Raw genomic sequence first — 57671 nt, 5'->3', positions numbered from 1 at the left:
AAACATCCGCATGTCCTCGTCCATCGTCGCTTTATCCCATTGCTCGGGATTGTAATCCCCGCCGTACCAGATTTTCGGAATTTTCGGATTGATCATAATCAGTGCCTCCATATGCAATCTGCTCCGCAATTCGCATTGTCGGAGCAGTTTCATTTTCTGACGTTTGGAATTATCGTTCGAACCAGTTTCTAGAGATAACGCCTTTATACCAGTAATAGCTGTCTTTTTTCGTGCGGACCAGCGTATCATAGTCCACGTGCACCAGACCGAAGCGCATGCCGTAGCCTTCCGCCCATTCGAAGTTGTCCATCAGCGACCATTCCATGTAGCCCTTCAGATTAATACCGTCTTCGATCGCGCGGCTGGCTTGAATCAGATGCATCGCGAGATAATCGATCCGCCGCTGGTCGTGAATGCGTCCGTCTTGCTCGAGGCCGTCGTTGTAACAGGCGCCATTCTCCGTAATATAGAGATTCGGGTTGCCGTACTTGTCGGCCGTGTAACGAAGCAGCTGATACAGCCCTTCCGCGTAAATCTCCCAGCCGATATCCGTCTTGGCCACGCCGAGCGACACCGCTTCGCTGGACAGCATTCCGCCTGCTTCGCCCGGATTATAGCGATTCATCGAGGACGTGTAATAATTAATGCCGATAAAATCGATCGGCTGACGGATAATGTCCATGTCTCCCGCCACGACCGGAGGTTGATATCCGAGCTTCTCATACCATTCCAGCATAAACTTCGGATACTCTCCGAAGTAGATCGGGTCGAGATACCAATCGCCGGACCAGCCGTTGATCCGGAGGCAGGCCTCGATATCCTTCTCCGTATTGCGGTATGGCACCGCCCAAGCCGTATTCGGCGCAATGCCGATCTCCCCCGGAATGCCAAGCTCCCTGAAGCGTTTAACCGCCTTGCCGTGAGCGACGAGGAGATGATGGCTGACGTCGATGGCCAGCTGCAAATCCTTGTTCCCCGGGGCGTGAACGCCAAGGTAGTTCGAGAGGAACGCCATGCACCACGGCTCATTAAACGTGATCCAGTGCTTGATTTTACCCTTGAACTCGTTAAACATCAGCTCCGCGTACTGGGCAAATGCGTCGATCGACCCGCGGCTTCCCCAGCCGCCCTCATCCTGCAGCGCCTGCGGCAAGTCCCAATGGTACAGCGTGCAGAACGGTTCGATGCCGTTCGCAAGAAGCGCGTCCACCAATCGGTGATAGTAATCGAGCCCGGCCCGGTTCACTTCGCCTCTTCCGCTTGGAAGCACGCGCGGCCAGGATACCGAGAAGCGGTACACCTTGACGCCGAGTTCCTTCAGCAGCTGCACATCCTCCTCCACCCGATGATAGCTGTCGCAGGCAACGTTGCCGTTGTCTCCGTTCTTGACCTTGCCCGGCGTATGGGCGAAGGTGTCCCAGATCGACATGCCCCGACCGTCTTCGTTATAAGCTCCTTCGATCTGATAAGAGGCCGTTGCTACGCCCCATTTGAAATCCTGGGGAAACTTGTGAATGCTCATCCTCCATCTCTCCCTCTTGCGCTTGGTTTTAATAAAAATGCACCGCTCCTGTGTCCCGCAAAGCCGGTCAGGAGAGCGGTGCATCTTGTTCATGCTTCAGACATTCAAACTCCTGATTGGGTTTACTGACTCAAACTATCCCATGAAGCCTGCATATCCTCAAGCATTTTTGTCACATCGGATTTGCCTGCAAAGTAGGCCTGCATCGAGTTCGCAAACTCTTGCGTTACGCCGTCAGGGAATTTCGGAGCCTGCTGCGGCAGCACTTTTCCGGCCTGCACATATTCCCATACCGACGCACCCAGGTCGCCCATATCCTCAGGGGTTGCTTCGATTGTGGACAAAGCCGGGATGAATTTGAACTTCTTCACGATGTACTCTTTCCCGATATCGGAAGTGACGAGCCAGTTCAGGAATACTTTCGCTTCTTCCTTTACCGGTGAGTTTTTGTTAATGACGAGGTTGGCCGGTACGCCGACGTTCAGCTTGTCGTTCTGTTCGGCATCCTCACCCATCGGCATCGGCAGGAAGCCCAGGTTCAGCTCCGGATTGATGGCGTCGATTTCCGTTTGGGACCAGTTGCCGTTTTGCATCATGGCCGCTTTTTCAGTTGCCAGCAAGGATACGGCGGTGTTGTAATCGGTCGTCAGCGGGTTTTTGTTGCCGTGATCCAGCGTCAGCTGCATCAGCTTAGCCCATGCTTCGAACTGCGGGTTGCCCGCGAATTTCTCCGTGCCGTCGCTCAAGCCTTTAATAAACGCGTCCGGATCGTTCTGCAGCGCGAATGCAGGGTTAATGCCCTGGTTGCCCAGCAGCCACCATTCCTGATAAGCGTTCGCGAACGGCGTTACGCCGATTGCTTCCAGCTTCTTCGCGGCATCCTCCAGCTGGGAGTAGGTTTTCGGAAGCTCGGTAATGCCTGCTTGCTCGAACAGATCTTTATTGTAGATATAGCCCCAGCCTTCAAGGTTCATCGGCATGCCATATACTTTGCCGTCTTTAGTCATCGGCTTCTTCGCCATATCGACCAGATCGGCTACCCATGGCTGATCGGACAAATCTTCGAGGTTGTCAAACCACATCTCCATCTCGGCATAACCGCCGTTGGAGAAAATGTCCGGTGCGTCGCCCGAAGCGAATTTTGTCTTCAGAGAAGCGCCATAGTCTGCACCGCCGCCGACCGTCTGAATGTCCAGCTTGATGTTCGGATGCTCTTTTTCGAATTCAACCTTCAGCTCATTCAGACCATCTACGATCTCGGTTTTGAATTGGAAGATCTTAACCGTTTTTACATCACCGGAAGCTGCATCGCTGTTGCCGCTTCCCTCTTCCGACGATTTGCCGCCGCAGGCCGCAAGGACCATCGAGAATGCCAGCAGCATGACCAGGGTCAATTTCATTTTTTTCATTGCGTGTTACCCCCTTGAGAAAATGTATATATAAAAGTTTGAGAAACCTAAATCACGGTGACTATCGTGCGGTGATGGCCATTCGCAAGCGGATCAGCCTTTGACGGAGCCGGCCGCGACGCCTTCGACAATATACTTCTGCAACGATAAGAAAAATATGATAATCGGCGTAATCCCGAGCACCAGTGCCGGCAGCGCCATATCCCACTGCTTGGAATACTGTCCGAAGAAGGCGAAGGTCGCCAGCGGAATGGTCCGCAGCTCCGGACTTTGCAGAATCAGGGACGGCAGCAGATAGTCGTTCCAGATCCACAAGCTGTTCAGGATGATGACCGTTACGAGCATCGGCTTCAGCATCGGGAGAATGATCCGGCCGAACACGCCGTAGGACGATGCCCCGTCTACCGTAGCCGCCTCTTCGATCTCCAGCGGAATCGATTTTACAAATCCGTGGAACAAGAAGATGGAGAGCGGAATGCCAAGCCCCAGGTAGGATAGAATCAGGCCGACCATGCTGTTATTGACGTTCAGCCATCCGACCACCTGCAGCAGCGGGATCATAATGGACTGGAACGGGATGACCATCGCGGATACGAAGATCATAAACACGATGCGGTTAAAGACCGTGTTCGCGCGGACCATCCGGTAGGCCGCCATCGCGCTGAGCAGCGCGATAATCAGATTGCTGATCACGGTAATGATCAGGGAATTCGTGAAGGCTTCCGGGAATCTCGTAAGCTCCCATGCCTTCGAATAGTTATCCCAGTGGAACATGCTCGGCCAATTGGCCGCGTTGACCATGATGTCGCCCAGCGACTTCACCGAGTTGACGAGCAGGAAGTAAAAGGGCGCTAAAAATAGGATGGCGATGATAAACATCACGACTTGCAGGATCAGGGCCGATGCCGATTGTGAGGATTTGGTCTTCATCAAGCTTCAACCTCCTTATTCTTCGTCAGGCGGACCTGAATGAGGGTGATGACGGCCACCACGATGAAGAAGATCAAGGATTTTGCCGTACCCAATCCATAACGGTTATTCAGGAAAGCTTCATTATACACGTTCATCGCAAGCGACTCGGTCGAGCCGTAAGGTCCGCCCTTGGTCAGCGACAGGTTCAGGTCGAACATTTTGAAGGACCAGGATATCGCAAGGAACAGACAGACGGTCACTGCCGGCATAATCAGCGGCACCATAATATTTTTCAGCACCTGGAAGCGGTTCGCCCCGTCAATCTCGGCGGCTTCTAGCACTTCCTTCGACACGTTGGTGATGGAGGCAATGTAGATGATCATCAGATAGCCGGAAGACTGCCATACGAATACCAGAATGATTCCCCAGAATCCGGTAACCTCATCCCCCAGCCAAGGCAGCTGGAAAAACGCGAGACCGGTTACATCTCCAAGCGTCGCAAATCCTTTGATAAAAATGAACTGCCAAATGAAACCAAGCAGCAGACCGCCGATCACGTTCGGCATAAAGAAGATCGTCCGCAGGAAGTTCCGCCCTCTGATCTTCTTGGTCAGGAAGTAGGCCAGGAAAAATCCCACCAGATTGGTTAAAATGACGCCGACAATCGTAAACTTGGTTGTAAACCAAAAGGAGTCGGCAAACGCGCGGTCGCTCGTGAATATTTTGACGAAATTATCGAGTCCCACCCATTCGACATTGCCCGATACGCCGTTCCAATTCGTAAAGGAATAATACATTCCCATGACAAACGGGATTATGATCGTAATGCCGAAAAACAGCAGCGCGGGTCCAATATACACCAGCTGCTGCATCAGCGCAGCCGTTCTTTTGCTATACATGTAAATCCCCCTCCGCTTGTCCTATCGTTTCGTTTCTCTCTGATTCAATTATGCTAAGATTAGTAACATAGCACTACCCTAGGATGTGAACGAATAGGTATAGAAAATTGATCGGCGGGTGAAAGATTTGAACTGGAACAGCATACGCACAAAATTGATCGCCTTTATGATCCTGGCCACGATCATCCCGACGACAGCCGCCTTGATCATCAGTTATGTCACGACGACCAATGCGTTAAAGGAGCGGGCGGTGGTTGAGAACCAAAATCTTCTTTACCAGGGGCGGATGAATCTGGAGAGTGATTTGGAAGAATTGAACCGGAGCTCCTTGACGGTCTATTCCGATCCTGAGTTTTTCCGCAGCCTGTATTACAGCCACGGCAACATCAGCACTGGCGGCAGGCAGTCTGCAACGATGCAGTCGATGTATCATGCCATTACCGGAACGCGGCAGGTCTATCTGTACGTAGACGGTCAGCGGGAGTCCACCTTGTACGCACAAGATATAGCGAGAAAAGCCAGCGACATCAGTCTGTATCGGGAAATTCCGGATCTGCAGGGCCGAAAGCTGTTTATCCAGCCGCCTCATGCCCTGCATACCTACGGCTTTCAACTGGCCTATCCCTATGAAGAGAATACCAAGGTGCTGACGCTGTATCGGGTCATCGAGCGCGTGCCATCCTCGGACCGGCTTGGGCTGCTCGCGATTGATCTGGACATGACGTTCCTCAGCCGGATCAGCAGTCAATTATTCCAGCCTGGGAACGAGCAGCTATACATTACAAGCGAAGACGGGATTGTCATGTATTCCGGAGACGAAAAGCGAATTGGGCAGCCCCTTGGCGAGGATTGGTATAAGACCATTATGGAATCGGGACAACAGCAGGGCTATTTCGAACATAACGACAACATTTATGTGTATAACCGCGTCCAGACCTCTGTCAGCAATTGGACGATGATTAAGGAAATTCCGTCCTCCTATATTTTGAGCAGCGCGGACAAGGCGGCTTTCATCAATATTTTATTGCTTGCGGTATCGTTCATCCTGATCATCGCCGCCATGATCTGGATCTCGGTGCGAATTACCGCTCCGATCCGGGAGCTTGTCGGATTTATGAGCCAGGTAAAGAGCGGGCGCATGACGGTTGATATCGAATCGGACCGCAAGGACGAGATCGGCATTCTGTACCGCAGATTCAGCAGCATGATGGATACGATCAACAACCTGATTTTGCAGGAATACAAGCTGAAGCTGGCCAATCGGACGAACCAGCTCCGGGCGCTCCAGGCCCAGGTGAACCCGCATTTCATGAACAATGCCCTGCAGACCATCGGCACGCTTGCGCTTGAGCATGATATGAAGAGAATTTACTCTCTTATCTCGGCCCTTGCCCGGATGATGCGTTACAGCATGTACAATACCGATAAACCGGTAACGCTTCGCACGGAGCTGAATCACATCAAGGATTACATCGAGCTGCAGAAGGAGAATGTGGAAGAGTCCACCTTGGAAATGACTATACCGAAGATGCTGATCCAGCCGCTGGTTGAAAACTTTTTCAAGCACGGCATGAATCCGGTCGCCCAAGACAACTATATCCTCGTTCAAAGCCGGCGTCTCTCCCCTTCGCTCGTGCAGATTACCGTCGAGGATAACGGCAACGGCATGCCTGAGGAGAAGTTCGAAGCGCTGCAAGCGCAGCTGCGTCAATTGGAGGAGCTGGACCTGGAGCAGCTGCAGGTTAGCTCTGAGGACAAGGAGGACCAAAGCGGCATCGGCCTCATCAACATTATGACAAGGCTCAAGCTGTATTCCCGGGGAAAATCCGGGTTCAATCTGGAGAACAACCAGCCGCGTGGCTTCCGTGTTGTTCTGACTATACATGTGGAAGGTGAAACGGATGAAGGCATTGATCGTCGATGACGAGAGCCGCGTGCGCAAAGCGATTCAGCTGCTTGTCCGGTGGGAGGAGCATGGCATTACCGAAATTCAGGAGGCCGCCAACGGGCAGGAAGCAATGGAGATGATCCCCTCTTATCGCCCGAGCCTCGTCCTGATGGACATGCTGATGCCGCTGAAGAACGGTGTCGATCTCATGAAATGGATTCACGAGCATTACCCGGATACGAAATTCATCGTCATCAGCGGGCATGATGATTTCGAATTTGTCCGCAATACGATCCGCTATAGCGGTACGGATTATATCTTGAAGCCGATCGAAGAGGCTGCCATCAATGAAGCCGTCGACAAGGCGGCATCGGCCTGGCGGGCGGAGGAAGCGGAGCGCCGGGCTGCGCAGCAGCAGCACGTGCAGGTCAACGAATACCGGCCGGTGTACTCCGAGAAGCTGCTGACAAGCTTGCTCGAGGATCCGAGCGCCCATGCCCAGGTTGCACGGCGGCTGAAGACCGAAGGCATCGTTCCGGAGTCAGCGGAGCGCGTACGGCTGGCCGTGCTGCAGATCGATCCATCGGACAGTACGTTATTCGAGCGTTTCGGCCATCATCTCGATCTTCTTATGTTTGCCCTGCTGAATATTTGCAATGAATTTCTGCAAAAGGACGGCGTCGGGATCGCATTCCGCCATTTCGGCTCCCATCATCGAATCGTGATCCTCGTCTGGGAGCAGATCGGCGCGCTGACCGCCCGCCTTCATGATATAAACGACGGGATCCACCGGACGCTGTCGCGGCATATGCATTTTGGCACCAGCCCGGCGGGGAGCTACCCCGGGGACATGCCCAAGCTGTATGCCAAATGCCTGTCCTCTCTCGCTTCGCGCGACTTGACGGTGCTCAGCCATTTCATCCATGACGGAGACGAGGTCCGAAGCCTTGCCAGGGATCTGCCCAAGGCCCTCCAGTTCGGAAGCTATGAGGATTCTTGGAAGCTTGCCGTTCTCAGCGGACAGCCTAACCTGATTGCGGATGCAGTCGAAGCGTGGACGCACGAAATCCGCAAAACCGGAGTGATTACACCTGAACTTCTAGCACAGTGGGACCGGGACATCGAGCGGTTTGCCAACCAGGTCATTTATGAAACGGCTGGTGCCGGATCCGAACCGGTGCACAAGCTCTACCGGGAGGCGTGTTCCGAATTGGAGTCCCCGAATCCCAATAAATACGTATTCTCGCTTGCCGAATGGCAGCACTATTGGACGGGTTTGATGAACCGCCTTTCCTCCGTCCTGCTGTCCAGAACGCAGTCCGGCGGGGAGCTGATCCGCGACATTACGGACTACATCGAGCAGCACTACCAGAACGAGGTGTCGCTGTACGAGATCGCAAGCCGGTTCCATGTGAGCCGGGAATACATCTCCCGTAAATTCAAGCAGCAGCATCAGGTTAACATACCGGAGTATATCAACCGTCTCCGGATCTCCAAGGCGAAAATCCTGCTGCAGAACCCTGCGCTGAAAATGGCGGCGATCGCCGAGATGGTCGGGTTCAAGAACGAGAAGTACTTCAGCCTCGTGTTCAAGAAGCAGGAAGGCATATCGCCGAAGGAATTTCGCAAGCGTTTGACCGATTTCATGTAACGCGGTCTCGCGGGCGGTCTCGCGGGCGGTCTCGCGGGCGGTCTCGCGGGCGGTCTCGCGGGCGGTCTCGCGGGCGGTCTCGCGGGCGGTCTCGCGGGCGGTCTCGCGGGCAAAAAAAAGCAGAGCTAGCAGGGAATGCTCCCTGCTGCTCTGCTTTTTCAGTATGGCTCAGCTCCTTATCCTTAACGGCGATCCGCCGCTACATGCTGCTGCTCAATTTGCCCGATCTACAGCTTCTCCAAAATCATGACGCCCCGCGCAGGGACTTCACACTGCTTCTGCTGTTCCTTGCCCGTCAGTAAATCCTTGTAAACCACATCCCCTAATGGCACGGTCTTAGCTTCCGCCGTATGGTTAAGCACGAAAGTAAATGCCTTATCATCCTTGACCCTGCGGGCAGCCTCCACGCCGGCCGGCGCATCCAGCACCGACTGAATACCGTGCTCTGCGCAGATCGTTTTCATCAAATCCTGCAGGAACTTCGCGTCCGGACTGGATGCAACATACCAGGCTTTGCCTTGGCCGAAACGGTTGACCGTAAGCGACGGCATGCCTTTATAATAGTCCGAGCCATACTCAGCAACGACCTCTGCCCCTTCCGCATGAATCACATCGCACAAAATGCCGCAGTCATAGGAGCCTTTCAGCTCCCCATGCTTGCCCCGGATGATCATCTGATTTTGCTGTCCCGGCAGCAGGGCATCGATCTCCTCGGCCCAAATTCCCATCAGACTGCGCAGCTCGCCTGGATAACCGCCCAGCGTTACGATATCGTTTTCGTTGACAATGCCGCTGAAGAAGGTGGTCAAGAAAGTGCCTCCCCGAGACACAAATTCCTCGACGCGCTTGGCGAATCCCGGCTTCACCATATACATGACCGGAGCAATGACAACGTCATATTGGGACAGATCCTCTTCCACGCTGATCATATCCGTCTGAATATGCAGCTGGTGCAGCGCATCATAATACTTATGCACTTCGCTAACATAATTCAGCGCGACCGTCGGACCGCTGGACAGCTCAATCCCCCAACGGTTCTCCCAGTCGTACATGATCGCTACTTTCGCGTCGGAGCGTGCGTCCAAAAGCCGTTCCCCGAGCTGCTTCAGCTCCTTGCCCAGCTCCGCACATTCGCGGAACACGCGGGTATGCTCATGGCCGACATGCTCGATCACCGCGCCGTGATATTTCTCGCAGGCACCGATCGAACGGCGCAGCTGGAAGAACATAACCGTATCCGCCCCATGGGCAACCGCTTGGTAGCTCCATAGCCGCATGACGCCGGGGCGCTTCGCCGAGTTGTACGGCTGCCAGTTCTGAACGCTCGGCGTTTGCTCCATCAGCATGAACGGCTGCCCGCTCTTAAGCCCGCGCATAAGCGCATGCGTCATCGCCGTAAAGCTGAACGGAGTATCAAGCGATGGATAATTGTCCCATGAGACAACGTCCATCTCCTTGGCCCATTTGAAATAGTCGAGCTCCGGATAAAAGCCCATCAGATTGGTGGTTACCGGGATATCCGGTGTGATGCGTTTCAGCTCATCCCGTTCGAGTTTATAGCAGTCTAACAGGCTGTCAGACTGGAAGCGGCGGTAATCAAGGGAAATTCCTTGGAAATTCGTCCGGTTGCCGCCCCATTCCTCACTCAGTGCATTCGGGACGACGATATCCTCCCAGTCGTAGAACGTATGCCCCCAGAAGCGGGTATTCCATGCTTTATTGAGCGCATCCAGCGTCCCGTAACGCTGCTTGAGCCACACACGGAATGCCTCCGCGCAATTGTCGCAATAACAGTAGCCGCCGTACTCGTTCGATACATGCCAGATCAGAACAGCCGGGTGATCCTTATACCGCTCCGCTAACTTGCTTGCCATGAGCTTCGCATATTTCCGGTACGTAGGGCTGTTCGGGCAGGAGTTATGCCGTCCGCCGAACCTCCGCTTGCGGCCCTCGTAATCGACGCGCAGAATATCCGGATATTTCCGCGCCATCCAAGCCGGATGAGCGGCCGTGCTTGTTGCGAGGCAGACATAAACGCCATTCCGGTAAAGCCTGTCAATGGTCTCGTCCAACCAGGCGAAATCGTAAGTATCCTCCTCCGGTTGATTCAGCGCCCACGAGAACACGTTGATTGTGGCGACATCGATGCCAGCCAGCTTAAACATGCGGTCGTCCTCTTTCCAGATCTCCTCGTCCCACTGCTCCGGATTATAGTCGCCGCCGTACCACATTTTCGGTAATTTCTCATTAATCATAGCCGTTCTCCATCCTCTCATAACCGTTATCTGTCGTTAAAAAAGGTATTTTCGCTCGTTCCATCCTCCAAAAGTAGCAACCCTTACCTCAATTCCTCGAACATATCCCTTTAGGGGACTTGTTGCTCGAGTTTTCGCCTCGGTTCCCTGAGCAAGTCCCTTTTAAGGACTTGTTGCTCCAATTTCCGCCTCAGATCCCTGAGCAAGTCCCTTTTAAGGACTTGCTACTCGAAATTCCGCCCCAGGTCCCCGAGCAAGTCCCTTTTAAGGACTTGTTGCTCCAATTTCCGCCTCAGATCCCTGAGCAAGTCCCTTTTAGGGACTTGTTACTCGAAATATTACCCCAGTTAGCCAAACAAGTCCCTTTTGAGGACTTGTTGTACGTTCCCACACCTACATATCAGTCCTAACCACACTGCCTGGCACCCTCCACAGCCACACTGCCTAGATGCCCTCCCTAACAGGCTCAGGCACGCTCTAACGGGAGCACGCGATACGTCTCTCCCTTGACCGTGTCGAAGGAGCAGCGCTCGCCCGAAGCTGCAGCTGATCCGTCCTCACGCTGCACCCGCACCGGGATCCCGCAGCTGACGCTGCAAGGCTGCCCATGGGTTGACGTGATCGACGCCGATGCCAATGCGCCGTCCTTCCACTCCATGTCAATCAGGAAGCCGCCCCGCGCCTTCAAGCCGCGGACGGCACCCGAGGACCATGCAGCCGGCAGCGCGGGCAGCAGCACAATCTCGCCCAGATGGCTCTGCAGCAGCATTTCGGCGAGGCCGGCAGCTCCGCCGAAATTGGCGTCGATCTGGAACGGCGGATGATCGCCGAACAGGTTCGGGTGAACCGAACGGGTTAGTAAAGTCCGCACGTATTGATAAGCCAGCTCCGGCTGCTGCAGCCTTGCGAACAGATTGATGAGCCACACGCAGCTCCAGCCCGTATGTCCGCCGCCGCTCCGGATACGGGACATGAGCGACTGCAGGGCGGCTTCCGCCAACTCGGGCGTATCCCGCAGAGTGATATCGGTGCCGGGATACAGGCCGTACAGATGCGATACGTGCCGATGGCCCGGTTCCGCCTCCGCAAAAGGCTTGCTCCACTCCATCAGCCGCCCGTCATCATCGATTTGATATGGAAGGAGCCGCTCCAGCGCGCTCCGCAGCTCTTCCTGCAGCTCCCGGTCGATCTCCAGTTGCTCGGAGGCTTCAAGGCAATGGCGGAACAGTTCGCGAATCAGCGCCATATCCATCGTGGACCCTGCCGATACGCTGCACGGCACGCCTTCCTTCGTCAAGAACTGATTCTCCGGCGATGTCGACGGGCTGGTAACCAGATGCCTCTCGCCGTCTTCGATCAGCCAATCCAGGCAAAATAGCGCCGCCTCCCGCATGAGAGGATAAGCCGTGTTCCTTAAGTACTCCGGATCCGGGTTGAATACATAGTGCTCCCATAGATGGCGGCACAACCAAGGGCCGGCCATCGGCCAAAACGCCCACATGGCCCTTCCATTGCTTGGATTAGCCATTCGCCATAGGTCAACATTATGATGTGCGGCCCATCCCCGGGCATTGTAATGAATTTTGGCCGTCCGTGCTCCGCTGACGGCTAGCTCCCGGACCATTTGGATCAGCGGTTCATGACATTCGCTCAGATTGCCCGTCTCCGCTGCCCAGTAGTTCATCTCCGTATTGATATTGGTCGTATAATTGCTGTTCCAAGGCGGCTGAACATGAGGGTTCCACAGCCCTTGGAGATGCGCCGGCTGGGTTCCGGGGCGGGAGCTTGCCATCAGCAAATATCGCCCGTATTGGAACATCAGCGCCTCCAGCGATGGATCCTCCTGACCTCCGGCGTAAGCCGCCAGGCGCTGATCCGTCGGGATCGCCTCCATCCGGGCACGATGCTCGGCATCGCCCAGTTCCACCGCCACCCGTCCGAAGAGCGCCCGATGCTCCTCCGTATGCCGCAAACGCAAGGCTTCGTCATCGTACCCTGCAGCGGCTTCAAGACGGGCGCTGCACAGCCTTGCCGGATCGCTCCCCTTAGCCCCCGGCATGACGTCAAAGCCTTCGAAGTCCGTGGCTGCCGCAACATGCAGCGTCACGGCACTGGCACCGGTAACCGTCAAGACATCGCCGTTTATGCCGATGCGGCCCCCATCCGCCCGGACCGCGACCTGCATTTCATATCGGAGCCCACTTCCTTCCTCGTATAATACCGATTGGGGGTGGTCACCTCGGTAGTTATCCGCGATGTGCGTCGGCGCATGTCCGAACAGCCGCATAACGCCGCCGGGCGTAATATCAGTCTCATAGCTCAGAGGCGACTGCAGCTTCAGCTTCAGATGAACGCTCCCTTCGGCACTGCCCGTATACCGGATCACTGCGATCTGGTCCGCCGCGCTGATAAACATCTCCCTCTGAAAGCTTTCGCCTCGGGCAGTCCGGAATACCACTGAAGCAACGCCCTTGCCCAGATCCAGCTCGCGCCGGTAATCCGACTGCCCATCATCGATCCCCGTTTGTTCAATCAGCAGGTCCCCGAGCGGTAAAAAGGCCTCCGTATTCCGGCCAACCATCCGTTCCTCAATCAGCTTCTCGGCCTCCGCATATTTCTCGGAAGCGATCAATTCCCTGGCCGCTTGCAAATAACGAAGCGCCTCGTAATTGTTCGTATCCCTAGGGAATCCGGACCAGAGTGTATCCTCATTCCATTGAATACGCTCCTCCTGAATGCCCCCGAACACCATTGCGCCAAGGCGTCCATTCCCTAAAGGAAGCGCCTCTTCCCATACGGAAGCCGGCTTGTCGTACCACAGCTTATAGGCGCTGCGCGGATTCGTTTCCAGCTTGATCTCCTCCTTTTCGCGTAACGTGCATCCTCTCGTAGTCGTCGATTTGCCATTGTGCGCCAAGCGAGTTCTTGTTCCTAATGATTTCTTCTTGATTGTATTTCTCCATATCGACGGCAGACCCTCCAATCTGCGAGCCTGTAACTGAAAAATATTAAATGTCCTGTGCCGAGGTTGGTCTCCGAAATAAGAAGGGGCCTGCACGAGGCCGGCCCCTTCTTGAATGTTAGCTGTTCCACAGCTCGACGCGCTGACGCACGAGCTCGGTATATTCTTTCTCCATTTTTTCCGCTCCGGCATCGTTCAGCTCTTTGATGAACTGATCATACAGCTGATCGAATTTCGCCGGATCGGCCAGAATGATTTCCGGAATGCGCTTGCGTGTAATCTCTTCCACTTTTTTGTAGGTAATATTAATGTTGGAGTCGCTTGGCACCGGAATGTTGTAAGCTACGCCCCACGGCTTCACAGGGAATTCTTCCTTCTTCGGCCACAGGTCCTTCCACATTTCAACGCCGTAAGCTTTCAGCGTTTCCTTCGCGGATGGCGTGTAGTTCTCCTTGATCGTTTCCGGGAAGTTCGTTGTAAAGTAGTTGCCCGTCGAATCTTTCACGCCGTCGCCATAGCGCGGGAAGATGGCGTTATACAAACCGATGCCCGTTTCTTTAGTGAAGTTGGCGTTGTCGTAAGTTTTGCGCTCCTGGATCTCTTCCGGAATGACGCGCTTGCCGTCCACGACGTTATAATGCTCGCCCTCAATACCCCAATTCATCAAAATTTGCCCTTCCTCGGAAGCCAGGTAATCCAGGAACTTGATAATCCGAACCGGATCCTTCGCGGAAGACGTGATGCCTACACCCCATCCGGCGACATAACCGGTATCCTGGAACGTTGCATCCTTCGTCGTTTCATCCAGCTGGATCGGGAATCTCGCATAGGTGCGGTTCTCCTTACCGGCAGATCTCAACGCGTTCGTTGCATTGCCGAAGCCCCACTCCTGGTCAATCACGCCGAGCACGCGGCCGGAGGAAATCTTCGCTTCATATTGGTCCGTCTTCTGAACGAACGTTTCTTTATCCAAAAGGCCCGAAGCATTCATATGGTTCAGCCAGCGGAAGTACTCTTTCTCTTCCGGACGCTTGTAGTGCAATTTAGCTTCCGTCGTTTCCGGATCGATGTAGTATTCACCGTCATCGGATACGCCGGTTGCGATAAACGCCGGGTTCGTCACGGAGATCATGATTCTCCATCCGTCCGCATTCAGCGTCAGCGGAATCGTTGGCTGGCCGTCAATGGTCGGATGCTTCTCATAGTACTCTTTCAGTGCATTCTCGTAGTCCTTCACCGTCTTGAGCTCAGGATATCCAAGCTCCTTCAGCACTTCATGCTGAATCTGGAACGTGCCTCCGGCATCAAGCGCTTCATGATCCACCGCTGCAAGCGTCGGCAGAACATAGATGGCTTCGTCCTCGTTGCTCCACTTCAGACGGCTCATGTAATCGCCGTACACCTTCTTGATATTCGGCGCATGCTCTTCGATCAGATCCGTCAGATCAATAAAAGCGCCAGCATCCACGAACAGGTTAGCGTCACCCTTAGCAAACACCAGGTCCGGATACTCACCGCTCGCGACCATCAGCGGCAGCTTCTGGTTGGAGCCGTCAACTGCATATTCGGCTTGAATCGTAACACCGGTTTTCTCGGTCAACTTCTTGCCGACGGCATCCTGCATGTTCACCCAGTTTGCATTGGAGTCCGCGCTGTAATAGGTCATCGTCATCGGCTCCAGCTTCTCTTCCTGCTGGGCATCCGTTCCGCCGTTTTCTTTTTGTCCGCCGTTTGCGCTATTGCCGCTGTCACCGCCGCATGCTGCAAGAACGAACGTTGCCATCATCATGACCGCTAACAGCAACGATAATCTCTTCTTCTGTTTCATTGCTTTACCCCCTAATCTAAAGTGTAAATAATCTATCGTTTAACAGGCATAAGGGCCTGCTTGATAGCTGTAAGCCATCAGCTTTTTACTGCGCCGAGCGTCATGCCCTTCACGAAGTAACGCTGCAGGAACGGGTAGACGATCAGGATCGGAACCGTGACCACAATCGTAATGGCCATCTTAATCGATTCCGGAGATACCTGTTTCACGATCTCGGCCATGTTCTGGCCGGTCATCATGCCGCTTTGCTGACCCTGCGTGCTCTGCAGCACCTTCATCAGCTCGAATTGAAGCGTTGTCAGATGAGGCGCGGAGCCGTTGTACAGATACGTATCGAACCAGGAGTTCCACTGCCCGACGGCCAGAAACAGCGCAATCGTTGCGAGCACGGGCTTGCACAGCGGAAGGATAATCCGGTAATAAATCGTAAAATCATTGGCGCCGTCCAGCTTGGCCGATTCCTGCAAGGAATACGGCAGGCCGTCGATGAATGACCGGATGACGAACACGTTGAACGCGCTTACCATTCCCGGAATGATGTAGACCAGGAACGTATTCATCATGTTCAGATCCCGGATCAGGATAAATACCGGTATCATGCCGCCCGAGAAATACATCGTCAGCGCAAGAAAAGTCGACATGAACTTTCTGCCCTGAAAATCGACCCGGCTCAGCACATAACCGAGCATCGTGCCGCTAAGCAGGCCGAGCAGCGTTCCCGCCAGCGTCCGAAGGACCGTAATTTTCGCTCCGGTGAGCAGTCCTTCGTATTGAAAAATCTGTACGTAATTTTCGAAAGTGAATTGACGGGGCCATATCGTAATTCCTCCGCGAACCGTATCGACGGAGTCGTTCAAGGAAATGGCCAGTACGTTTAAAAAAGGATATAAGGTCACGATCATGACAAGCGTCATAAACGTGTAGTTCACAATATCAAACACCCGGTCGGAGAGCGAGGGCTTGAATGCTGCTTTGGTACGTGCCATGCGGGTCCCTCCTCCTTACATAATCGATTGCTTGGTAAATTTTTTGAAAACGCCGTTCGCGATGAGCAGCAGGATGATGCTGACGATCGAGTTGAACATCCCGATGGCCGTACCGAAGGAAAAGCGTCCCATGCCAAGCCCGTAATTCAATGCATAGAGATCCAGGACCTGGGAGTAATCCACCACCAGCGGGTTGCCGAGCAGGAACTGCTTCTCGAAGCCGATGCTGATCAGATGTCCGATCGACATGATCAGCAGGATCGCAATCGTCGGCGCAATGCTTGGAATCGTAATATGCCAAATCTGACGGATGCGGCTTGCGCCGTCGACCTTGGCGGCCTCAAACTGCTCTTGGTCGATGCCTGAAATCGCTGCCAAATAGATGATCGCGTTCCAGCCCATTTCCTTCCACAGATCCGAGCCGGTTACGATATACCAGAACCAGCTTCCCTGCGCCATGAACTGAATCGGCTGGTCGATGATGCCGAGCCACATCAGCAGCTGATTGACAGCGCCTCCATCAACGGACAGCATTTTGGTCACGATCCCGGCCACAACGACCCAGGATACGAAATGGGGAAGATACGAAATCGTCTGAACCGTCCGTTTAAAAACGCTTCCACGAAGCTCATTGAGAAGCACAGCGAACAGGATCGGAATCGTGAAGCCGACGATCAGCCCCATAAAGCTCATAGCCAGCGTATTTCGCAAAACCAGATAAAACTTTTCATCCGTAAACAGGGCCACAAAGTGATCGAACCCGACCCATTTTTGCTCAAATACGCTTCTGCCCGGCTTGTAACTTTGGAACGCCATGAGCCAGCCCCATATCGGCAAATAACTGAAGATGAACACGACAATGATGAAGGGCAGCGACATGCCGTACAGTATTTTCTGCTCCTTGAAAGTGGCCCAAAAGCCTTTCTTTTTCTTCTTTCTGGTGGCAGGTTGGACGCTGCCTTCTCTCTCTGTTACCGCTTTCAAGCCAACCCCTCCTCTCTTGTATAAACTGATGATAAACGAAGCCGCAGGAAGGGGGTACCCAAAGGATTCGTGCAAAAATCATATAAAAATTAGACATTGTTCCGCCCGATCCCGGCCATATCCTATGGGGAGGGACAAACAAAAATAGACGCGCACCATAGACGCGTCTTCGGGCAGAATCAAGGCAGCCCTTACCTGCGGAAGCGAAAAGCACCGGAACAAGCCTTGGCATCAAGCTGCAGCCGGCTATCCCGTCCAAGGCATCCGCCGTGACGTGAGATAACACACTGCTCCCTTAAAGCTCCAGCTCTTTGCGATAATTCGACGGCGAGGTTCCAACATATTTTTTAAACTTGCTGTGGAAGTAATCCACGTTGGTATACCCTACCTTCTCCGCAACCTGGTACACCTTCATCCCCTGTTTCAGAAAATCCTTGGCCTTGTCGATTCGGACCTTATCCAGATACGTGTTAAAGTATTCACCTGTTGTATTTTTGAACATTTTGCCCAAGTAAGCGCTGTTGTAATTGAATACCGAGGCCAAGGTTTCCAGCTTAATATTGTCGCTGTAATTTCGTTGGATCAGGTCCAGTATGCGCTTCATCTCCTGATCCCGCCCCCCTCTGCCCGCCTGCCACACCAGCTCCTCCAGGAATTGGGCGGAGTGCCGGCACAGATCAAATACGGTCCGTTGGCGGAAGATTGCAGCTATCCGGTCCGAGTATTCCTTCGTTCGCGATTGCAGCTCGGTATGATGCAGCGTCAGCTTGTTATGCACGCTGGTCAGCAGCTCGACGAAAGCGCTCTTCATGTCCCCTTCGGTGTATTGATCCCGGATCATGCCCAAGGCGGCGGAGCGGAGCAGCTTCTGCTGAATGTCCGCGTTGCCGACGTCCACTGCGTAATACAGCTGCTCCATGAACGGACCGGGCTCATACCCTTCCGATGGCTCAGCCCCGTTCTCGCCGCCGAACGGCACCGACTCCGGGTACAGCAGCTCGCCAGGGGCATAGAAGAATCGCCGCCGCAGCAGCTTCTTGGCCGCATGGTAGGACTTGACGGTATCGGCGGCCTCCCGCACAGGCTGCCCCATGGCGGCCGTAATAGCGGCTCCGGCCGCGCTTGCTGCCGTCTCAAGCCGGTCCTGCAGCTCTTTCCTTCCGGAGGCGGACAGCACCGGTACCGGCATAAGCAGACCGAGAAAGCCATGCAACGAAAATACGATGCCGCTGCCCTCCCTCTCGAAGGCTTCCACCAGCTTTTCCTTCAGGAGGCGATCCGGTTCATCGCTCGTTTCATCGGAGCCGTGAACATAAACAAGTGCAACCTGATAATGGTCCCAAGCAAGTCCCAGCTGCTCGGCCAGCTGGCGGGATGCCGCATCCACTCCCGCCTCCTGTTCCTGCCGGAGCCAGGATTGAATGAGCTGCTCGCGGCTGATTTCCGAGGCGGCCTGATTCAGCGCCATCCACTGACGCTCCTGCTCGATCGTTTCCTTCATCTGCATCAGGTAAGCGGACAGCTCATCCTCATCTACCGGCTTGAGCAAATATCCGTCAACCCGATGGGAGATAGCCCGCTTGGCATAATCGAAATCGGCGTAACCGCTGAGGATCAGAAGATGAATCGCCGGATCGGCGGAGCGGACCGCCTCGATCAGCTGCAGACCGTCCATGCCCGGCATGCGAATGTCCACCAGCATGACGTCCGGCGCATAACGCTTGTGCTTCTCAAGCGCTTCGTTTCCGTTGGCAGCTGTGTCCACGACCTCGTACCCCAGCTCGCTCCAAGGCACGATACTCTTCAAACCTTCACGCAGTTTAGGCTCATCATCCACGATCAGCACTTTAATCATCGATTTCTCCTCCTGTCGGAATACTGAATTCTATACGGGTGCCCTCTCCCGGCTCGCTATAAATGGCCAAGCCGGATTCGGGGCCATAAGTCAGCTGGAGTCTGACATGCACGTTGCGCAAGCCGATTCGGCCGCCCTCATGCTCGTCGGATTCATTCAGGAAGCTGTGTATCATCTCGAGCCGTTCCGGAGTAATGCCTGCCCCGTTATCCTCGGTTACGACGAGAATCATGCCACGCTGGGCTGTAACCCTAACCCGGATAAACGTGCCGTCTTCCTTGTGGTCCATGCCGTGAATGACGGCATTTTCAACGAGAGGCTGGATAATCAGCGGAGGGATCCTGACCGGCTCGGCATCCGGATCCACCTCCAGCTCATATTTCAACCGGTCTTCATACCGAAATTTCTGAACGTCCAGATAGCATCGCACCATCTCGATTTCGTCCTTGATCGTCGTCTTTCCGCTTCCGACCTCAAGATTGCTGCGCATCATCTTTCCGAGCAGCCGGACGATTCGGGCGATCTCGCGCTCGCCCTTCAAATGGGCCTCCATCCGGATCGCTTCCAAGGCATTGAACAGGAAATGGGGATTGATCTGACTGGCCATCATTTTAAACTTGATTTCACTTTGCTTCTGCTCCAAGCGCCGCTTCTGCAAATTGGATTCCTGCACTTCGTTCATCAGCTCATTAATGCTTCCGACCATGGAGTTGAACTGGCGGGATAATTGCCCGATCTCGTCTTTGCCGTCAATCTCCATCGCCACGGCAAGGTTCCCGGTCCCTACCTTTGTAATATGCTTGCTAAGCCTTAGCAGGCGGTTTGAAATGAGCGAGGAGAAGCTGTAGATCAGCAGGACGGCCAGCACCAGGCTAATGATGATGACCGTCATCACCAGCCGGTTAATCCGGTTCGCTTCGGCTACGATGCTGTCGATGGAGAAGATCGATATAATTCTTAGGCTGTTCTGCCCCATCTCCGGATTCAGCGGTTCAATGAGCACCTTGGATGCTTCACGATCAATGACCGCCTCGTAGGACCCGCTCGGTTGATAAACCGCGCCGGAATCATCATGGATTTCGGACAGCGTCCTGCCGTAGAGATCCGGGCGGTTGGCAGCAACGATATTGTTCTTGCTGTCCGCTATGATCGTGTAGAACGATTCCTGATTCAGAATCGTATTCAGCATGCCCGTGTTGACGTTGATAACCAGCACGCCGCGGTTGTCTTTGCTCCCCAGGTCCACTCCCTTGATCAGGCTGAGGTAGTGCTTCCCGTCACGCTCATCAACAATATAATCCCAGTGAATGACGCCGATATTTTCCTGGGCCCGGACGTACCATTCCGCCTGCCGGATCTCTTGTTCCGGATAGATGAATTCCCAGTTGTTCAGCATGGTCTGGTTCTCGCTGTAAAAGCGAATGTTGGAGATCTCTTTATACATCTGCTTCGCCTGCTGAAGATCCGGATAAGCACGATAGGCGACAAACACATCGTATACGCTTTCATATTGGCGGTTGGCCAGGTTTTTGAGCCGCTCATCATATGAAAGCCGGTAGGATAGATCATCCGACACGTTAAGCACCTCTGTCGACCGCTTCTTCACCCGGTCCACGTTCTGGTACGCTTGCTCCAAGGCATTGTTAAATGCAAACTTACGGAGCTCTCCCGTCAGGAAAATACTGACGATTGAAACCGGAACAAATACGACCACGACAAAGGATAAAATCAATTTCGTTCGGATTTTCATATCATTCATCAGTTGAATGAAATACGATAACATCGAATGGTTTTCGCTCCTGTCTTACATAGACGTCGGCAGATCCGAGGAAACGGTTACAAATAATTGCCGATGGTGGCCCAAACTCCCTGCCGCTCCCCAATTATATCAGGATAAACACCCCTTCTTGATCAACCAAAAGATGGAAGAAGCCCGACTCCAGCACAGGGCTGGTCCGGGCTCACCTTCCTTATTAACAAGCAGCCAATCTTGCGCTTCCGAAAACTATCCTTTCAACTGAACGGCGAATTCCGCTTTCCGGCCCCCGGCCACGTCAATCCGGCCTTCCGCCAGAGTCGCCCCTTCTCCGTCTACGGAGACAGCTTCGCCCGTGCCGTACAGCTTCACGGAGAACGGCTTGCCGCTGCCTTCGGATGTCAGGCTAATCCGGTTTCCAACACGGACAGCGCGTACGGACAGTTCAATCTGACCTTCCATGTTGCGCACCGTTACCGATGCCTCTTGGCCATCTTCCAAGGCATACAGCCCCAGCTCCACTCCGTCTGCATAGTCATAATCCGGCCGGTTGTCGTTAGCGCCCAGCGCCAGGAAAGAGTTGCCCCGTACGAAGAGCGGCAGACTGAGGAAATCATAGGTCTCCTTGCGCCATGAACCGCCTTCCACCGTTTCGCCGGTCAGCAGATGCGTCCAGGGCCCGTGCGGAAGATAATACGATACTTCTCCCTTCTCGCTGAAGACCGGAGCAACCAGCAGCGAGTCGCCAAGCATATATTGACGGTCCAGCATTTCGACGGCCGGGTCTTCAGGGAATTCCAGGAACATGGCCCGCATGCTCGGAATCCCGTGCTCCGAGGCTTGAACCGCTGTATTGAACAGATACGGCATTAGACGGCTCTTCAGCTTCGTGAAGAAGCGCGTAACATCGACGGCCTCTTCGTCGTATGCCCAAGGCACCCGGTAGGACGTGCTGCCGTGCAGGCGGCTGTGGCTCGACAGGAGACCGAACGCCAACCAGCGCTTGAACACATGGGCCGGCGCCGTATTCTCGAAGCCGCCGATATCATGGCTCCAGAAGCCGAAGCCGCCTAGGCCGAGCGACAAGCCGCCGCGAAGGCTCTCCGCCATGGATTCGTAATCGGCGTAGCAATCGCCGCCCCAGTGAACCGGGAACTGCTGTCCGCCAACCGTAGCGGAACGCGCGAATACGGCCGCTTGATTTTTCCCGAATTTCTCCACAAGCACTTCGAATACCACTTTGTTGTAGAGCTGGGTGTAATAATTGTGCATTTTATGCGGATCGGATCCGTCGAAATATACGACATCGGTTGGAATCCGCTCGCCGAAATCCGTTTTGAAGCTGTCCACGCCCATGTCCGCCAGCTCGCGGAGATATCCTGCATACCATTCGCATGCATCCGGATTCGTGAAATCCACAAGCGCCATCCCCGGCTGCCACAGATTCCACTGCCACACGTCGCCGTTAGGCTTCTTCACGAGATATCCCTTCTCCCGTCCTTCCTCAAAAAGGCGCGAGCGCTGGGCGATATACGGGTTGATCCATACGCAAATTTTCAGGCCCTTCTCTTTCAGGCGCTTCAGCATGCCTTCCGGATCCGGGAATACTTCCTCATCCCATTGGAAATCGGTCCAATTCAGCCCCTTCATCCAGAAGCAGTCGAAATGGAAGACGTGCAAAGGAATGTCGCGCTCCAGCATCCCGTCCACGAATGAATTGACCGTAGCTTCGTCATATTGTGTCGTGAACGAGGTTGAGAGCCACAAGCCGAAGGTCCAGGCCGGAGGCAGCGCCGGCTTGCCTGTCAGATTCGTATATTTATCGAGCACGCCTTTCGGATCGGGACCATCGATGATGAAGTACTCCAGCGACTCGCCTTGAACGCTGAACTGCACCTTCTTCACCTTCTCGGAGGCCACCTCGAAGGAGACGAGATCCGGCTGATTCACGAATACGCCGTAGCCTTTGTTCGTGATGTAGAACGGGATGTTTTTATAAGCCTGCTCGGAGCTTGTGCCCCCGTCCTGATTCCAGATGTCGACGGTTTGGCCGTTCTTCACGAAGGACGTGAAGCGCTCGCCAAGCCCATATACCCATTCGCCTACGCCAAGATCCAGCTCCTCGCGCATGTAGGTCTGTCCGCCGTCCTCAACAATGTGGGCGATCGATTTGAAGCCGCTGCCCGTGATACGCTCGTCTCCACGATAGAAATGAACCGACCACTGCGGGCCTTTCTTGATGACGACACTCAAATTTCCGCTGCGAAGCACAGCCTCCTCGTCATTCTCCTCAATAAATGCATGGCTGCCTTCTTCCTTATACAGCTCGAATGCCGGTCCAAGGTCGCGTACGCCTGCATAATGAACAAGCTTGACGCCGATCACGCCCGGAGCCGGAGAATGGAACTGCACGGTAATGAGCTGCGCGTTGATAGTTGCTCCTCTGCCTGGAATCGGGGCTGTCGAGGCGTACGCTGTGAGCGTGTTGCCTTTCACTGCAAAATCATAGGCCTGTACCGCTCCTGCAATCGAGAAGCCTTCACGTACCAGCCAGTTGCCGTCCGTAAATTTCATGATAGGAACCGCCTTTCTATATTCTGAAAATTGATTATTGGGTTGAAAGCGTTATAATATCATTATACTGATATATTTTTAATGGAACTATCAATATTCGGCCATTTTATAGCACAATCTTGACGTTTAGATGCAACCCATTCATTTCCTGAAAAGCCCGAAGGAGGATTCAAGCATGGATCAAACGCTGCACCGGTCCCTCAAAGAAAGCAAGGCTCATGGCAGCGAACGCTTTCCGTTCGGGATTTACTGGTACCAATTTGCCCCGGGGGCTCATGTTGTAGACTCCCACTGGCATACGGAATCCGAAATCTTCTATTGCATCGAAGGCGAGGTGTTGTTCCAAATCAACGATACCGAATATGTTCCGGTTCGCGCTGGCGAAGCCCTGTTTATCGACGGCTCCGATATCCATACCGGCCACGCCCGAGGGGATCAAGGCTGCAGCTTCTGTGCCATGGTATTCGATTTCGGCATGCTCGCAAGCGCCCAGTACGATGCGCTCCAGGAAGGCATGATCGTTCCCTTTCAGGAACGGAAGGCCACCTTTCCTAGGCTGATTACCTCCGAGACGGATGGTGCGCTGCTCCAGCATATCAAGGACATGATCGCCTTATCCAAACAGCCGCCGCCGCCCGGTTATGAAGCTGCAATCAAAGGCCATCTGTACCTTATGCTCCATCACGCCGCCGCATCCGGCAGGCTGGTGAACCGCAGCCGTTCCGATGCGGCCGATACATCAAGAACCGAGCGGCTGAAGAAGGTGATCGTCTATATTCAAAACAACTACCATCGCCCGATTCGAATCAGCGAGCTGGCCGACCTGATCCCGATGAGCGAGGGTCAATTCTGCCGCTTCTTCAAATCGATGACCGGTCAGACGCCGGTAGATTATATGAACTCCTATCGGGTGCGGCAGGCAGCGGAGCTGCTGCGTCAGCCGGAACATAAAATATCCGACATCGCACTCGATGTCGGATTCGGGCATATCAGCTATTTTGTTCGGGTATTCCGCAAAATCATGAACTGCACGCCTTCAGAATATCGCAAAAACTTATAATTTCGGGGGTACTGGCTCTGCCCTCGTTCTTAATATATTTCACCAGTGTCTCTACATTATAATAAGCAGTGACGATATTGTTCTGGCTGTTCATCTGCTCGCGGTCTTATTTATATCGTGCTTGTCGCCGGCTTCGGCTTCAGGGCCGCCTGTTCGGAGCCCTAGGGATCTGCATTCCCATATTGATCAGAACCGTTATACATAGTCTCCCGTAAGATTCGTATCCTTTGCGGGGATCGCAGCAGATAACGCCAGCGAAGGACAACAAAATGGTCAACAACCAGCGAACAAGCAAAACACGCCGTTTAAAGCGAGAGTTTCGCCCTAGAACAGCGTTCCTAATATATTGGTGACCGATTATTGCCGGACCTCCCTATGGATCCGGACAAACGGACAGCGAATCGGAGACTCGGCGCTGTCGTCAAGGAAATATTGCTTCCATTCGTAATTGTCTTCTTGTCCGTACAAATTCAAATCCGGGTGCGGCGGCACGGCATCATACGCCTCTAGGCGTTCCCTGATCAGCTTCTTGGTCCGCTGAGCCTGCCGGGCTTTGGCGTTGAATTGCCGCAAAACCCAGCGCGGCGTGAACGCAAGCATCATGCAAGGAAAATGCCTGCTCCTGCGCTTCTCATGCGCCGGCGTCCCGCAGTAAACGAAATACGGCTCGCCGCCATAACAAAATTCCCATAAGTGATGTGACGGCTCATCCGGTATGGACTCGGGCCATGGCTGCGGGTCATACGCTGTTGCCCGGCTCAGCAGAGCCCAGAACAGCCTCTCGTAATATTCGACGCCATTGCGGCCGTCCCCATCCTTTCCGGTATGGATCATAACCACCAGCGATGTATAGTTTCCGTATTCTCTTGAATGGAGCCCATACTCATGAAGCAGTGAAGCTAATTCACCGGATGCTTCCTCTATTGAATACCTGCTAAGGTTGAGAAAGCCGTATCGGAAATGCTTCAAAGCATGGCCCTGAACGGCAGGAATACAAGGGAATTTGGCGGTCTTATCCGTCATTTTCGCCATCAGGCTGTCAGCGGCTTCAAGCTGCCAGGCCTCCGGCAGATGAAACAAGGCATCCGTATCCAGCAGTGTTGTCCGTGAGCTCATTACCAGTCCCTCCCCTTTCTTCAGCATATAGGGGGGAACAAAAATAGGTGACTGTACCAGCCAAAATTAACATGATTTTAGAAAACCGTTTCACGAAGCTTGAACTTTCTGATATCTTAAGTAGAGAAGAAAATTACCATTCCAGGCTTACGCCTTAATTACCATAGAGAGGATTCTTTCACATTATGTCTAAACCCCTGCTAAACGATCAGATTCAAAATGCCAAGCCGGCCAAGAAGCCGAGGCCTACCGCACCGCCCGTTCGACTGTTCGCGCTGGGAGGGCTTGGGGAAATCGGCAAAAATATGTATGGCGTCGAGTTCAAAAACGAAATCATCCTCATTGATGCCGGCCTGAAATTTCCCGATGCTGAAATGAGCGGTGTCGACTACATTATTCCGGATATCCGGTATTTGATTGAAAACAAGCATAAAATTAAGGGTCTGTTCCTGACGCATGGCCATGAGGACCATATCGGGGCTATTCCTTATGTGCTTCGTCAAATTCAGATGCCGATATTCGGAGGCCCTTTGACCATCGGATTGGTCCGTGCCAAGCTTGAAGAGCATCGATTGCTGGATCAAAGTGATCTGCGGCTCTTCCATGAGGACGAGACCATCTCTTTCAAGCATCTGTCCGTTCATTTCTTCCGGACAACCCACAGCATTCCGGACGCCTTTGGCATCGTTGTCGAAACTCCATACGGTCCTGTTGTACATACCGGGGATTTCAAATTCGATTTCACGCCGGAGGATAAGCCCGCCGATCTTCATAAAATATTAAAGCTTGGCGCACGCGGCGTACTCGCGCTGATGGCGGACAGCACCAACAGCGAACGCGACGGCTTTACGCCTTCGGAGCGTACGGTAGGCGACTCCATTCTCCGCCTGTTCCATGAGTGCCCCGGACGGATCCTGTTTGCCACATTTGCCTCCAACGTCCACCGGCTGCAGCAGGTTGTGGAGGCTGCCATCCGAACCAAACGGAAAATTGCCATCGTCGGACGCAGCATGGAGAAGGTATTCGTCATCGGGCAGGAGCTCGGTTATATTCGCATGCCTGAAGGCATGCTGATTGACGTCAAGGCAGTCAACCGTTACCGTGACGACCAGGTGCTGATTATCTGCACCGGAAGCCAAGGCGAACCCAATGCGGCTCTTACGCGCATCGCTTCCGGGGCGCACCGGTCCATTCAAATTCATCCGAACGATACGGTCATCTTCTCGTCCTCGCCGATTCCGGGGAATACCCAGAACGTGAACCGCAGCATCGATCTGTTGATGCGTGCCGGCGCGGAGGTTAAATACGGCTCGATTCTTGACATTCACACATCCGGGCACGGCTGCCGGGAGGATCTGAAGCTGATGATCAGCAGCCTGCGCCCTAAATATTTCGTGCCGATCCATGGAGAGTACCGGATGCTGCTGAATCACCGGCATCTGGCCACTCAGGTTGGGGTTCCGGACAGCAGCGTCTACTTGCTGAATATCGGCAATACGCTGTCGATCTACCGCAATTATGCAAAGAAAGGGCGCAACATTCCTTCGGGGGATATCTACATTAATAACGGCGAACTGCGCAAGCATGAGAAGGAGCTGCTTGAGGAACGGGTGCAGCTGGCCCATGACGGGGTTGTGATCGTTGCGATCACCATTAATCCGGAAACACGGAAGCTCCTGTCCGGCCCGGAGCTGATTACCCGCGGCTTTGTGTATATGCAGGACTCCAAGCCGCTGCTGCGTCGAGCCGAAGCGATGCTCCGCAAGCAGCTGAACAAAGCCGGAGAGCAGCGTGAATATAACCGCGCGGTCTGGGAGCAGATGACGAACACGGCCCTTAACCGTTATTTCAAACGGGAGCTGGGACGAAGCCCATATATTATGCCGTCAATAATGGAAGTATAATTGTAGAATATAGACCCAGAGTACAATTCCATCCATCCGGCTCAAACGAACCAAGGGGCATTCCGAAGGTCTTCAGACCTGATCGGAATGCCCCTTGTGCTCGTTTAATGGCCAACTGCCGATTTTATCGCATACCAGCTGGAGAAGGTTTCAGAGTCCCTGCACTTACTCATCCGCCAGCTCCAGCCCCTTGGTCTCTTTCCCCAGCAGGAGCACTCCCAGCGCCCCAATCAAAATCGTCACAAAGAACATGACAAAAATCAATTCGATACGGGTTCCCTGCTGCTTCAAAACGCCAACAAGCAGCGGTGCAATAACGCCGCCAATCCGGCCGAAGGAGGTCGCAAGCCCTACGCCTGTCGAACGAACCTTCGTCGGGTAAAGCTCCGGACTGTATGCGTACAATCCGCCCCATGCTCCGAGATTAAAGAAGGACAGGCAGATGCCCGCAGCCAGAAGCGAAGCCTCGGTATTCGCGTAACCGAACCAGATCGCGCTGATGGCCGTAAAGACCAAATACGTGACCAGCACGAATTTCCGCCCGAACCTTTCGATAAAGTAAGCGGCCGTAAAATAGCCCGGCAATTGAGCCAGCGTCATAATCAGCACGTACTGGAAGCTTTTGACCAGACTGAAGCCCTTGTCTACCATGACCGTCGGGAGCCACAGGAACATGCCGTAATAGGAGAAGACCACCGTAAACCAGAGCACCCACAGCATGATGCTCGTGCGCCGATGCTCGGTCGACCAAACCGAGGCTACGCGCTCTCCAAACGATAGCCTCCGGGCGCTCTTCTGCCGCATATACCGCGGCGAATCCTCGATTGCGCGGCGAAGGTACAGCGCGTAAATGGCCGGCAGCGCCCCAATGACAAAGGCCGTTCGCCATCCATAGTCCGGAATGACGAAATACGCAATCAATGCGGATAAGATCCACCCCGCAGCCCAGAAGCTCTCAAGCAGGACAACTGCTCTTCCCCGTTCCCGGACCGGCATGCTTTCCGAAACGAGGGTGGAGGCCACCGGAAGCTCTCCCCCAAGACCGAACCCTGCGATAAAGCGCAGCAAGCACAGCATGATAAAGCCGGTGGCCAGTGCCGAAAGAGCGCTCGCGATCGAGAAAATAAGCAGCGTCCAGAGTAAAATATTTTTGCGTCCGTATTTATCCGCTAGAAAACCGGCCATCGCCGCACCGAATACCATCCCGATCGACGTCGTGCTTGTCAATATCCCGACCTGCTGCGAGCTCAGCGACCATTCTGCGGCGAGGGCGGCGACAACAAACGAGATCATCCCCACGTCCATGGCGTCAAACATCCAGCTGATGCCGGCGCTGAACAGGAGCTTACGCTGCTTCGGCTCCTTTAACAGCCCCATCCTTCCGTTACGCATGCTAAAACGCTCCTTTCTTAAGATATCAGACAGTATAAACTTCGCGGCGCCAGCTTTCTGATATCGCAAGAGAAACTACCGCTAAACGCGGTCTGTCTTCTTTGAATGTACGTCGATAGACGTTTTTCTTACCTTTTTATAATGTAGTGGATTGCTAGAACGGTAGCAAGACTTAATCGTTGTACCGATGCCAATTGCTGCAATGACACCCTTAAACAATTTTATATTGCCCCAAGAAAAGGATAATTTGGACATGGAGCGAATATATTGTTATCAGGCTTCCTATAAATGGTGACAATTCCAAAGCTAATCTAGTGAAATTGAGAGAAATTGGTTATTTTTGACTTGAACAGCTTTGCCTTTTCGTTTATTGTGAAAGAAAGCAAGTCACTTCATTTGGTGTGATTCGTTAGGAACGTTAACAAAGGAGTTATTTAAGTATGTACACGGAACAAGATATTTGGATTGTGCTTACAGGCACGGGCACCTGGTTTAGCAGAATGATCCAATATTTCACGAAAGCCCCGCTAAATCATGCATCCATCGCGTTTGACTCCGAATTACGCGAAGTGTACAGCTTCGGGCGGAAGAAAGCGAACAACCCCTTCAATGGCGGCCTCGTTCGTGAAAATCTCCGCGACCCCTTCTTCTATTCCTCTGCGTGTGCCGTCTACCGCTGTCGTGTCAGTCATGAGGATTACCAGAGGATGTACAATCTTGTTAAAGAAATGATGCGAAACCAGGATCGGTATAAATATAATCTGCTTGGACTGCTAGGCATTTTATTTCGGCTTCATATCGACCGCGACGATGCGTATTTCTGCTCCCATTTTGTCGCGAAGGTCTTCGAACAGGCCGGTCTTCGGCCGGTGAACAAGCCATGTCATTTGGTGACGCCTGAGGATTTCTCCAACTCTCCGCAGCTGACGGAAGTCTACCGGGGGCCGCTGCACGGGTATCTTACGATGGACACGGTTTCCCCTCTGTCCTCACCGCCGACCTACACGCCGGTTACCACCAAAGGCATCAGCAAAATTTTCCGTATCGGTTAAACCGTGGGCTTCGCCCGCTGTCATCAGCCATTGGCTTAAAGCTTCATGATCTCTGCAACGGACACAAAGAGCAGCCGGGCTTCTACCCCGGCTGCTCTTTGTATATCTGCAAGATCAAGCATTACGCAGACGGCGATTGATCCGTTACTTGCTCCAGAACCGGCTTTTCCACCGGATCGGCACTAGGTACAGCTTCCGCCTGCTGCTGCATTTTTCTACGCTTACGTCTTCGTTTGAAATAAATGCCAATCAATATTAAAGGAACCGCGATCAGGGCGATGTACAGGGATACATCCTTCACCATTCCTTCGGCTGCATTGCCATACAGGTAGAACAAAGTCCCCACGACATAAAATTTGGTCGCTCTACCCAAGGCCGCATAGGCCATCAGTCTCCAGAGCGGGAAGTTCAGACATCCGGACAAAATGGTAAATACCTTAAACGGGATCGGCGTAAACGAACCGATTAATATCGCAGCCTCGCCGTTTTTCTGAAACAGATTGGTTGCCGCGTCGATCCATTGCTTTTTCAAAATTTTATATAATACCGACTTCCCAAGCAGCTTTCCAATCGCGTACCCCAGCGGCGTTCCCAGCAAACATCCGATAAAGCCGTAAGTCGCTAGCCACAGCGCATCTTTCGGGTGAACAATACTCAAGGAAACCTGTAGAAAAAAGGCGGGAATCGGAAAAATCACGGCATCCGCAAATGAATGAATAAACAACCCTAAAGGACCAAAACTCCTTAAAAATTCCAAAATGTCCTGAAACATGTCTCAACCCCTATACATTTTTTCCTGCTTCTCTTTAGATCTGAATAAATTATAGCACATAATGATATGGGAAAGGACCCAGGCTGCTGTATACTTTTGCACGGCGCGAGTGAAAATGGTGCAAGCCTTTGCTCCTATCCAGTATATGCATCGAAGTCATATAACAACAAAAAAACCTTTCTTCCGGGGAAGAAAGGTTTAAGAAAATGCTCTTGCAGCCTGCGGCCGCTGGCCGAATCCAAAATGCATAAGCTTGCAGAAATTTGTGTTTTCTTTAATTCGCTGCTGTGCTGCGATGCGCGGAATGCCGGGTCGGTCCGACAAATTGATTAAGCGGGAAGCCGTTGCTTATCGCTTGGGTAATGAACGCTTTGGCCTGCTGCACAGCTTCACGGACCGTGAGGCCTTTAGCGAGCCCTGCCGTGATGGAGGCCGATGAGGTGCAGCCGGCACCGTGCGTATACTGGGTCAGAATCGCATCGGCTTCAAACCATTCGAAGGTCTTTCCGTCATAGAGCAGGTCCATGGCTTTGCCTTCGCGGATTTTGCCGCGGTCCTTAATCAGGACATGCTTCGCGCCGCGGCCATGAATGATCGCCGCCGCTTCCTGCATTTGCTCCAAGGTCGTAATCGGTCCGGATTTGGCAAGCTGGGAAGCCTCGAACAAATTCGGGGTTACGACATCCGCACGCGGCAGCAGGAACTCCAGCATGGCCTCCGTATTCTCCGGCTGCAGCACTTCATCCGTGCCCTTGCACACCATTACCGGATCGATCACGATGCGCTTCAGATCATGCTTGTCAATATACTTGGCGACCAGCTCGATAATATCAACCGAACCGAGCATGCCCGTCTTCATCGCGTCGATGCCGATGCCCTCGAGCACGGTCTTCAACTGGGTCTCCACGATGCCAAGCTCAACCGGAAAGACCTGGTGATCCCAGGTTGCCGGCTCCATGCAGACGATCGTCGTCAGCGCCGTCATGCCGTACACGTCAAATTCCTGAAACGTCTTGAGGTCCGCTTGGATACCCGCTCCGCCGCTTGTATCCGAGCCAGCTACCGTTAATGCTTTACGTATCGTCATGGTTCATGTTCCCTTCGCTAGTGAAATGGTTACTCTATTATAAAAAAAACTGCGATTTCCGTCTATCCTTGGCGAACGCGCTGATGCAGCGGCCTATGCTCGTGGATAACCCTGCAAGCACTCCGCATGCGGATCCCTCCTACGATCCCTCTTATTCCCGGATTTCCTTGAACTGACTAACCGAGGTCGAAATCCGGGAATAAAGGGGCACGCTTCGCTTCTTCTGAGGGATTCCGCCTGCTCCGTTGATGCCCTTTGGGGGTGGCGCTTGGTTGCAGGTATCCGGGGCTGAGCATAGCCCCTGCTATCCGTCAGCTGTTCGTTGAAGCAAGTTCCGTGGCTGATCGTCAACAGATCTACTAACAAGCTTACCTTGACTGTACAGCACTTCGCGTGCGGATCCTCCTTTGGCGTGCTGTTTTCAGTTAATGCAGCACTCCGCATGCGGATCCCCGTACGATCCCTCTTATTCCCGGATTTCCTGAAACTGACTTCCCAATGTCGAAATCCGGGAATAAAGGGGCACGCTTCGCTTCTTCTGAGGGATTCCGCCTGCTCCGTTGATGTCCTTTGGGGGTGGCGCTTGGTTGCAGGTATCCGGGGCTGAGCATAGCCCCTGCTGTTAGGCAGCTGTTCGTTGGAGCAAGTTCCGTGCTTCGAGTTGGCGCTTTACGCTCCCAGGTGCCTCCGCTTATTGCTCCGTAAGAATAACAGGGCCGTCCTTGGTAATCGCCAGCGTATGCTCATATTGCGCAGACCACTTGCCGTCCATCGTTCTGGCGGTCCAGCCGTCGGCGTCGATCTTGCACTTGTATGTCCCGATGTTCAGCATCGGCTCGATGGTGATGACCATGCCTTCCTTCAATCGCGTTCCGCGATGCGGAGGTCCGTAATGCGGCACCTGCGGCTCCTCATGCATGTTCTCGCCGATAGCATGCCCTACGAAATGCCGTACCACCGACAGGTTCTCGGATTCGGCATAGGACTGGATGGCATGCGAGATATCGCCGATCCGATTGCCCACGACCGCCTGCTCGATTCCGAGATACAGCGATTTTTTGGTCACATCCAGCAGATGCTGCGCCTCCTCCGAAATATTCCCGACCGGATAGGACCAGGCGGAATCCGCCAGCCATCCGTCGAGCTTCACCACCATGTCAATGGTGACGATATCCCCGTCTTTAAGAGGCTCGTTGCTCGGGAACCCATGACAGATAACGTCATTGACGGAGGCGCAGGTGGCAAACGGATACCCGTGATATCCCTTCTGCTCCGGATGCGCGCCGCGCTCGGCAAGGAACCCCTCCACGAATTGATCAATCTCCAGCGTTGTCACGCCGGGCTTGATCATGGTTGCGATATGCCGGTGGCAATCGGCCAGAATCTCTCCCGCTTTTTTCATCTTCTCAATCTGTTCCGGTGTCTTCAGAATAATCAATCGATCCACTCCTTATGCTGTGTGTGTATGGCTTCAGCCGTTACATAGTAAAAAGCCTTAACTGGCCGGGGTCAGAAAATCCATGCTCCCCCCAACCAATAAGGCTGATTCTCGTAAAGTATATCCGTCTTTCCTTCGGATCATGATTCGCTGATGCATGATTCTACAAATGCGATCATCCCTTACCTATCTTTATTCTACTCCTTGCGGAGCAGAAACCTCAATCCTTTTGTATAACCGGTATCTTCCAGGCATGATTTGATCATTCTCTGCTTGGATCGTCACTTAGTGACCTGCAATCATGGAGAATAGCTTTCCCCAAAAGGCAGGGTTTGGAACGGCCGGATGATGGCGTGGGAGAGCGGATCTTGGATGCGGTTGAAGTTCGGGCACCTTTTCGTACGACAAAAAAAAGAAAAAACCTTTACGCCCAAAAAACAGCGATAAAGGTATTATGCCCAAAAGCAAGCCACCGGCTCAGGTTACAGAAATCGAAGCCCTTGCGGATGCTGGGAAGTGCATTATGTATCTTCGAATTTTCGAGTGAACTTAACCGAAAGCAATGCTGGTCGGTTGATCGCCCCGATGTGATGCCAAGCACCCTCATAGCCTTCTACAACCCAATTGTCTCAATTTAGATGTCGCTTCCTCTTCTTTTGGTAAAAATAAATGCCCAGAACCAGGATCAGCACCAATACGGCTATACTTCCCTGAACGAGCGTGCTCCTGTGTGAGGAGGCGGAATCACCGGGGACTGGCCGTCTACGGGCGGGTAGCCGCTGCCAAGCTCTTTTAGTTCATTGGCAGCCGAGGATAGGAGCTTGGTCCCTTCACATATTCCGGTTTCCAATTTCCCGGACTCCCTATACGCAAATATCAGATATTCATCGCCGACCGAAAATCGGTCATAGCCGCAGCTCTCAGTAGACATTGCGGTGGAAATCGTCGTTTTCTTGCCCAGCTCTCCCTTCCATACCTTCGAAACCTCGAGCGTTACCGTAACCGGATCCGCGCCGGATGAAAAAAGCCGAAAAGGCGGCGGTCGATATGCTCGTCACTGCCTGCAAAAATCGCCGTCTTAAGCTCCAGGCTTTCTGCAATCGTAGGCGGCTCGGCACAGGAGCAGGCGGAAGCCTTAGGAAGGTTCACGGCATAGATACTTATCAGCAGCAGCAAAATGCTTAACAAGACCACGGGCTTGGATTTTGCCATCAAACCAGATCACCTCGATCATATAGACGGCTTAAACATCCAGTATGTTCCAGGCTCTCCCTGCAATTTCACGAATTCGTGGCAGACGATGTTATTTCCTCGCCAAAATCAGATAGTGGCGCTCTGTCGGATACTCGAGTCCTTCCACCCGCAACCCCGCCTGCTCAAGCAGGTTCTGCATCACTTGGGGATCGACACGGTTCGGACGGGGAACTCGCTGCTCCATCGGATCCTCCTGCCATTCCAGGCATAAGCAGCGCCCACCCGGCCTGAGAACCCTTGCGATTTCGCGAACGGAAGCCTCCAGCTCGTCCGTAATGTGCAGGATCAGGGACGCGATGATCCGGTCGACCGCCTCATCCTCGAAAGGCAGCTGCTCCACCTGTCCCTTCACTACTCGCACATTGGTCAATCCCTCTTCTGCTGCCCGCTTCTCCATGAATTCCAGCATCGCCGGCTCCAAGTCTACGGCAAATACGGTTCCAGCAGTCATGCTTGCAGCCGGTATGGAAAAATAGCCGGTTCCCGCCCCAATATCAAGCAAATCAACCTCACCGTTCACCTGGAGCTTCTCCAGCAGCACGGCTGCCGGAAGCTCCCACTTACGTTCCGGACTTTCCAACCGATCAATAAGGGTTGGATCAAAGCTCTCCTTCATCATCGTTTCTCCTTTCGTTTCCATCATCGATCTGTATTTTGTCTCTTCCTAACCCATCATACCGCATTGAGAAGTTGAAGGATAACCTCTATTGGGTCAACCGGATGCACATCTCCTTAGGATGCAAGGTGTACGGGTATGGTGTATGGTGTATGGTGTGTGGTGTGTGGTGTATGGTGTGTGGTGTATGGTGTGTGGTGCGCGGTAGGCGATGCATGGTGCGCGGAGAGCGGTACACGGTGCGCTTCGGTGAGCCGAGGTCAGGACATGCCCTAGATGACTGATGAACCCGATAGACGAGCAATTTATTGACAGGAAACACCCCGTTTCCCCAAAAAAAAGCATCCCTCGCAGGATGCTAAAACAAAACGCTGCGGCTATTAACCCAGCCTTCCTTCTACGGCAGCGCAAGCTTCCCCATCACGGTCGGGCGAAGCGCTCCCGTCGCTGCCGGCAGGTTGTTCGGCACGCCGTGCACGAAATCATTGCCTAACAGGGCAAAAATGACCGCTTCCTTCGCATCGTCATTCCACCCGAGCTCGGCGGAGGTCATTACCTTTTGTCCTGGCAGCCGTTCTTTCAGCATATGAAGCAGCGTCCGGTTATGCGCTCCCCCGCCCGTGACAATCACCTCTGCGATGGGAACTCGCGGAAATACATACCGTTCATAACTGTCCGCAATGGAAGCCGCCGTGAAGGCCGTGGCCGTCGCCACGATATCTTCATCCGAAAGACCGCGCGCGCTCGCCGCCTTAAGAAAAGAAGCCGCATACGGCTGGCCGAAAAGCTCCCTGCCCGTTGATTTGGGCGGCGGCGTCCGGAAATAGGCATGGGACATCATCTCATCCAAAAGCGCTTGATCCGGCTTCCCCTGAGCAGCCCACTTTCCGCCCTCGTCATAGGAGAGACGGCCCTCCGAAAGCGCGTGGACAACCGCGTCGATCACCATATTCCCCGGCCCAGTATCAAACGCCAGAACTTCGGACGGGCCCGCTCCCGCAGGAAGCGCCGTACAGTTGCCGATGCCGCCGACGTTCTGAAGCAGCCTGCCCCGTTCGTGATGCCGGAACAGGATCAAATCGCCGTAAGGAGCGAAAGGCGCGCCCTGGCCCCCCACCGCCATGTCCGCCGGGCGGAAATCGCCGACAACCGGTAGGCCCGTAAGCTTCGCGATGACCGAAATGTCGCCGATCTGCAGCGTGGACGGCGTTGAATACGGATCATCCGGCTCCGCTACGGGAAGATGCCAGATCGTCTGCCCGTGCGAGCTGACGAGGTCGACATCCTCGATCCGCATCCCGGCATCCGCTATCGCCTCCAGCACGGCTTCTCCGAACCGATATCCGAGGTAGGCGTTCATACTGCATACCGCAGCGCTGCTGGAGTGCTCCGTGCCGCACAGCTCCTGCAGCCGCCGGCGAAACTCCGGCTCATAAGAGCGGCTATAATAATGAAGCAGCTCGGCGGAAGCCGTAAGGCCGCTGCCGTGAATCCGGACGATGGCCGCATCGATCCCGTCAAGGGATGTGCCGGACATCAGGCCGACGACCACAGTCGGCTCCCCCTGCTTCCTAGGTGCGAGTATCATGGATTATGCCTCCCCGTACAGAAGATAAGGGGCTCTCATCGTTCTCCACCGATCCGTATCGTTCTCCCACTGCTCCGTGATGCGCCGAAGCCCTTCTTCTTCATGAATATGCTTCCGCACGTCATCGCTGCCCGTAAGCAGATCAATGAAATAACGGTTTCGCCCCTCGGGCGGCGTCAGCCATTGGAACGAATCCGGATACATCCGGCTGACCAGGTGCAGCAGCACAAGGCCTGCACGGACCGCCTCCAGCTTCGCGCTGTCCGTCACGAACAGCATGACGCCCCCGCAGCTCACGCCTTGATGCTTCGAGAACGTCGGTGTCATGTAGACGGAATGGGCATGAATACCGGGCAATCGGTAGGCATTAAACGCCTTGGCCAGCGCCTCGCCGTCGATCCATGGCGCGCCAATCCATTCAAACGGCCGCGTCGTGCCTCTGCCCTCCGACAGATTCGTTCCTTCGAAGAAGCAGGTTCCACTGTACAAACGGACGGTATCTAAAGTCGGAATGTTCGGGGACGGGAGCATCCACGGAAGACCTGTATCCGCATAGTCCATCGCCCGGCTCCAGCCTTCCAGCCCGATGACGTCCAGGTCGCAGCACGTGCCCCTCAGATCATTCGCCATCCGGGCATATTCACCGATCGTCATCCCGGTGCTGATCGGGATCTGCCACCCGCCCACCATCGATTCATACCCCGGCTCAAGAAGGCCGCCTTCCACACGATTGCCGCCGAGCGGATTCGGACGGTCCAGAACGATCAGGCTCTTCCCGTGCTCCGCGCACGCCTCCATAGCGTACAACAAGGTCGTCATGTACGTGTAGAACCGCACGCCAAGATCCTGAATATCGAAGATGAGGGTATCGATCTTCTCCAGCATCGCCGCATCGGGCTTGCGCGTTGCGCCATACAAGCTGTATACCGGTACGCCGAAGATGGGATCGACTTCATCGTCAACATGCTTGCCGGCCTGCAGCTCTCCGCGGAACCCATGCTCGCAGGCGAATAAAGCAGTCAATTCAGATTCCGGCAAACCGGCAATGATTTCAATCGAAGAACGAAAATCCGACGTGAGCCCCGTCGGATTCGTAATCACGCCAAGCCGGCGGCCGATGATGCTGTTATGCTTCAACCCCGCCGCCAGCCTGTCGATTCCGGTTAAACATCTCATATGCTGACACCTCCTGGCTCCGAGGACAGGGCGCCGTCAGCCGCAGGCTTCGCCTCCTCGGGATTCAAGACATTATAAGCTGCCTTATGCTGAAATATCGCCCACATGCCGTTGAACAGAAAGCCGAAGCCAACCACGGTGAGAAGAAGCGGAACGGCCACGCATAAAGCCTGAAAGCAAGCCCCAAGCGTATAAGCCGGATAACGCAGAAACAGCTTCACGCTGTGCGCCATCGCTTTGAAGATCCCCATGTTTTCCTGAATGACAAGCTGAAGCGTGTAGAATTGGGAGACCACGGCCATAATGACGAAGTATGTCTGAAAAACCCCGATCGCTAAGTAACCGATACCGTCTTTGCCTCCGTAATACCACCAGGTGGACCATAGGATAAGGATCATCACCACGAAGAAGAAGCCCATGACAACGGCAGGCAGAAACCCCTTGACGGCCCCCTCGAACACATCCTTCAGCACCGGCTTGCCTCTTTCCGTCTTCCGGTGGTAGGCATAGCAGACTCCGAAAAACAGCGGCATATACAGCACCGGAAGCAGCAGCAGCGCCGCAAGCACCGGAGCGAATATGACGACCGCCGCAAGCACCAGCGAGGTGATCATGCTGTACAGTGCCACGCTCGTAATCTCGCGGTATACCTCAACTCCCGTCTTCTTTAACACATCATTCAGCTTGCGCATAAGCTTCCCTCTCCTCCTCCAGATTGTTTACCAATCGATACGCTGTTCCGTCTCCGGATCGAAGAAATGCACCTTGTCGAAATTAAAAATAAACGTTTTGTCCATGCCCGGGTAACCCGTCGTCTCCGGATGCACCTTCGCCGTTACGGTCCGGTTGCCGATACGGAAGTATACCAGATTCTCCGAGCCGAGATGCTCGACGACCTGTATCTTTCCGGCATACGTGTACTCGTGATTCGGCGTTCCCGGCAAATCCTCGCCGGATATATGCTCCGGCCGAACGCCGAGAATCAGAGGCTTGTTCTCATACTTGCTTAAGCCGCGCGCCATCGCGTCAGGAATGGTAAACGAGCCGCCCTCCATCCGGAGCACATTCCCTTCCTTCGTCACATCGATGAAGTTCATCGGCGGGGAGCCGATAAAGCCCGCAACGAACATGTTCTGCGGATTCGCGTACAGCTCCGTCGGCGAGGCAATCTGCTGGATGATCCCGTTGTTCATGACGACGATGCGCTCCCCGAGCGTCATCGCCTCTACCTGATCGTGCGTGACGTAAACGATCGTCGCTTCAAGCCGCTTGTGCAGCTCTGACAGCTCGACCCGCATCTGCACGCGAAGCTTAGCGTCGAGGTTCGACAACGGCTCATCGAACAGGAACACCTGCGGATCGCGGACGATCGCCCGGCCCACGGCCACGCGCTGCCGCTGTCCGCCGGACAGCTCGCGCGGCTTGCGATCGATCATGGATTCGAGTCCGAGAATCGAAGCGGCCTGGGCAACCTTTTGCTCGATATAGGCTTTAGGCTTCTTCAAATTTCTCAAGCCGAACGACAGATTCTCGCGGATGGTCATATGCGGATACAGCGCATAATCCTGGAATACCATCGCAATGTCGCGATCCTTCGGATGCAAATTGTTCACGACCCGATCACCGATGATGATATCGCCGGACGTTTGCCGCTCCAAGCCCGCGATCATGCGCAGCGAGGTCGTTTTCCCGCAGCCGGAAGGGCCGACGAATACAACGAATTCTTTATCTTCAATGACAAAGTTCGATCCCGCAACCGCGGTGAAGGTTCCTTTGTTATCGTCTACAAATTCTTTTCGGATGTTCCGAAATTCTACGCGTGCCATAACGTTGCCTCCTTCTAGCCTTTAACGGCTCCAATGGTGATGCCTTGCAGGAAATAGCGCTGAAGCGAGAAGAACAGTATCATCATCGGCAAGGCCGCGACGGTTGCTCCAGCCATGAGTGCGCCGAAATCCGTGGTGTCCGCGTAAACGAAGGAAGCCAGACCTACCTGAATGGTTCTCATTTCCGTCGTGTTGGTCACGAGGAAAGGCCAGAAGAAATCGTTCCAGGATGCCACGAATGTGAAGATCGCCAGAACGGCGAGACCGGGCTTTGCCATCGGCAGAATGACCTTCCAGAAGATCCCGAACTCTCCGCAGGCGTCGATGCGCGCGGCGTGAATAAGCGAGGTCGGCAGCGATGACATGTACTGCTTCATCAAGAAGATGTTTCCTACGCTCACGATACTCGGCAGAAGAATCGCCGTATATGTATTCCCGAGATCAAATACGTCAATCATCAAAATATAGAGCGGAATGAGTGTAACCTGAGCCGGAATCATCATGGTGCTGAGCAAAATCCAGAAGACCGCCTTATTCCCCGGAAACTTCAGCTTCGCGAACGCATAACCTGCGAGCGATGCAAGGAACACGTTCGTCACCGTCAGGATGGAGGAGATGAGCAGCGAGTTGAACAGCCATCTCATGACGTTTGTTTTGCTGAAGAAACGTTCATACGGGGCCACGGACAGCACGTCTGGAATCATTTGCGGAATAAACGAAGCAGCCGACTTGGTGTCCTGGACCGATCCGATGAGCATCCAGTACAGCGGAATGATGGTCAGAATGCTCCATACGACCAGGATGACCGAGGCTGAGACGAGCAAAATCACTCTCGATCTTGATTTCATGGGTGCACCCCCTCTTTAGCATAAGCGAAGTCGTTAGTATTCGACGTCGGATGAGAAATACTTGAACTGGATAACCGAAATGACGATGATGAGCGCCGCCAGAACGAAGGATTGCGCGGATGCCAGCCCGAATTCGTAGAAGTTGAATGCCGTGTTGTAGATCAAGTAGGCAATCGTCGTCGTTGCAAAGTTCGGTCCGCCCTGAGTCATGAGATATACCGAGATAAATACCTGGAAGGACGTAATCACGCCCGTCACGAGCAGATATAATGTCGTCGGCTTCATGAGCGGCCAGGTGATGCGCCAGAATTTGGACCAGCCGCTGGCATGGTCGATATCCGCCGCTTCATACAGCGATTTCGGAATGCCGCCCATGGCGGCAAGGTACAGGATAATGCCTGCGCCATGAGAGCCGAGCCAGTTCATCAGGATGAGCGAGAACAGCGCCGTATCCGATTTTCCCAGCCAGATCACAGGATCGAATCCGAACAAGCCGATGAAGCGGTTCAGCAGGCCGGCATGGGTCGGATCGAAAATCGCCAGCCACACGACGGAGATCGTCACGCCGGAAGCGACGGCAGGAAGATACATGGTCGCTTTAAAGAACGTCTGCCACTTATCCTTCATTTGGAAAATAAAAAAGGATAAGGCATACGTGATGATAATGTTAACCGGTACCGTACCAACGGTGAACAGCACCGTATTCCACATCGATTTCCAGAACACCTCGTCCTTTACCATTCGGGTGTAGTTATCGGTTCCGATCCATTCGGAGCCCATGACGCTGTACTGCTGGAAGCTCATCAAAAACGCGGAAGCGACCGGATACAGCGTGAATATTAAAAACAGTAAAACCGGGGCCAGGATGAATAAGTACGCCCAACCGTATTCGCGCATATACCCCTTCATCGGGGTCCGCGGCGGCCGAGACTGAGCCGGGGCCGTCTGCATGGTAATTTCCTCCTTCCGCACAGGTGAACATTTTTGACTTGGCAATACTTGGGGTACCGCTTGTATCATCCGGTTACCGGAAAGCGCCGGATATGAACCTAAGGTTACAATCGCGGTTAAAAAGGGAGTGGCCGCGCTCCTGATAAGGACAACGGGACACCCCCTGGTTACTTGAAATTACTGTCCTAAAATTTGTTTGCCTTTGTCAATGAAGTCTTGTGCGATTTGCTCCGGCGTCTTCTCGCCAGAGAACAGCGCTTGAATGTTCGGCTTAACGACCTGCTCCTTGAATTTCTTCTGGTTCGCGGAATCTTCCGCATTCAGGCTCAAGGTTACCGGATTGTCTCTAAAGTTCGCAAAGATTTCAGCAGCTTTGATCGTCGACTCGGAGCCCAGCCCTTTACCCTCGAAATACTCAGCCTGGGATTTACGAACGAACGGCAGCACCAGCTCGTTGGCAGAATTACCGGCCTTAGCGCCGCTGAGTCCTTCCATGATCAGGAACGTATTCTTCGCGTGCTCTTCGCCTTTATCCTTCTTCTGTCTGAAAGCTACATAGCCTTCGCCAAACATGGACGTCTTGCGCTCTGCACCGTCATTGTGAGGCACCGGCAGCAGAACGAATTCGATCTTCTCGCCTTGAACCGTGCCGCTGTCGATATCCTTCGCGCGGTTTTGCAGCATAACGTCATAGTAAGGAATCGCCTTGGATACGATCGCCGCTTCTTCGGCATAGAACAGGTCCATCCGCTTAGCAGGCGTAATTGCCGCGGTTTCCGCAGGCATATGGCCGGCTTTCAGCAGGTCGGAAACGAAGGTCATCGTATCCAGAATGCGCTCGTCATTCCATTGGAACTCGCCCTTATCGTTCAGAACGTCAGGCATGCCGTTGCTGCGGGTCAGCATTTCGATGAAGTCCAGGGATGTTCCATCCGTAACCAATGCATAGCGTGTATTCCCGTTCGGCAGCTTGGTTGTCAGCTTGCCGGCAGCTTCCTTGAATTCGCTCCAGGTCCAGCCGTTTTCCTGAATGGACTGCCAGTCGATCCCGGCCTCCTCAAGGATCTTCTTGTTGCCGCCCCATGCCCAGAGGGACTGGTAAAGCGGAAGGCCGTACTGCTTGCCTTGGATCTGTCCGAGCTCCAATGTACCCGGCAGGTAGTCGTTCTTAATCTCGTCGGTCATGTAAGGGGTAAGCTCCAGCGCGAGCCCGGTGTCCACGTAGGCTCCGTCAACCGCATGGAAGTACAAATCAGGCGGATTTCCGGCGTTCAAGGCAACGTCGAATTTCTTTGGACCCTCCGCCCAGGACAGCACTTCGGTCTGTACCGTAATGTGAGGGTACTTCTCCTTCAGGTCCGCCACATGCTGTTTCAATTCTTCTTCATATTTGCCGTGAACGGGATAAGTCCAGACGACGACCGTATCAGGCTTCGGCGCGGCCTCTCCGTTACCTTCCGGCGTGGTGGAGGTTCCGCCGTCCGACGTCTTGGTCCCTCCTCCCCCTCCTCCGCATGCTGCCGTGAAGACCAGCATTAATGAAGCCAACAATGTGAGCCAACGTTTCTTCTTCATGTACTACTCCCCTTATCATAAAATATATTTGTGGTTAAGCCGGAAAAACTACAACCGCTTGATGGCCTGCCGGCTCTGGTCCAGATACTTCACCGAACTCTCGTAGTTCCGGCTGGCGACACCAAGATATAAAATATCGATAAGATTAAGCTGTGTAATACGAGAGGACATTGCGCCGCTGCGAATTTCGTTCTCCGTTGAAGAGGTATATAGCGGAATATCCACCGATCGGCTTAACGTCGAATCCCCGTACTTGGTAATGCCGATCGTTCTGCATCCGTTCTCCTTAGCGATGCTCGCTGCCCGGATCACTTCTTTCGTTTCACCGGAGTAAGATATGCATACCGCTGCATCCTCGGGCGTAAGCATTACGGCCGATGTCAGCTGAACGTGGGGGTCCGGGAACGAAATGCATACCTTGTTGATTCGCAAAAATTTCTGCTGGGCATCCATCCCGATCAGATTGGAAGCACCTACGCCAAACATAAATATGCGCTTCGCCTGATCAAGGGCCGATACGGCCTCTTCCACCTTCCCTTCCTCCATAATCTTCATCGTATCCCGAATCGATTGAATGTTATTGTTCGAGACGTTCTGTATGATTGCAGAAATGCTGTCATTGGGCCGAATATCCTGATACCCGGTGGCTAATGGCTCCTGCAAATCGCCAGCTACCTTCAGCTTCAGATCCTGATAGCCTTTGAAGCCCATCGTTTTGCACAGCCTTACAATCGCGGCTTGGCTTGAACCGCTTCGAACCGCCAGATCCGCGACCGACATCTGTATCATCTCTGCCGGCTCCTGCAAAATGAAGGCTGCAACTTTGCGCTCGGACGGATTTAATGTTTCAAAGACCTCACGCAATCGAACCAATCCGCCGTTCATCCTTTGCCCCCCTTTTACGATTCATCCTCTGATCTACAAGATATGTAACATTTAATGACATGATTTGATCGAAAGCATGACTGGTATCGCTTTCAATATCAGCGGATTGAGTTCATTATAAATTGTGTGAAATAATATTTCAATACTTAATTCATAATTTAAAATTTTGTTTTACAACCTCTCTTTTTTCTCCTATACTGAATATAGAAAGCGAAGTGGTTCAAAATGGAAATTTTTATCGGAGTCGACGGCGGTGGCACAAAGACTGATGCAACAGCCATCAACGCCAGCGGCCAAGTCCTTTCCCGTTTCACTGGAGGTTCCACTAATCCTTATATCGTTACCTTTGACGGGGCGATGAAAGAGCTTCAAACGGTGATCGATGGCCTCATGAAGCCGCTCAATCTTTCGTCAGCTTCATGTTCGGCAATATGCCTTGGTATGTCAGGTATAAGCTCGGACGAGGAACGGCAGCGGGTTCACCAGTTTCTAGAATCGCATTTCCTGGAACGGCAGCTCTCTCCGCGTATTTACATGCGCTCCGAAGCCGAGATTTCGTTAATGGCTGTACTGGAGCGCCAATACGGAATCCTGATCATTTCAGGAACCGGCTCCAATACTTACGGGATTACGAAATCCGGGAGCATCCACCGTGTCGGCGGCTGGGGGCATATTCTCGGCGATGAGGGCAGCGGGTATCAGATCGGGCTTCAGACTTTGAAGTCGGTCATTAAAAGCCATGAGCGGATTCTGCCGCCAACTCGGATGAGCAGCTTGATTCTGAAGGCTTATCCGCTGGGCCATATCGCCGATCTTAAATCATATATATACCAGCCTGCCATAACGAAGCAGAGCATCGCTTCCTTCGCCCGCTGCTGTATTGAAGCTGCGGAAGCCGGGGACCACGCCGCTCTTGGCATTCTCCGCTCGCAGGCCGCCGAGCTCGCGGATACGACTTCCGCGCTCATCATGCAGCACCATGAATTCGTGGCAAGTGATGTGGTGTGCATCGGTTCGATCTTCAAGCATTCACGCGTATTCCGGGAAGCTTATCGAACGGCGATACGGGAACGCTACCCGCGGCTGCAATTCCCGGAAGCAACGCACGACCGAGCACCGGCGCACGGTGCCGCCATGCTGGCATACCGGCTATTCCAGGACGGAGCCTAATGATCCAGGCGAATTGTTGTAACCGTTATCAGGCCCCGTCCATATTTCTAGACTTAAGAAAGTACCTGGCACAGGAAGTGGCGGCGCAGCTCCGCTGCCCTTGCCACTCCGCTGATCAGCTGTACCACCTACATAAGGTTCTGCCCGACGTTTATTCGTTCGGCCAACGGTAAATGCCCGGATACAGCAGCCGCACACGGCACGCTTTCTTAATTCTTCAAAAAGGAGACCTCTCATGACGAACATTCTCAGTCAATTGACAACCGAACAGCCTCATGAACATACGCAGAACATTGATCAGTTGAGCTCAGAGGAAATTATGACCCTGATTAATAATGAGGACAGCCTGATCACCGACACGATTCGGGAGCTGATCCCTACCATCGCCAAGGCGGCTGATCTTATCGTAGAAGCCTTTCAGAACGGCGGCCGTTTATTCTACGTCGGTGCAGGAACGAGCGGACGGATCGGTATTCTTGACGCATCCGAGTGCCCGCCAACCTATGGGACGGATCCGTCGATGGTGCAAGGTCTTATCGCCGGAGGTTTCCGAGCGGTGAAGGAAGCGATCGAAGGAGCGGAGGACAGCGAAGAGCTCGGCGAGCAGGACATGAATGAGCACGGCATCAATGAAAAAGACGTCGTGATCGGCATCGCTGCCAGCGGCCGCACTCCCTATGTGCTCGGGGCTATGCGGCGTGCCAAGAAGCTCGGGGCGGTCGTGATCGGCCTGTGCAACAACTATAACTCGCCGATGCATCAGGATGCCGATTTCGTGATTGAAGCCGTCGTCGGGCCGGAAGTGATTATGGGCTCTACTCGAATGAAAGCCGGCACTTCGCAAAAGCTGATACTCAACATGCTGACAACAACAGCCATGATCCGGATCGGCAAAGTGTACAAAAACCTGATGGTCGATCTCAATCCATCCAACAACAAGCTTGTACACCGCGCCAAGCGCATAATCACGCTAGCTACCGGCGCATCCGACGAGGACGTAGAGAAGGCTTACTTCGAGGCTGGAGCGCATGTCAAAACCGCCATCGTCATGCTGCTGGCCAACGTGAATGCCGAAGAGGCAGCAAGGCTGCTCGAGGGCACGAACGGTTTTGTGCGCAGCGCCATCAATCTGAAAGCCCACAAGGGCTCTTGACAACCGGTCAGGGCATCGCCCTAAGCCGTCAGCTATTCCACTATAAAGATAAACGGGGATCCTACAGATCAATGATGATCTGAGGATCCCCGTTTATTCGTCTTAGATTGAATCCCGTCCCTTCAATCCTGTCTGACGCTCACTCCATTCCCACAGCCTAGCCGCAAGCTGCGGATCGCCGGCCTTCTCCGTCGTTCGAACCGGCTTGCACTTGACGAAATAATCGCCCGTCACCTGCTCCACCTCCGGAGCCGAAGCCAAATATACTGCGGTTTTGGCGCCTTCATCCGGCGTAAGGAAGAACGGCCGAAGCACCCGATGCACCGCCTTGCCGAACCCCGTCTCCCTGTTTACGCCGATGCTCGTGCTGACCGCGCCAGGATGAAGCGCATTGGCCGTCACCCCCGTCCCGGACAGGCGGCGCGCCAGCTCTTTCGTAAACAGGATATTAGCCAGCTTGGACTGGGCATACCCCTTCGCTACATGAAAGCCTTTGGACAGATTCGGATCCTCCCAATGAATCTTTCCGATTTTGTGTGCGCCAGAGGATACGTTGACGATCCTCCCCTGCTGCGCCTGTTTCAACGGACCGAGAAGCAGGTTCGTAAGCAGAAAATGGCCCAGATGGTTGACCCCAAGCATCGCTTCATATCCATCGGCCGTCGTCTCCCGTTTGATCGTGACGACGCCCGCATTGTTCAGCAGGACGTCAAGGCGGTCATACTGCGTTTGGTACGCGGATGCGAACTGCCGGATGCTTGAGAATGAACCCAAATCAAGCTGCATCAGACGGATGTCACCGCATCCGTTACATGCCTGTTTCGCCTGCTCAAGCGCCGCCTCCCCTCTCGCCTGACTTCGGCAAGCCATAATCACATGCGCCCCCATACGGGCAAGCGCAATCGTGGATGCGAGCCCCATACCCGAGTTGGCCCCCGTAATGATCGCTATTTTCCCTGACATATCGCTCATCCTTGTTTCCCCTCCTTCGTTCAATAGGCCTGATCGCCTGATCTTAACAGCAGGTTAGTTTCGTACCGTTCAATGCTATCTGCTTCTGACGGGCGTATTGGCTTCGTATCTTTGATAGCGAGAAAAACGTCTATCGACGCGCTCTCAAAGAAGGCAGACCGCGTTTAACGGTAGTTCCTGCTATATCAGGCTGCAGATCCGACGATGCTTATACCTTCGGATATCTAAAAAAATCCCGCCGCCAGCTTTGGAGACGAGATTCTTGGAATGTTATATGACCTATTCGCTGCTCTTATGCTTGGTCGCTGTTATGCGCCTAGGCACCGGCTTCATTCAAAGCCAGGATGATCGCCGTAAGGCCGAAGCACAGATTCAGAAGGCAGAGGAAAACCAGCGTCTGCTTCTGGTTAAGCCCGGTTGCGAGCAGGCGATAGTGCGCCTGCGAGGCATCCGCCTGGTAGATCGGCTTCGACTGCAGCATTCTGCGAATAACGACGATCACGTTATCGATGATCGGAACGCCCAGGGCAAAGATCGGGATGAACAACGAAGCCAGCGTCGCTCCCTTGAATGCCCCGTCCAAGGCGATAATGCCGAGGATGAATCCGAGGAAGGTAGCGCCCGCATCCCCCATAAACACCCGGGCTGGCGGCTTGTTATAGCGCAGGTATCCGAGCGCGGCGCCCACCAAAATTACAGCCAGCAAAGCGGATTCGCTCTGTCCCATCGTCATGGCGACAACAAACAGCGTTCCGCCCGAAATGGCGGACAGCCCGCCGGCTAGACCGTCAATGCCGTCCGAGAAATTAATAACCGTCGTAACGCCGAAGATCCAGAAGATCGTCAAAATCAGCTGCAGCCATTCCGGCAGGTTGATGTAATGGCCGGTGAACGGGTTGTTGAAGCCCTCGAATTGGATGCCGTAGCTGTATACAATGACGGCGGCGGAGATTTGAACGATCAGCTTCGGCAGGGAGGCGAGCTCTTTCCCCTGCGATTTGTACCAGTCATCGACAAGCCCGATGCCGAGAATCAGGACGCTCCCGATAAAAATCCCCACCGCTTCCCTGGAGATCGTACCGGTCAGTGCAAAATACGTAATGAAAAATCCGATGAAAATGGCGATTCCCGCAGTCAGCGGAATCGGTTCGCGGTGAATTTTCCGCTCGGAGTCAGGTCTTGGCTTGTCCACAAAGTCAATTTTGATCGCCAGCTTCCGAAACGGCGGAATCAGCACGAGAACCAGCACCATCGATATGACAAACGCTGTTAGATATAGCATGATTTCCTCCCAATAAATGATGAATGATGGAGAACATTGCAACCTCAGTATATGACTTTCGTCCAACTCTATCAACCTATCGACATAAGATTCTCTTAAGAAAATGCAATGAATTTTTTCATTTCTGTGGTAGGGTTCCCTTCCCAGCCGCAGTTATTCCTCCGTGCCAAGACACAGGGACATGAAAAAAAAGCCGCCGCCAGCGCAGCAACTCTCTGCCTGGCGACAGCTCCTTCGGACCGGCGGACTAAGATTGTTTCTTATTCACCGCAAGCCCGATGATCATAATGATAAGTCCAAGCAAAGCAATCAACTGATCAATGGTCATGGCACAAGCCTCCCTCATCCAAGGTTGGCTCTTGACCGGCGATCTGCCTCTCCCATAAGCGTTGCTTTACCTTTCCCCATTATCATTCTATGAGGGGTATCAGCTGAAATATGACCCTTTTTTCATGCACAAAAAGCCCGCCCCTTCTCTTGCGCATCAAGGGACAGGCATAAGCTTGCTTGTTCTTCCGTTAAATGAAGGTAATCGCTAGCCCGGCATCACCGAATGGCTGTCGTTACCAAGCGCAGTGCACCCGAACGGCTCGAGCAATCCCGATTATTCCGTTACAATGTCGTACACCAGAACCGGTGCATCGGCATGATCGTCAATCCGGATGCTCTCATACAGCTTCTGCTTCACGTCTTCCACGTCTTCGCGGTTCGCGTGGATCGTCACGAGCGATTCGCCCTTCTTGACCGTATCGCCGACCTTCTTGTTAAGCATCAGGCCGACAGCCAGATCGATCTCGGATTCCTTCGTCGCGCGTCCGGCGCCGAGCCACATTGCCGCCGTGCCGATTTCGTCCGCGACGAGCTCGGCCACGACGCCGTCCCGCTGAGCCGGAAGCTCGATCAGATACTTCGCCTTCGGCAGCCGGTCCGGATCATCCACCACGGACGGGTCACCGCCCTGGTTCTGGATGAATTCCTTGAACTTCTCCAGCGCTTTGCCGTTGCGGATGACCTCTCTCAGCATCTCCTCCGCCTCTTCCAGCGACTCCGCCTTACGGGCGAGATAGACCATCTGTCGGCCTAATGCAAGGCACAGCTCCTCCAGATCCTTCGGCCCTTCGCCGCGAAGGGCCAAGATCGCCTCCTGCACCTCCAGCGAATTGCCGATGGCAACGCCCAGCGGCTGGCTCATGTCCGAGATGACCGCCATCGTCTTGCGGCCGACATTGTTGCCGATGCTCACCATGGCATGCGCAAGCTCCTTCGCATCCTCCACCGTTTTCATGAAGGCGCCTGCGCCGGTCTTGACGTCCAGCACGATGGCGTCCGAGCCGGCAGCGATTTTCTTGCTCATGATCGAGCTTGCAATCAGCGGGATGGAATTGACGGTAGCCGTGACATCCCGAAGGGCATACAGCTTCTTGTCGGCCGGAGTGAGGTTCCCTGTCTGCCCGATGACCGCGATTTTATGCTGATTGACCAGGTTCACAAACTCTTCCTTGCTGATCTCCACATGGAAGCCCGGAATCGACTCCAGCTTGTCAATCGTGCCTCCGGTATGGCCGAGCCCGCGCCCGGACATCTTCGCCACGGGGATATCGAGTGCGGCCACGAGCGGTGCCAGGACAAGCGTCGTCGTATCGCCGACACCACCGGTGGAGTGCTTGTCGACCTTGATTCCCTCAATTGCGGACAGATCAATCGTTTCTCCGGAGTTCACCATCGCCATCGTCAAATCGGCCCGTTCCCGATCCGACATGTCTTGGAAATAAATCGCCATATTCATGGCGCTGACCTGGTAATCGGGAATATCTCCCTTCGTGTATCCTTCGATAAAGAAATTGATCTCTTCAGTTGTCAGTTCCTTGCCGTCGCGTTTCTTCGCAATCAAATCAACCATTCTCATCGTACATTCTCCTCACTCTTATGCGATGATCGTAACTCCTTCATCCGTCAGCCTCGCTGCATTGCAGCACAACCAGCTACCGTGCCGTTCCAACCCGTAGGCGCGCCGTCCGGGCATCCGCGGCGATCATCGTGCTGCAGCCTCGTTACGGCGCGCCCTTGGCTTTAAAACTGTCTTCCCCTTGCCTCGGGCCTTATTTATAAGGATATCGCCGTATCCAGCGCGACTTCCATCATGTCGTTAAACGTCGTTTGGCGCTCCTCGGAGGACGTCTCTTCCCCAGTCAGCAGATGGTCGCTTACCGTCAGAATCGTCAAGGCATTGACGCCGTATCTTGCGGCAATCGTGTACAGCGCCGTTGTCTCCATCTCCACGCCAAGCACGCCATGCTGCATCAGCTTCTCAACGACCGATTTGTCCTCGCGGTAGAACACATCCGATGTAAAAATATTGCCGACATGCATATTGAGCCCTTTTTCCTTTCCGCGCTCATACGCTCCGAGCAGCAGCGGGAAGCTGGCAATCGGCGAATAATCGTAGCCGTTAAAGTGGTGGCGGTTCATGCCGGAATCCGAGCACGCCGCCTGGGCGAGAATGACGTCGCGGACGTGGACATGCTCCTGCATTGCGCCGCAAGTACCGACCCGAAACAGATTTTTGACGCCGTACTCCCGGATCAGCTCGTTCACGTAAATAGCAATCGACGGCACACCCATGCCGGTGCCTTGTACCGATACGCGTTTGCCTTTATAAGTGCCCGTAAATCCGAGCATCCCCCGTACTTCGTTGTAGCAGATCACATCTTCCAGGTACGTGTCGGCGATGTATTTAGCCCGCAGCGGGTCCCCCGGCAGCAGGATGGATTCCGCAATCTCGCCCGGTTTCGCTCCAATATGTGTACTCATGTCCCATTCCTCCACTCATTCAATTGGTTTGCAGTTCGTTCAAAAAGCTGGTGCCGTGGTCCGGAAGCTTCACGCCGAAGTTGTCCGCTACGGTAGCCCCGATATCGGCAAAGGTACGGCGAAGCGGCAGCTCCCCGCCCCGTTCAAAGCGCGGCGAATATACGAGAAGCGGCACGTATTCGCGCGTGTGGTCCGTTCCCTTATAGGTCGGGTCGTTGCCGTGATCGGCCGTAATGATCAGCAGATCCTCCTCCGTCATCTTATCGAACACTTCAGGAAGCCGCTTGTCATAATCCTCCAGAGCCTGGCCGTAACCTTTCGGGTCGCGGCGGTGACCGTACACCGCATCGAAATCGACCAGATTGAGGAAGCTGAGGCCGGTAAACTCCTCGTCCATGGTTTGGATCATTTTATCCATTCCGTCCATATTGGACACCGTCCGCACGGCCTTGGTGATGCCTTCGCCATCATAAATATCCGAGATTTTGCCGAGGGCGATCACATCGAAGCCCGCATCCTTCAGCTCGTTCATCGTCGTTCTGCCGAACGGCTTAAGGGCATAGTCATGACGATTGGCGGTGCGCTTGAAGCTGCCAGCCTCTCCGACGAACGGACGGGCGATAATGCGGCCCAGCATATAAGGATCCTCCAGCGTGATCTCGCGGCAAAATTCGCAGATTTCATACAGCTCTTTAAGCGGAACGACGTCCTCGTGAGCGGCGATTTGGAGCACGGAATCCGCGGAGGTGTAAATGATCAAAGCACCGGTCTTGACATGCTCTTCGCCGAGCTCGGCAATGATTTCGGTGCCGCTGGCCGGTTTGTTGCCGATCACTTTGCGGCCGGTTTTCTGCTCAATGCGCTGAATGAGCTCATCCGGAAACCCTTCCGGGAACACGCGGAACGGGGTATCGATGTACAGGCCCATGATCTCCCAGTGGCCGGTCATCGTATCCTTGCCGTTTGAAGCCTCCTGCATCTTGGTATAAAATGCCCGCGGCTGATCGGCTGCGGGAATGCCTTCGATCTCACGAATGTTGGACAGGCCGAGCGAAGCCATATTCGGCATGTTCAGTCCTTTGCACTCCCGGGCGATATGACCAAGCGTATCGGAACCGACATCATCGAAGTCGGCCGCATCCGGCGCTTCGCCGATCCCGACGGAGTCAAGCACGATCAGGTGAATTCGTTTGAAACGTTCCATATCCAAGCTCCCCCTTAACATAATTGATGTTCCATCAAAAGTCATACGGTTACGGTGCTTCCCATGGTTTTGTTTGTGACGGTCCTACAGGAACAGGCCCGCAATGGTAGCGGAGAGCACGCTGACCAAGGTCGCACCATACAGCAGCTTCAAGCCGAAGCGCGCAACCACATTTCCCTGCTTCTCGTTCAAGCCCTTGACGGCTCCGGCAATAATGCCGATCGAGGAGAAGTTCGCGAAGGAAACGAGGAATACCGATACGATACCGATTGTACGCTCGGACAGGTTCGTAAAGTTGCCCAGATCAAGCATCGCCACAAATTCGTTGGATACCAGCTTGGTAGCCATGATGCTGCCCGCATCCACGGCTTCTGTCCAAGGCACGCCCATAACGAAGGCGATCGGAGCGAAAATAAATCCAAGCAGCTGCTGGAACGTAATCCCGAAGATGAGGTTGAAGATCCCGTTAATCATGGCGATGAGCGCAACGAATCCGAGAAGCATCGCCGCAACCGTGATGGCGACCTTAAAGCCGTCCATGATGTACTCGCCCAGCATTTCGAAGAAGGACTGCTTCTCTTCCTCCTGAACTTCCAGGATATCTTCATCTTTATCCACCTTATAAGGGTTGACGATCGATGCAATAATAAATCCGCCAAACAGGTTCAACACAATCGCCGTTACGACGTAGCGCGGCTCGATCATCGTCATGTATGCACCGACGATGGACATCGACACGGTGGACATGGCCGATGCGCAAAGCGTATACATTCGATGCTTCGGAATACGCGCAATCTGCTTCTTGACCGAAATAAACACCTCGGATTGCCCAAGGATCGCTGACGCTACCGCATTATAGGATTCCAGCTTTCCCATACCGTTGACTTTGCTTAAGATCAAACCGATATATCGTACGATAAACGGAAGCACCTTAATATATTGAAGTATACCAATCAACGCGGAAATAAACACGATCGGTAGCAGCACATTGAGGAAGAAAGGTCCGGCACCTTCATTGGCAATCCCGCCGAACACGAATTCAATCCCTTCCCCTGCATATCCAAGCAGCGCCTCGAAGGTATTGGCGATCCCTCTAACAAGATACTCACCGACGCCCGTATTCAGCAAAATAAATCCGAGAATCAGTTGAAGCAGAATCATGACGGCCAGCGGACGATAGCGGATGTTCCGCTTATCGTTGCTTATGATGAACGCCAGACCGAAAACGACCAGCAAGCCCAATATGGCGATTAAATATTTCATCGTCGTTGTTCCCCCATAGGTGATTTTTTTGTAGAACATTACAGATTGCCTGAAACACCAATTCTAGCAGCTGATCCTTAATAGAACGTGTTCAATAAGTCGAGTTTTCAGCGGAAGGTCCGGCAGAGTTCAAGATTCGATGCCGAGTTACTTCTTGATTCATTTCGTGATCTAAAGACTTTTTGAACAACCTCTAATAGGATGACGTCGATTGTCCGCCCTCCATAATTTTAACGCCCGAGCTCGCGCCGATGCGCGTTGCGCCCGCTTCAATCATTCGCTCCATGTCTTCTCTGCTGCGAACGCCGCCGGAAGCTTTGACGCCTGTGCTCTCGCCTACCGTTTTCCGCATCAGAGCCACGTCCTCCGGTGTCGCGCCGCCGGTCGAGAAGCCGGTCGAGGTCTTCACATAATCCGCGCCGGCTTTAACCGCCAGCTCGCATGCCCGCACCTTTTCTTCATCCGTGAGCAGGCTTGTCTCGATAATGACCTTGACCAGCGCCTTGCCTGCCGCCGCATCCACCACGGATTGAATGTCGCTCTCCACCAATTCGTTATTGCCGTCCTTCAGCGCGCCGATGTTAATTACCATGTCCACTTCAGTGGCTCCGTTGGCAATCGCATCCTTCGTTTCAAAAGCCTTGACGGCCGAAGTTGTCGCACCCAGCGGGAATCCGATGACGGTGCATACCTTTACCTTCGTTCCTGCCAGCTGCTCGGCGCAAAATTTAACCCAGCCGGGGTTGACGCATACCGAAGCAAATTCATACTTCTTGGCCTCTTCCGTTATTCTCCGAATCTCTGTCTCGGTTGCGTCCGCCTTGAGCAGCGTATGATCAATCATTCCTGCAATATTCATTGCTGAAAACACTCCTTTTCGTCATCATTTTCAACCCTCTGTAAAGCGCTATCATTCTATCAAAAACCTATCAACGGGAACCATCATATCACAGCTCTGAACATATGTAAAACACCTTATGAAATTATGTTCATGCCGATTTATGGCAATGATCTTTATCATTGTTCGCCACTCGATGATCATTCCATTCAGGAATTTTCTTACACAGGAGTCTGCTTATTATGCTCTATACCCTGTTCGGGTAAACATAATCAGACTAACCACCCGCTTGATCAAATGGAAGGCGCCAGACGCAGCAAAAAACCTTATGAACCGGAGCTTAGCCGCATAAGCCTTCTTCCCCGTTCATAAGGTTTTCTTTACGAGCTATTCATTTAACGAGCTTCCCTATCGTTCAATCCGTTCCGAGCAGCGCCTGCGCCGTAAATTGATCCGTGACGAGCGTGTTCGCGTAGCCTCCGACCAGCGCCGCCCGAATCGCGGCCAGCTTCTTCCTTCCGCCGGCGACAAGGATGGATCTCTCCTTGTCCCGAAGAGCCTCCAGATCGATCCCCACCGTCCGGTTGTTGATCTCTTCGCTGCATATCCGGCCCTTCGCATCAAAGAAGCGGGAGCAGATATCCCCGGCGCCGACGCGCGCAAGCAGCTGCTGCTCCTCCTCGCTAAGATAGCCGAGCCGGAAGAGAAGCGCATCCTCATGGACGGTGCCGACCGTAAAGATCGCGATATTCGCCTGTTTGCCAAGCTGAATGATGCGCTGAATATGACGGTCCCTCTCCACCATTTCCTTCAGCTCCACGCTGTCGAAAATGACCGGAAGCGGTAAATACCGGGCCAGGGTATGATACGCCTCGGCGAACAGATGAACCGTCTCGGCGGCATACGTATTGACCTGCGAATGGCTCACGCCGCCCTTCAGCTGCACTACCTCGACACCGCGGACCGGCTTGTCCCGCAGCTGAAGCGCGACCGCGTGCATCGTCGTTCCCCAGGTCACGCCGATAATGTCCGAGTCCTTCACGATTTCATGCAAATAGTCGGCGGCTTTCCTGCTGATATGCTTCTGAATCTCCTGATATTCATTGATCGGCGAATAGCTCACCAGCACCTGATCCAGCTTGTACCGCTTCTTGACGCGTTCGCCCAGCGCATCCAGATCCTCCTGCGGATCCACGATCGATATCTGAACATATCCCTGCTCCTTGGCATGCTGAAGCAGCCTGGAGACCGTCGGACGGGAGACGCCCAATCTTGCCGCAATGTCCTGCTGGCTGTAATCCGATAAATAATATAATCTTGCCGCCTCGATGCTGAGGCGCTGCTTGTCCTGTTCCATGCTCCAACCCACTTTGCTCGTGTCGTTTACGAATTTTCGTACATTATACAGCGTTCCGGAGCAAATATCGATATCGGTTTATCTTAAGTGCATGAATGATTAATGACGTAAATCCGGATAGTTCCATCAATCGACCCTATTGCAGACAAGAATAAAGCACCTGGCGGGGGCCTTATTCACCGGGATGCCCGAGAAAATAACGCGCCTTAGCAGGTGCCTCTGCATATTGCCATTAGATCCATTGGATTTTGGCTGCTGGATGTTATGTCGTATGGCTGTATTCCAGCGGCGATACACGCCCGTAGGAGGTTTTCGACCCTTGCAGCGGCGCCGCCCAATGCACGGCATTGGTGATCACCTGCTGAATTTCCGGCTGATAGTAGGTCGGGAACGCCTCATGCCCCGGTCTGAAATAGAACAGCTTTCCGCGTCCTCGTTTATAGCAGCAGCCGCTGCGGAACACCTCGCCGCCTTCGAACCAGGAAACAAAGACGAGCTCATCCGGAGCCGGAATTTCAAAGCGCTCGCCGTACATCTCCTCCTTCGGAATCTCGATATATTCCCCAAGTCCGCTGACGATCGGATGGCTCGGATCGATCACCCACAGCCGTTCCTTCTCCCCGTCATCCCGCCATTTGAGCGCCCCGGTATTCGTGCCGAGCAGGCGCTGGAAGATCTTCGATGCGTGGCCCGAATGAAGGACGATCAGCCCCATGCCGTCCAAGACGCGCTGGCGCACCTTCTCCACAATGTCGTCGCTCACTTCCCCATGGGCCACGTGGCCCCACCAGAGCAGGACATCCGTTGACGCCAGCACGTCATCCGTCAGTCCATGCTCGGGATCGTCGAGCACGGCCGTGCGCACTTTCAGCTCACCGTCCTTCTCCAGAAAATCCGCGATCGCCTGATGAATCCCCTTCGGGTAAATGCTTGCGATCGCCTCATTATGCCGTTCATGTCTGAATTCATTCCATACCGTTACGTTGATATTAGCCAATTGCTGAAACCTCCTTGGTTATCGGTATCCACCGTTCCTCCGTGAAGGACTGGATGATCGCGTCGATCGTTCTCTGGTTGATGTATCCGTCCGTCATCGTCGCGTCCAATCCGTCTCCCTTCCCGTTCACGACATTGAAAAATGCCTGCATCTGATCCGCCTGATATTCCCTTGGAATGTTGACCTTCCGGAAGCCGGTATCCCCTTCATCCGCCAGATTCACGTATAAGCTGTCCGCTTCCTCCAGGTTATAGACCAGCGCTCCCTTCTCGCCATAAATCTCAAGCTGCTGGTAATTGCCCCGGCCGTAAGCGAATCTGGAGATTGTCATCGTCGAGGAGATGCCTCCTTCCATACGGGCAAGGACGTGGCAGTAATCATCGACGTCGACCGGGCCTTGTCCCCCGCCTTCCGGAAGCTCCCTCTGCCGGATGATCGTGCCGGCATCGGAGAACACCCGCTCCACATCCCCGACAAGGAACCGCTCCATATCGAGTATATGCGATCCCAAATCGCCTAAAGCACCCGATCCGGAAAATGCCTTCCGAAACCGCCACACCAGCGGCAGCTGCTCCGGGATCGCCCAGCTCTGCAAGTATTGGC

General features: G+C 53.8%; 45 protein-coding genes and 1 pseudogene (2 of these 46 running past the window's edge). 7 read left to right on the top strand and 39 right to left on the bottom strand.

Annotated features, from left to right (window positions below; translation table 11 throughout):
* The 5 genes and pseudogenes from NSQ46_RS03795 to NSQ46_RS03775 form a co-directional block, all read right to left on the bottom strand.
* A pseudogene (locus NSQ46_RS03795) lies at nucleotides 1–6 on the bottom strand (beta-galactosidase) (its annotated part extends 1664 nt beyond the left edge of the window); the annotation flags it as partial.
* Nucleotides 7–169: 163 nt separating this feature from the next.
* Nucleotides 170–1522: a GH1 family beta-glucosidase gene (locus tag NSQ46_RS03790; protein ID WP_342576354.1), complete on the bottom strand. Its 1353-nt coding sequence runs from the start codon at nucleotides 1520–1522 to the stop codon at nucleotides 170–172.
* 122 nt (nucleotides 1523–1644) lie between these two features.
* Complete coding sequence (locus NSQ46_RS03785) at nucleotides 1645–2931, bottom strand: ABC transporter substrate-binding protein (RefSeq protein WP_007131727.1); 1287 nt, start codon at nucleotides 2929–2931, stop codon at nucleotides 1645–1647.
* A gap of 93 nt (nucleotides 2932–3024) precedes the next feature.
* Nucleotides 3025–3861 carry a carbohydrate ABC transporter permease gene (locus NSQ46_RS03780; RefSeq protein WP_007131728.1) on the bottom strand — a complete coding sequence of 279 codons (837 nt, stop codon included), beginning with the start codon at nucleotides 3859–3861 and terminating at the stop codon, nucleotides 3025–3027.
* Entirely contained in the window at nucleotides 3861–4742 is an 882-nt protein-coding gene (locus NSQ46_RS03775) for a sugar ABC transporter permease (protein ID WP_342576353.1), read from the bottom strand. Before NSQ46_RS03775 ends, NSQ46_RS03780 begins: the two co-directional genes overlap by 1 nt.
* Before the next feature lie 118 nt (nucleotides 4743–4860).
* Between NSQ46_RS03775 and NSQ46_RS03770 the strand changes: the two genes are divergently transcribed.
* Nucleotides 4861–6666, top strand: coding sequence for a histidine kinase (locus NSQ46_RS03770; RefSeq protein ID WP_342576352.1), 1806 nt, complete (start codon nucleotides 4861–4863; stop codon nucleotides 6664–6666).
* Nucleotides 6644–8281, top strand: a complete 1638-nt coding sequence (locus NSQ46_RS03765; protein ID WP_144878278.1) for a response regulator — start codon at nucleotides 6644–6646, stop codon at nucleotides 8279–8281. Before NSQ46_RS03770 ends, NSQ46_RS03765 begins: the two co-directional genes overlap by 23 nt.
* 227 nt (nucleotides 8282–8508) lie before the next feature.
* On the opposite strand, the gene NSQ46_RS03760 is transcribed toward NSQ46_RS03765, so the two are convergent.
* The 8 genes from NSQ46_RS03760 to yicI form a co-directional block, all read right to left on the bottom strand.
* A complete protein-coding gene (locus NSQ46_RS03760) occupies nucleotides 8509–10536 on the bottom strand; it encodes a beta-galactosidase (RefSeq protein ID WP_144878279.1) in 2028 nt (675 codons plus the stop codon).
* Nucleotides 10537–11002: 466 nt separating this feature from the next.
* Complete coding sequence (locus tag NSQ46_RS03755; protein ID WP_342576351.1) at nucleotides 11003–13453, bottom strand: glycoside hydrolase family 95 protein; 2451 nt, start codon at nucleotides 13451–13453, stop codon at nucleotides 11003–11005.
* A 163-nt stretch (nucleotides 13454–13616) separates the two neighbouring features.
* On the bottom strand, nucleotides 13617–15326 hold the full coding sequence (locus NSQ46_RS03750; RefSeq protein WP_342576350.1) for an ABC transporter substrate-binding protein: 1710 nt from the start codon (nucleotides 15324–15326) through the stop codon (nucleotides 13617–13619).
* A 77-nt stretch (nucleotides 15327–15403) separates the two neighbouring features.
* Complete coding sequence (locus NSQ46_RS03745) at nucleotides 15404–16312, bottom strand: carbohydrate ABC transporter permease (protein WP_007131736.1); 909 nt, start codon at nucleotides 16310–16312, stop codon at nucleotides 15404–15406.
* Nucleotides 16313–16327: 15 nt separating this feature from the next.
* A complete protein-coding gene (locus NSQ46_RS03740) occupies nucleotides 16328–17296 on the bottom strand; it encodes a sugar ABC transporter permease (protein WP_341342424.1) in 969 nt (322 codons plus the stop codon).
* 295 nt (nucleotides 17297–17591) lie between these two features.
* Nucleotides 17592–19151, bottom strand: a complete 1560-nt coding sequence (locus NSQ46_RS03735; RefSeq protein WP_341034909.1) for a response regulator transcription factor — start codon at nucleotides 19149–19151, stop codon at nucleotides 17592–17594.
* Nucleotides 19144–20934 carry a sensor histidine kinase gene (locus NSQ46_RS03730; protein WP_341034908.1) on the bottom strand — a complete coding sequence of 597 codons (1791 nt, stop codon included), beginning with the start codon at nucleotides 20932–20934 and terminating at the stop codon, nucleotides 19144–19146. The genes NSQ46_RS03735 and NSQ46_RS03730 overlap by 8 nt, the downstream gene beginning before the upstream one ends.
* Before the next feature lie 222 nt (nucleotides 20935–21156).
* The gene (gene yicI / locus NSQ46_RS03725) at nucleotides 21157–23481 is read right to left on the bottom strand and encodes an alpha-xylosidase (RefSeq protein WP_341034907.1); all 2325 of its coding nucleotides are present in this window, start codon (nucleotides 23479–23481) and stop codon (nucleotides 21157–21159) included.
* Between the two features lie 175 nt (nucleotides 23482–23656).
* Between yicI and NSQ46_RS03720 the strand changes: the two genes are divergently transcribed.
* Nucleotides 23657–24541, top strand: coding sequence for an AraC family transcriptional regulator (locus NSQ46_RS03720; RefSeq protein WP_341034906.1), 885 nt, complete (start codon nucleotides 23657–23659; stop codon nucleotides 24539–24541).
* 357 nt (nucleotides 24542–24898) lie between these two features.
* On the opposite strand, the gene NSQ46_RS03715 is transcribed toward NSQ46_RS03720, so the two are convergent.
* The gene (locus tag NSQ46_RS03715; protein ID WP_341034905.1) at nucleotides 24899–25657 is read right to left on the bottom strand and encodes a YqcI/YcgG family protein; all 759 of its coding nucleotides are present in this window, start codon (nucleotides 25655–25657) and stop codon (nucleotides 24899–24901) included.
* A 185-nt stretch (nucleotides 25658–25842) separates the two neighbouring features.
* On the opposite strand from NSQ46_RS03715, the gene NSQ46_RS03710 reads away from it, so the two are divergent.
* Nucleotides 25843–27561 (top strand): ribonuclease J, encoded by a 1719-nt coding sequence (locus tag NSQ46_RS03710; RefSeq protein WP_007131743.1) that lies wholly within the window; start codon nucleotides 25843–25845, stop codon nucleotides 27559–27561.
* Nucleotides 27562–27726: 165 nt separating this feature from the next.
* Here NSQ46_RS03710 and NSQ46_RS03705 read toward each other — a convergent pair whose 3' ends face one another.
* A complete protein-coding gene (locus NSQ46_RS03705; protein WP_342576349.1) occupies nucleotides 27727–28953 on the bottom strand; it encodes an MFS transporter in 1227 nt (408 codons plus the stop codon).
* Between the two features lie 440 nt (nucleotides 28954–29393).
* On the opposite strand from NSQ46_RS03705, the gene NSQ46_RS03700 reads away from it, so the two are divergent.
* Nucleotides 29394–30005, top strand: coding sequence for a hypothetical protein (locus tag NSQ46_RS03700; protein WP_028405053.1), 612 nt, complete (start codon nucleotides 29394–29396; stop codon nucleotides 30003–30005).
* A gap of 121 nt (nucleotides 30006–30126) precedes the next feature.
* Here the strand turns inward: NSQ46_RS03700 and NSQ46_RS03695 are convergent, their stop codons facing one another.
* The 14 genes from NSQ46_RS03695 to NSQ46_RS03630 all read right to left on the bottom strand — a co-directional run bounded on the left by NSQ46_RS03695 (nucleotide 30127) and on the right by NSQ46_RS03630 (nucleotide 44021).
* Nucleotides 30127–30777 carry a VTT domain-containing protein gene (locus tag NSQ46_RS03695; protein WP_007131746.1) on the bottom strand — a complete coding sequence of 217 codons (651 nt, stop codon included), beginning with the start codon at nucleotides 30775–30777 and terminating at the stop codon, nucleotides 30127–30129.
* Nucleotides 30778–31051: 274 nt separating this feature from the next.
* Nucleotides 31052–31864: a pyridoxine/pyridoxal/pyridoxamine kinase gene (gene pdxK, locus NSQ46_RS03690; RefSeq protein WP_007131747.1), complete on the bottom strand. Its 813-nt coding sequence runs from the start codon at nucleotides 31862–31864 to the stop codon at nucleotides 31052–31054.
* A gap of 691 nt (nucleotides 31865–32555) precedes the next feature.
* Entirely contained in the window at nucleotides 32556–33302 is a 747-nt protein-coding gene (map, locus tag NSQ46_RS03685) for a type I methionyl aminopeptidase (RefSeq protein ID WP_007131748.1), read from the bottom strand.
* Nucleotides 33303–34002: 700 nt separating this feature from the next.
* On the bottom strand, nucleotides 34003–34152 hold the full coding sequence (locus NSQ46_RS03680) for a hypothetical protein (protein WP_245256202.1): 150 nt from the start codon (nucleotides 34150–34152) through the stop codon (nucleotides 34003–34005).
* A 143-nt stretch (nucleotides 34153–34295) separates the two neighbouring features.
* Nucleotides 34296–34514 carry a hypothetical protein gene (locus NSQ46_RS03675; protein WP_007131749.1) on the bottom strand — a complete coding sequence of 73 codons (219 nt, stop codon included), beginning with the start codon at nucleotides 34512–34514 and terminating at the stop codon, nucleotides 34296–34298.
* Nucleotides 34515–34605: 91 nt separating this feature from the next.
* Nucleotides 34606–35199 (bottom strand): class I SAM-dependent methyltransferase, encoded by a 594-nt coding sequence (locus NSQ46_RS03670; protein ID WP_244152767.1) that lies wholly within the window; start codon nucleotides 35197–35199, stop codon nucleotides 34606–34608.
* A gap of 370 nt (nucleotides 35200–35569) precedes the next feature.
* Entirely contained in the window at nucleotides 35570–36760 is a 1191-nt protein-coding gene (locus NSQ46_RS03665) for an anhydro-N-acetylmuramic acid kinase (RefSeq protein WP_342576348.1), read from the bottom strand.
* Nucleotides 36761–36763: 3 nt separating this feature from the next.
* Nucleotides 36764–37936, bottom strand: coding sequence for a DUF1343 domain-containing protein (locus NSQ46_RS03660; protein WP_342576347.1), 1173 nt, complete (start codon nucleotides 37934–37936; stop codon nucleotides 36764–36766).
* The gene (locus NSQ46_RS03655) at nucleotides 37933–38628 is read right to left on the bottom strand and encodes a hypothetical protein (RefSeq protein WP_007131753.1); all 696 of its coding nucleotides are present in this window, start codon (nucleotides 38626–38628) and stop codon (nucleotides 37933–37935) included. Before NSQ46_RS03655 ends, NSQ46_RS03660 begins: the two co-directional genes overlap by 4 nt.
* Nucleotides 38629–38655: 27 nt before the next feature.
* Nucleotides 38656–39762 carry a sn-glycerol-3-phosphate ABC transporter ATP-binding protein UgpC gene (gene ugpC, locus NSQ46_RS03650; RefSeq protein WP_007131754.1) on the bottom strand — a complete coding sequence of 369 codons (1107 nt, stop codon included), beginning with the start codon at nucleotides 39760–39762 and terminating at the stop codon, nucleotides 38656–38658.
* A gap of 14 nt (nucleotides 39763–39776) precedes the next feature.
* Complete coding sequence (locus NSQ46_RS03645) at nucleotides 39777–40610, bottom strand: carbohydrate ABC transporter permease (RefSeq protein ID WP_007131755.1); 834 nt, start codon at nucleotides 40608–40610, stop codon at nucleotides 39777–39779.
* 33 nt (nucleotides 40611–40643) lie between these two features.
* Nucleotides 40644–41561 (bottom strand): sugar ABC transporter permease, encoded by a 918-nt coding sequence (locus NSQ46_RS03640; RefSeq protein WP_007131756.1) that lies wholly within the window; start codon nucleotides 41559–41561, stop codon nucleotides 40644–40646.
* 177 nt (nucleotides 41562–41738) lie between these two features.
* Nucleotides 41739–43136 (bottom strand): extracellular solute-binding protein, encoded by a 1398-nt coding sequence (locus NSQ46_RS03635; RefSeq protein WP_007131757.1) that lies wholly within the window; start codon nucleotides 43134–43136, stop codon nucleotides 41739–41741.
* A gap of 48 nt (nucleotides 43137–43184) precedes the next feature.
* The gene (locus NSQ46_RS03630; RefSeq protein WP_007131758.1) at nucleotides 43185–44021 is read right to left on the bottom strand and encodes a MurR/RpiR family transcriptional regulator; all 837 of its coding nucleotides are present in this window, start codon (nucleotides 44019–44021) and stop codon (nucleotides 43185–43187) included.
* A 225-nt stretch (nucleotides 44022–44246) separates the two neighbouring features.
* Here NSQ46_RS03630 and NSQ46_RS03625 point away from each other — a divergent pair, with 225 nt between their 5' ends.
* Nucleotides 44247–45191, top strand: coding sequence for a BadF/BadG/BcrA/BcrD ATPase family protein (locus NSQ46_RS03625; RefSeq protein WP_007131759.1), 945 nt, complete (start codon nucleotides 44247–44249; stop codon nucleotides 45189–45191).
* A gap of 235 nt (nucleotides 45192–45426) precedes the next feature.
* Nucleotides 45427–46344 (top strand): N-acetylmuramic acid 6-phosphate etherase, encoded by a 918-nt coding sequence (murQ, locus tag NSQ46_RS03620; RefSeq protein WP_007131761.1) that lies wholly within the window; start codon nucleotides 45427–45429, stop codon nucleotides 46342–46344.
* A gap of 102 nt (nucleotides 46345–46446) precedes the next feature.
* On the opposite strand, the gene NSQ46_RS03615 is transcribed toward murQ, so the two are convergent.
* The 10 genes from NSQ46_RS03615 to NSQ46_RS03570 form a co-directional block, all read right to left on the bottom strand.
* Nucleotides 46447–47316: an SDR family oxidoreductase gene (locus NSQ46_RS03615; protein ID WP_342576346.1), complete on the bottom strand. Its 870-nt coding sequence runs from the start codon at nucleotides 47314–47316 to the stop codon at nucleotides 46447–46449.
* A 316-nt stretch (nucleotides 47317–47632) separates the two neighbouring features.
* On the bottom strand, nucleotides 47633–48598 hold the full coding sequence (locus NSQ46_RS03610; RefSeq protein WP_028405059.1) for an MraY family glycosyltransferase: 966 nt from the start codon (nucleotides 48596–48598) through the stop codon (nucleotides 47633–47635).
* A gap of 604 nt (nucleotides 48599–49202) precedes the next feature.
* A complete protein-coding gene (locus tag NSQ46_RS03605) occupies nucleotides 49203–50504 on the bottom strand; it encodes a pyrimidine-nucleoside phosphorylase (RefSeq protein WP_007131764.1) in 1302 nt (433 codons plus the stop codon).
* Between the two features lie 197 nt (nucleotides 50505–50701).
* Entirely contained in the window at nucleotides 50702–51409 is a 708-nt protein-coding gene (gene deoD, locus NSQ46_RS03600; protein ID WP_007131765.1) for a purine-nucleoside phosphorylase, read from the bottom strand.
* Nucleotides 51410–51428: 19 nt separating this feature from the next.
* Nucleotides 51429–52613, bottom strand: a complete 1185-nt coding sequence (gene deoB, locus NSQ46_RS03595) for a phosphopentomutase (RefSeq protein WP_007131766.1) — start codon at nucleotides 52611–52613, stop codon at nucleotides 51429–51431.
* An 84-nt stretch (nucleotides 52614–52697) separates the two neighbouring features.
* Nucleotides 52698–53876 carry a NupC/NupG family nucleoside CNT transporter gene (locus tag NSQ46_RS03590; protein WP_028405061.1) on the bottom strand — a complete coding sequence of 393 codons (1179 nt, stop codon included), beginning with the start codon at nucleotides 53874–53876 and terminating at the stop codon, nucleotides 52698–52700.
* A 193-nt stretch (nucleotides 53877–54069) separates the two neighbouring features.
* Nucleotides 54070–54735, bottom strand: a complete 666-nt coding sequence (gene deoC, locus NSQ46_RS03585; RefSeq protein WP_213617023.1) for a deoxyribose-phosphate aldolase — start codon at nucleotides 54733–54735, stop codon at nucleotides 54070–54072.
* A 394-nt stretch (nucleotides 54736–55129) separates the two neighbouring features.
* Nucleotides 55130–56071: a sugar-binding transcriptional regulator gene (locus NSQ46_RS03580; RefSeq protein ID WP_342576345.1), complete on the bottom strand. Its 942-nt coding sequence runs from the start codon at nucleotides 56069–56071 to the stop codon at nucleotides 55130–55132.
* 262 nt (nucleotides 56072–56333) lie between these two features.
* Nucleotides 56334–57068, bottom strand: coding sequence for a trehalose utilization protein ThuA (locus NSQ46_RS03575; protein ID WP_007131770.1), 735 nt, complete (start codon nucleotides 57066–57068; stop codon nucleotides 56334–56336).
* Nucleotides 57061–57671: the 3' portion of a Gfo/Idh/MocA family oxidoreductase gene (locus tag NSQ46_RS03570; protein ID WP_342576344.1), read on the bottom strand. 454 nt of this gene lie beyond the right edge of the window; the window shows 611 of its 1065 coding nt (coding positions 455–1065); its start codon lies beyond the right edge, outside the window; the stop codon is at nucleotides 57061–57063. Before NSQ46_RS03570 ends, NSQ46_RS03575 begins: the two co-directional genes overlap by 8 nt.

It is taken from the genome of Paenibacillus sp. FSL M8-0142 (assembly GCF_038597315.1).
GTDB lineage: Bacteria > Bacillota > Bacilli > Paenibacillales > Paenibacillaceae > Paenibacillus_AQ > Paenibacillus_AQ lactis.
Note: the sequence above shows the minus strand (reverse complement) of the source record. Positions and strands in the feature narration are given on the sequence as shown.

Bases quoted from the DNA above. Each gene is read 5' to 3' on its own strand.
- deoB (WP_007131766.1), bottom strand. From the start codon at position 52,613: ATGGAACGTTTCAAACGAATTCACCTGATCGTGCTTGACTCCGTCGGG.
- NSQ46_RS03635 (WP_007131757.1), bottom strand. From the start codon at position 43,136: ATGAAGAAGAAACGTTGGCTCACATTGTTGGCTTCATTAATGCTGGTC.
- NSQ46_RS03720 (WP_341034906.1), top strand. From the start codon at position 23,657: ATGGATCAAACGCTGCACCGGTCCCTCAAAGAAAGCAAGGCTCATGGC.
- NSQ46_RS03750 (WP_342576350.1), bottom strand. From the start codon at position 15,326: ATGAAACAGAAGAAGAGATTATCGTTGCTGTTAGCGGTCATGATGATG.
- NSQ46_RS03670 (WP_244152767.1), bottom strand. From the start codon at position 35,199: ATGATGGAAACGAAAGGAGAAACGATGATGAAGGAGAGCTTTGATCCA.
- NSQ46_RS03605 (WP_007131764.1), bottom strand. From the start codon at position 50,504: ATGAGAATGGTTGATTTGATTGCGAAGAAACGCGACGGCAAGGAACTG.
- NSQ46_RS03675 (WP_007131749.1), bottom strand. From the start codon at position 34,514: ATGGCAAAATCCAAGCCCGTGGTCTTGTTAAGCATTTTGCTGCTGCTG.
- NSQ46_RS03645 (WP_007131755.1), bottom strand. From the start codon at position 40,610: ATGAAATCAAGATCGAGAGTGATTTTGCTCGTCTCAGCCTCGGTCATC.
- NSQ46_RS03710 (WP_007131743.1), top strand. From the start codon at position 25,843: ATGTCTAAACCCCTGCTAAACGATCAGATTCAAAATGCCAAGCCGGCC.
- NSQ46_RS03630 (WP_007131758.1), bottom strand. From the start codon at position 44,021: ATGAACGGCGGATTGGTTCGATTGCGTGAGGTCTTTGAAACATTAAAT.
- NSQ46_RS03785 (WP_007131727.1), bottom strand. From the start codon at position 2,931: ATGAAAAAAATGAAATTGACCCTGGTCATGCTGCTGGCATTCTCGATG.
- NSQ46_RS03655 (WP_007131753.1), bottom strand. From the start codon at position 38,628: ATGCGCAAGCTGAATGATGTGTTAAAGAAGACGGGAGTTGAGGTATAC.
- NSQ46_RS03715 (WP_341034905.1), bottom strand. From the start codon at position 25,657: ATGAGCTCACGGACAACACTGCTGGATACGGATGCCTTGTTTCATCTG.
- deoD (WP_007131765.1), bottom strand. From the start codon at position 51,409: ATGAGTACACATATTGGAGCGAAACCGGGCGAGATTGCGGAATCCATC.
- NSQ46_RS03610 (WP_028405059.1), bottom strand. From the start codon at position 48,598: ATGCTATATCTAACAGCGTTTGTCATATCGATGGTGCTGGTTCTCGTG.
- NSQ46_RS03775 (WP_342576353.1), bottom strand. From the start codon at position 4,742: ATGTATAGCAAAAGAACGGCTGCGCTGATGCAGCAGCTGGTGTATATT.
- NSQ46_RS03745 (WP_007131736.1), bottom strand. From the start codon at position 16,312: ATGGCACGTACCAAAGCAGCATTCAAGCCCTCGCTCTCCGACCGGGTG.
- NSQ46_RS03625 (WP_007131759.1), top strand. From the start codon at position 44,247: ATGGAAATTTTTATCGGAGTCGACGGCGGTGGCACAAAGACTGATGCA.
- NSQ46_RS03735 (WP_341034909.1), bottom strand. From the start codon at position 19,151: ATGATTAAAGTGCTGATCGTGGATGATGAGCCTAAACTGCGTGAAGGT.
- NSQ46_RS03660 (WP_342576347.1), bottom strand. From the start codon at position 37,936: ATGAGATGTTTAACCGGAATCGACAGGCTGGCGGCGGGGTTGAAGCAT.
- ugpC (WP_007131754.1), bottom strand. From the start codon at position 39,762: ATGGCACGCGTAGAATTTCGGAACATCCGAAAAGAATTTGTAGACGAT.
- yicI (WP_341034907.1), bottom strand. From the start codon at position 23,481: ATGAAATTTACGGACGGCAACTGGCTGGTACGTGAAGGCTTCTCGATT.
- deoC (WP_213617023.1), bottom strand. From the start codon at position 54,735: ATGAATATTGCAGGAATGATTGATCATACGCTGCTCAAGGCGGACGCA.
- NSQ46_RS03705 (WP_342576349.1), bottom strand. From the start codon at position 28,953: ATGCGTAACGGAAGGATGGGGCTGTTAAAGGAGCCGAAGCAGCGTAAG.
- pdxK (WP_007131747.1), bottom strand. From the start codon at position 31,864: ATGACGATACGTAAAGCATTAACGGTAGCTGGCTCGGATACAAGCGGC.
- NSQ46_RS03590 (WP_028405061.1), bottom strand. From the start codon at position 53,876: ATGAAATATTTAATCGCCATATTGGGCTTGCTGGTCGTTTTCGGTCTG.
- NSQ46_RS03640 (WP_007131756.1), bottom strand. From the start codon at position 41,561: ATGCAGACGGCCCCGGCTCAGTCTCGGCCGCCGCGGACCCCGATGAAG.
- NSQ46_RS03580 (WP_342576345.1), bottom strand. From the start codon at position 56,071: ATGGAACAGGACAAGCAGCGCCTCAGCATCGAGGCGGCAAGATTATAT.
- NSQ46_RS03790 (WP_342576354.1), bottom strand. From the start codon at position 1,522: ATGAGCATTCACAAGTTTCCCCAGGATTTCAAATGGGGCGTAGCAACG.
- NSQ46_RS03665 (WP_342576348.1), bottom strand. From the start codon at position 36,760: ATGATACTCGCACCTAGGAAGCAGGGGGAGCCGACTGTGGTCGTCGGC.
- NSQ46_RS03695 (WP_007131746.1), bottom strand. From the start codon at position 30,777: ATGTTTCAGGACATTTTGGAATTTTTAAGGAGTTTTGGTCCTTTAGGG.
- NSQ46_RS03615 (WP_342576346.1), bottom strand. From the start codon at position 47,316: ATGAGCGATATGTCAGGGAAAATAGCGATCATTACGGGGGCCAACTCG.
- NSQ46_RS03760 (WP_144878279.1), bottom strand. From the start codon at position 10,536: ATGATTAATGAGAAATTACCGAAAATGTGGTACGGCGGCGACTATAAT.
- NSQ46_RS03765 (WP_144878278.1), top strand. From the start codon at position 6,644: ATGAAGGCATTGATCGTCGATGACGAGAGCCGCGTGCGCAAAGCGATT.
- murQ (WP_007131761.1), top strand. From the start codon at position 45,427: ATGACGAACATTCTCAGTCAATTGACAACCGAACAGCCTCATGAACAT.
- NSQ46_RS03730 (WP_341034908.1), bottom strand. From the start codon at position 20,934: ATGTTATCGTATTTCATTCAACTGATGAATGATATGAAAATCCGAACG.
- NSQ46_RS03780 (WP_007131728.1), bottom strand. From the start codon at position 3,861: ATGAAGACCAAATCCTCACAATCGGCATCGGCCCTGATCCTGCAAGTC.
- NSQ46_RS03700 (WP_028405053.1), top strand. From the start codon at position 29,394: ATGTACACGGAACAAGATATTTGGATTGTGCTTACAGGCACGGGCACC.